The organism is Mitsuaria sp. WAJ17 (genome assembly GCF_014174515.1).
Classification (GTDB): domain Bacteria; phylum Pseudomonadota; class Gammaproteobacteria; order Burkholderiales; family Burkholderiaceae_C; genus Roseateles_B.
Genome location: NZ_JACJUG010000033.1, coordinates 1 through 44038, shown reverse-complemented (window position 1 = coordinate 44038; position 44038 = coordinate 1). Strand labels below are relative to the sequence as shown.

The following is a 44038-nucleotide window of genomic DNA, read 5'->3' as shown; positions in this document are numbered from 1 at the left end:
CCGAAACCGTGGACCACGACGAGACGATCACGGTGCACAACGACCGCAAGGAGCGGGTGGACCACAACGAGACGATCAGCATCGGGGACAACCGCACCGAGGACGTGGGGCAGAACGAGACCATCACCATCGGGCAGAACCAGACGGTGAGCATTGGGTCGAATCGGAGCGTGACGATCGGCGGGGCCAAGACCGAAACCATCGCGCTCGCCAAGGCCGAGACCATCGGTCTGGCCAAGGCTCTGAGCATCGGCCTGGCCTACCAGACCACCGTCGGCGCAGCCATGAACACGACCGTGGCGCTGAACCAGAGCGCCCAGATCGGCATGAGCAAGAGCACGACGGTGGGCAAGACCTACACCATCGAGGCCGGAGACGAGCTCAGCATCACGGTGGGCAAGGCGAGCCTGACGATGAAGTCGGATGGGACGATCACGATCAATGGCCATACCTTCAGCGTGGGGACGACGGACGCCCAGAGCTTCAATGCCGATGGCGAGATCACCGTCAAGGGCAAGAAGATCCTGGAGAACTGAGGTGAAGTCGTCCATACAACGTCAGGCTCAGGGCCCAGAGGTGGTGCAGGACGGGCCGTCCCACCTGGATGCCGTCGTCCAGAGTACCGTGCCGGGCATGGGCCAGATCGTGCTTGGCACCCTGTGTTTGCGCGGCAGTGAGCTGGCGCTCAGCACACCGGCCCTGGGCGACCTTACGCTGGGCGGTAGCCTCGTTCCCCTGGGCGCCGAGCACGTGGGCCGCCAGGTGGCCATGAGCCTGATGTCGGCCCACTCTGCCCTGGTGCTGGGGCTGGTCTGGGATCAATCCCCGGCGCCTGCTCAGGTGCAGGACCTGCGCGTGGACGGCGAGCACCATGTGATCGAGGCCCAGGAAAGCATCGAGCTGCGCTGCGGAGAGGCCGCCATCCTGCTGCTGGCCGACGGGCGCATCCAGCTGCGAGGGACCTACATCACCAGCCACGCCACGGCCACCCAGCGCATCGTGGGTGGCTCGGTGCATGTGAACTGAGTCGGCGAAGCGGTATGCAGATTCATGTGGGAAGCAAACATCTGGTTGCGGATGTAGCTGTGGCACTGGACGTTTCAGGCCGTGAGCATCTCGTTGTGGTTGCCAAAGGCAGCTGGAAAATTCCCAAGCCGGGCCAGCGTGCACGGCCGCTTGCTCCCGAGCCTTTGTCAGTTTCAGATGAGTTCTATGGCGAGCCGGGTTCCAGCGCCTTGCGCTACCCCAGCGACTTTGCTCGCTTCAAGCCACGCTGCGATGTCTTGTTTGATGCTTGCGCGCATTCGCCCTCCGGGCAGCCAGTCAAGGAGATGTTTGCCAGCTGGCAAGTTGGCTCCTTGAAGAAGTCCTTGCGTGCTCATGGGCCGCGGCATTGGTTCAGGACCCTTGGGGTCAATTCACTGAGCCCCAGCCAATCTGCCGTTAGCGTGCCCTTGCACTTCGGGTATGCGTTCGGAGGTTCGGTGCCGCTCAGCAAGGGTGCAGCAGGAACAGGTGATGCCGACGTCTATTCCCCGAACCCTGTCGGTCGCGGCTTTGCTGGCAAGCGCACTGCCGATCAGATTGACACCATGCCTGCCGCCCAGTTAGAGGCCGTTGACGAGCGACTGAAGTCGCCGTACGACAAGCTGAGTCCCCAGGCCTTCTCGGCCGTTCCAAGCAACTTTCCGAGCCGCCTTCGGTTTGCTGGAACCTATGACGAGGCGTGGGCGCATGATGTTGCTCCGTTTCTGCCGGACGACTTCAGCGATGAGTTCAACCAATGCGCACCTTCCGACCAGCAGATGCCGTATCCGAAGGGCGGGGAGCAGGTCATCCTGGAGGGCATGCTCAGGGGTGTTCCCAGGCTCTGCTTCCAGTTGCCTGACTTGGCGCCTTTGGAGGTCCGGATCCTGCGCACGGATTACAGCGTGGAGGTCGTGCCCGCGCCTGCAGACACTTTGTTCTTTGAATTGGAGAAGGACAGATTCAGCGCTGTCTGGCGCGCCCATGCGCCTTTGCGCCGCCGTATCCAGGAAATCGACACAGTTACGGTTGGCAAGGTTGACAGTGCCTGGTGGGATGCCCGGCGGCTGGGGCATGAGCAGGAGGGGGGGTGTGCCGGATGCGGCGACATGCCGCCCGAGGCGTTGCTGTCTCGGGAGATTTCGGAATGATCGTCCAGAAGCTGAATGCGTGGTGGCGCCGCTTGCCAAGCGAGGATGCCGCCCAGCGCGGTGCTGCGCAACGCGCACCGCTCTACATCAGGAGCGCGGGCCTCTGTTGCCCTGTTGGCTACGAGTTGGCGGCGGCACATGCTTGCATTGCTGCAGGGATGGATCACTTCCAGCACAGCCACTTTAAGACCCACACCGGGGAGCGGGTCTTGGTGGCAGCGATGCCTGAGCGTCGACTGTGGGGCGCCTCAAGGCTGGCCATCTGGCTGACGAAGGCCATGGAGGATTGCTTGAAGGGCAGGCCGGGACTGGATCCGAGCCGTGTTGCCCTGGTCTGGCTGGCGCCAGACCGGCCGGAGTATCCGCTCGAAGGCAATCAGTGGGATGCGACGTTCACCAGGGCCGTGGAGGCCTTGAACCTATCCTTTCACCCCGAATCAGGCGTACTGCCTCTCGGGCGTGCAGGTCTGTCTGATGCACTCGCGCAAGCACAACGGCTGTTGCAGACCCCTGAAGTCGATGCTGTCTTGCTGGCAGGGGTCGATAGCCTGATCGATGCCGCCACCATCAGCCGGCTGATGGGTGAGGAGCGCTTGCTGGTGCAGCAGAACTCTGACGGTTTCATTCCAGGCGAGGCTGCGGCGACCGTGCTGTTGCAGCAGGAAAGACCTGACCCTGCTGAGTCCGCCGTCTGCATCCTGGGACATGCCTCTTCGCAGGAGGAGGGCCGTGTGGATGGCAGTACGCCCAGCCGCGCGCAAGGTCTCACCCGAGCTTTGAGAGCCGCGTTGGCCGAGGCGGAATTGGACTACCGCGACCTGGACTTCCGCTGCAGTGACCAGAACGGCGAGGCCTTCTACTCACGAGAGGCTGCCAACGCCATGTCGCGCATCGCACCCTCTGGTGGCGACGCACTGGCCCTGCTGACCCTGTGCGACAGCCTGGGCGAGGTCGGTGCCGCCTTGGGGCCTGCGATGCTCGCCTATCTGTCGAGGAGCATGCTGCACCCGCTGTCGCCAGGGGCCTGCGGAGTTCTTCATCTTGCATCTGACGACGGGCGGCGTGCTGCCGTGGTTGTCGCCACCGTATAAGCGAGTCAGCAATGGAAACACATGTGTATGCCAACGGGAACGAGGTGTGCTCCAAGGCGGCGGATGGCGTCTCCCGGTGCGCCTTTCCTGATCCCTGCTGGAGTCCGCCGCCGCCAAGTGCCGGTCCGCAGTTGATCCCTTATCCCAACACAGCGCTGGCGTCCCAACTGCAGGAGGGAAGCTCCACGGTGTTCATCTGCGGAACACCGTTGGCGCTAAAGAACGTCAGCTTTCTCGCCAACAGTACGGGCAATGAACCCGCCACTATGGCCTTTGCCAAGGGGCGGCAGACAGGCGTCATCAAGGGCAAGGCCTACTTCACGGAGTGGTCTGGCAACGTCAAGGTGGAAGGGCTGAATGTTTGTCGGCACACCGACCCCATGACGCACAACCATCGGTGATCCTGCCATGGCAAGAGCAGCAAATGTGAAGCCCCGCAAGCGTGTGGGTGACAAGGGGGCGGGCGGTAAGCCACGCAAGGGAGCCCCGTCGGTTGGAAATACGGCGACGTTTCCCTATCTCGATTCCAAAGCCGTCAAGAAGTACTGCGGCAAGGAGAAGGAGCGCATCGAAGAGGCCTGCAAACCGGAGGATGACAATGCCAAAGCCCAGCGCCATGCCAAGCGCTCGGGCCCCTTGAGCAAGCTGAAGCTGCCCAAGCATACGGGTACTGGCAGCGGGGGCACCGCTTGGCTGGGCGACCATTGCGACTTCCTGATGTTCAAGCCGGGAAGTGCTGACGATCTCTTCAAGGAGATGAGCGAGTTGCCGGCCAAGGCAGCCGAGCAACTGGGCATGAAGGCGCTGGAGGCCGTGGAGCAGAAGGCCATTGATGCGCTGGAACGGGCCGTCAAGAAAAAGCTGGCAAAGATGGCGCTCAAGCAGGGCTTCATCCGGGTGGCTTCATTCCTGGGCGGACCGGTCGTCGGGATCGCTGTGAACGTGGCGATGACGGCGGATGCAGCCCGCGACCTGGCGAATGCCATCCACGAGTTTCCCGAGCTCAAGAAGGAGATCGAGAACGCTCGCCGAGCCATCGATACGGCGACTCAGAAGGTCAAGGAAATGGAGTCGCTGCTGGATCGCTACAAGGATCCGAAGACCGGCGCACTCAAGCGTGACGAGCTGGTGTCGGATGCGATGGAAGGCGCCGCTCGCACCAATGACTGCGTTACTGCGCGACGCTGCCAGTTGGTGCCCTATAACCAGACGGGCAGTGCCGAGGCATTGAAAGGCAAGGGCTGCTGTCCGGGGCAGACAGGTCACCATTTGCTGCCGGAGGCGATGTTCGACCATTGCAAGAACTACAACGGTTCGCAGCATGCCAATGCGCCTACGATGTGCGTGGAAGGGGCGACCAACAGCTTGGGGTCACATGGAAAGGCGCATAAGTCCTTACTCAATGTGCTTCATGACAAGCACAGGACAGTGCCGTTCGGGGGAGCGATGACGAAGGCTGACGCCATCGATGCAGGGGCGGAGTCTGTGCGGAAGACTTTCCCAGAATCCAGGTGCAGCGAGGCTTGCCTAAAGGCCCAGCTGAAGGATTTTTACGGCAAACTGAATTGCAGGCCCAAGAAAGAGTCGGGTATTGCAAAAAACCCAGTTAATACTGAAGGGGCTAGCTTGTGAGTGCTATTTACAAATTTGAAGAGTCATATTTCAAGCGTGCCTTCGACAATCGCTGGGTGTTTGATTGTGTGGTGCTGGATCGATACTCTGTTGGTTTCGTTTTGTTTGACAGGGTTGGGGAGGATAATGGGAATCGGGCTTTGTGCTTGGTAAATTTTGGTCCTGGCGCCAGCTTGGTGGGAAAGAAATACACGGGATTCCTTTTTCCGATGTTGGGGGCTGCTCCGAATTTGGGGAAAACCGCGGTGATGCTGGGTCGCGTCGATGGCGTTGCGGTGCTCGGCGATGCCGGTGATGGGATGCGTGCAGATATTCCGAATTCTGATGATGGCCCTCTTTCTACGGGCCCTAAGAGCCTTGGTACTATTGACGGGCGGCTATACGCTTGTGGGGCATGGCGGCACGTTTGCTACCTGGATGATGATCAGAAGTGGGTTTCCATTCGGGCTAATTTGACAGATCCTCCCGCGCAACGGGTGACGGATTATGGATTTGACGCAATCGCCGGCTTCCATGCCAACGATATCTACGCTGTAGGCGGTGAAGGCGATGTCTGGCGGTATGACGGCCAGCTATGGCGTCAATGTGCCGTTCCCACCAATATGTTGATGGAATCGGTGTGCTGTGCCGGCGATGGCAATGTCTATGTGGGCCTGCAATCCGGCGGTTTGATGAGGGGCCGCGAGGACAGCTGGGAGGTCATTCACGAAGACCGCATGAGCGTGCCCTTCAAGGACATTGTCTGGTACCAGGATCGGCTGTGGTGCACTTCCGAATACGGGCTGTGGACCTTGGATGCCAAGGGCCGGCTGGTGGATGCCGATGTGCTGCCCGAAGTCCGCGCCTGCGCCGGAAATCTGTCGGCGGCTGATGGCGTGATGCTGCTGGGTGGCCTCGGCGGCGCGGCAATCCTCGATGGCAAGGCCTGGCATCGGCTGTTTTGATACGCCGGGAATCTGCGAATAGCCCAAAAACAGGCAATGGATAACGAACTTCTTGAAAAGGCTTTCCGCATTCACCAGCGGCTGTGCAATCTTCCAAAGGATGAATCGGTCAAGGGGATGTACGGAAAGTCACCGCAAGGCAATTCAAATGCAACTGGCAATGCGTCCGACTTTGTAGTTGCTGAAGACACGTCCCGCTACGATGGCGTTGGATTTCAATTTGATAGAGGTGGCAGTCCCCGTCTTGTGCATCTTGGCGATCTGGTGGTTCACGGGGACCTTACCGGGAAGTGGCTTGCAAAAGTCGCTCGTGGTTTGGGCTGCAAGAAGCCGGTGCATGACCTGATCGTTGTCGGTAACTTGAAGGTCCTCGGGGATCTGTTTGACGATGTCGGGCTGGGGCTTTCGGTGTCGGGTGATGTGGCTTGCAACTTTCTGGATTCAGGGCGTGGTCACAAGGAAGTGCTTGGAAACTTGACGTCCATATTCGGCATCCTTGGTCGGGGGAACGATGGCGTACTCAAGGTTGGAGGCGTTGTTGATGCCCCGTATATTGTTGTCGATGATCAACAGATGCCCCGCACCGCTCAGTGTGAATATATCTACATTGAAGGTGCCGAAGGTTTCGATGCGGAGTCCGTCGGAATTGGGCACTGCACCGGTGCAAAGCATGGATGGGGATGGCACTACTACGAAGATCCGGAGAGTTACCTGAAGCCTGAGGTCTTGTCAGAAGACGACGGCTTTGATCCGTACGGCTTCTTCGATCTGGTGAAGTCCGGCCTGAATCCTTTTCTGTCGCCCAGCCCATGAGCGCCATGCCGCTCTCGACGTCGGTGATCGGCGCACTGGTCCAGCGCCACCTCCAGGACGCCGCCTTCTACTGGCAGCAACTCGACACCGCACCCCAAGAACCCGGCCTACGCGCCGAGCGCCTCCAGCATTTCGCAAGGCTCCTGGCCGCGCACCTGGAGGGGCTGACGGTGGCCGGCAGCGCCGCCTGGCCCGAAGCCCTGGCGGCCCTGCAGCGCTGGCGCAAGCCGGGCGAGGCTTTTGCGGCCAGCCATGTCGCACTGAATCTCGCTGACGCTGAAGCTCAGGCCGCGCTGCTGGTGCAGGTGGCTCGCTACCCAGATCTGCTGCTGCGTGGCCTGATCGGCGGCCTGATGGCGGCGGCGCCAGGCCCGGTGCAGCGCTTCAACGAGGCGGCGTGGGTCCTGATTGGCAGCGACGCCAAACCCGATCAGGTGCAACTGGTGGCCGCCTTGCGATCCTGCGCGCTGCGCGGCACCGAGGTTCCCCCAACAGTCATGGCGGCCGTCCTGACTCACACGACCCCTGCCGTGCGAGCGGCCGCGTGCCGGGCCAGCAAGGGCGCGGCCTCACTGCTGCCCCTGTTGCAGGACGGCGAGCTGTGCGTGCGTGCCGAGGCCGCCATCGCGCTGGGCACGCAGTCCACGGCCGCTGCCGACGTGCTCCTGCTGGCCGTGCTCGCGCAGGCGCAGGTCTGCCAGCAGGCCACCGGCTGGACGCGCACGCAAGCCCAGCGCCGCCTGGCTCGCTGGCTGCGCCATCTGGCCTGGCTGATGAACCCCACGGAGCAGCCTCACGAGGTGGCGTCCCTGCTGGGGCAGCTGCCCTTGCGCGAGGCCCTTCGCTTCACGCTCTTCCTGGGTGATCCGGCTCACCTGGGCTTCGTGCTGAAGGCGCTGGATGACGAGGAACAAGCCCGCTGGGCAGGCTTCGTCTGGCAGAGCCTCACCGGGGTGGACCTGATCGAGCAAGGCCTCACATCGCCCGAGCCACCCGTCGACCTGGACGCCGGGCTGACGCGAGCAAGGCAGGACGGTGACCAGGGACTGCCCCTGCCCGATGCCCAGGCCGTGCGAGCCCACCCCGTGAACGCCACGCTGGCGCTGCGGGCCGGGCATCGTGTTCTGCATGGGCAAGACCTGACCCCTGCCCGCCTGGCGACGCTGTTGCGCATCGAGTCCAACCAGCCGCAGCTGCTGCGCGCCGTGGCGGCGCAGGCCTGGAATGCCCTGGTTCGCCAGTCGCAGTCGCCGGAGACCGCCCTTCGCATCCAGTTGCGAGCCGGTGCCATCGCCTTGCTGGCCCAGGACCAAGCGCTCGCCAACCGCTCATGACCATGCAAACCCAAGCCCTCGATCCCTGGAACGACGCCCAGGCCCTGGCCACTCGCCTGGCCCGGCCGCAAGCCGAGCTGCTGGTGGCCCTTGGCGCCGAGTCCTGGTGCCAGAAGTGCGCAGCCCTGCGCCCCGCCTTTGAGGCGCTGTACGCGCATCAGTCCGATGCTGACCTGAGCTGGCTCTGGCTCGACCTCGAAGACCACGCCGAGTTCCTGGGCGACTTCGTCCCCGAAGACCTGCCCTTGCTGCTGCGCTGGCGGCAGGGGCGGCTGCAGCAGGTGGCGGTGCTGGAGGCCATCGACCCGGCGCCTGCGCCCGGCGCCGTGCCGGAGCGGCTGAGGGCGTTGCCCGTCAGCGCGGAACTGCCGGATCTGTGGGCGGCGTTCAGTGAGAGGAACTGGGCGGCTTGAGGACTGCGGAGCTCACGCGGATGAACACTCATGCAGGCAGATCGGCGCGCCGCATGAGGTGACGGGGCATGCCTTGATGGACGCCCAGGAGGACGCCCTGGGCATGAAGAACACACCGAGTCGAACGACCACGCTGGGTGAGCTCGAAGACGCGGTGCCGCAGCGCCTTGACGGACCGAGCCGGCATCCAGGCTTGCACAGGGGTGAAAGCAAGACCTGGCCCCGGCCGCGGCGCCTTTCGCTCAGGCGTCGTCGGGGCCTCGCCGCTGCTCCTGTGCCGGCCAAAGGCCATGCGGCCTCACCCGCATCGTGCCGACCATCGTCAGCGCGATCAACAATGGCCGGAGCACGCCGGCATCCAGGCGGCCGTCGCTCCAGGTCTGCAGCGGGCCGGCGATGTAGCGCAGGGCCTCGGGCAGGCCGGCCAGGATGAGGGCGCCCAGCAGCACGCCCGGCAGGTGGCCCATGCCGCCGAACACGACCATCGCGACGATGAGGATGGATTCCTGCAGGGTGAAGGACTCCGGCGAGATGAAGCCCTGGAAGGAGGAGAACAGGGCGCCGGCCACGCCGCCGAAGCCCGCGCCCACCGCGAAGGCCAGCAGCTTGAGCTGGCTCGTGGGCAGGCCCATGGCCTCGGCCGCGACCTCGTCCTCGCGGATGGCCATCCAGGCGCGGCCGATGCGCGAGCGCTGCAGCCGGTGGCAGGCCAACAGGGTGGCCAGGGTCAGGGCCAGGAAGAGGTAGGCGTGCTGGGTCACGGGGGCGATCTCGTGGCCGCCCAGCTGGAGCGGCTGGCTGAGATCCAGGCCGAAGACACGCAGGGAACCGACCGGCCCGATGCCGCGCGCGCCATTGGTGATATTGACGGGGTCGGCTCCCAGGTTGTTGATCAGCAGGCGGAGCACTTCGCCAAAGCCCAGGGTCACGACGGCCAGGTAATCACCGCGCAGCCGCAGCGTGGGCGCGCCCAGCAGCAAGCCCAGCAAGGCCGCCACGACGCCGGCCAGGGGCACCGTCAGCCACCAGGCGGTGGCAAAGCCCTCGCCGGACAGGGCGGCCGCCCAGGCGAAATGCTCGCTCAGCTGGGCCGAATTCAGCAGCGCGCACAGGTAGGCGCCCATCGCATAGAAGGCCACATAGCCCAGGTCCAGCAGCCCGGCATAGCCCACCACCACATTCATGCCAAGCGCCAGCATCACGTAGAGGAGGCAGAGGTCCAGGCTGCGCACCCAGTGGCTGCCCGCCGCCTGCAGGCATAGGGGCAGGGTCAGCAGCAGGGCGGCGAGGCCCAGCAGTCGAGCCGGCGAGCGAAGCGCCTGCATTCAGGGCACCGCCCGGAGTCGTCGCATGCGGCCGGCAAGACCTGACCCCTGCCGGGCGGCCAAGGGGCTGTCAGCGGCTCTGGGGCTAAGGCAGGGGAGGGTAGTCATGGCGGGCCTCGTCGGGGCATGGAACGCGCCGTGAAGGGTAGACTTGCGCGCCATCGGCATCAACGCATTGGCGCTCCGTTCCACGCGGAACAAAACGCTGCAGTCCGGCGCCCGGCGCGGGTGCTGCAATCGCGCGGAGCAATCGAAGCAAGGTCGGGGGTGCGATGGACAAGCTGAGTGGCCTGCTGGCCTTTGTGCGGGCGGCCGAGCGCGGCAGCTTCGTGGCCGCGGGGCGGGAGCTGGCGGTGTCGGCTTCGGCGGTGGGCAAGGCCGTGGCCAAGCTCGAGGAGGAACTGGGCGTGCGCCTGATGCATCGCAGCACCCGCAGCGTGCAGCTGACCGAGGAAGGCCGGCAGTTCCACGAGCGCTGCCGGCGCATCCTCGAGGACCTGGACGACGCCCGCGCCCAGCTCAGCCAGACGGTGGCGAGCCCGCGCGGTCGGCTGCGGGTCAGTGCGCCCATCGTGGGCCATCACCTCCTGATGCCCTTGCTGCCCGGTTTTCTCTCCGCCTATCCCGAGGTGGAGCTGGACCTGGTCTTCACCGACCGGACGGTGGACCTGATCGAGGAATCCGTTGATGTGGTGATCCGCAGCGGAGAGCTGCCGGACTCACGCCTTGTGTCCCGGCCCCTGAGTGCCTTTCGGCTGCTGCTGTGCGCCTCGCCCGCCTACCTGGCTGACCGCCCGGCGCCAAAGACGGTGGCGGAGCTGCAGGCGCATGTGGCGGTGCGCTTCAGACACCCCAACACGGGCAAGTTGCTGGACTGGCCGTTGCCGCCCGGCAGCCAGGACATGAACGCCCGGCTGAGGACCGTCCTGGCCTGCAACAACATCGAGGCGCTGAAGAGCGCCGCCCTGCGGGGGGCGGGCATCGCGTGCATGCCGGATTTTCTCGTCCGCGATGAGCTGGCGGATGGGCGCCTGCAGGAGGTGCTGGCGGGGCAGGTGTGCATGTCCGGCCGCTTCAATGCGCTCTGGGCGACCAGCCGCCAGCTTTCTCCCAAGGTCCGGGCCTTTGTGGACTGGCTGGCTGGCGCCCTGTGAGGGGCCGCCGCGCCAGCCTCAGTTGGGCAGGGACACCCGGTACACCTGGCCCTGGTAGCTCAGCAGCGCGGCGCCGGTGCTGAAGGTGACGGACCCGGCGGCCGCCCCCATGATCAGCGTCTTGGTGCCGGTGGAAGCCTTCCACGCATAGGTGGCATCGCCTTCCGAGAAGATGACATGGCCCTGGCCCGTCCAGAACTGGCTCCAAAGGGTCGATGGCGCGCTCACATTCGCGGCTGGGCCCGCTTGGCGCAGGTTCAGGGCCTTGTACGAGCGGCTGGACGCATCCAACTGCTCACGCCAGACCAGCAAGTCCTGGTCGAGCTGCAGGGCGCTGGCCTTGTCGCTGAGCGTGCGGATCTCCAGCGTGCTGAGCCGGACGCACTTGAGCGCGCCCTGGCTGGTTGCCGGCGTACCGCGGGCAATCCAGCAGATGTCGTCATTGCCGGAGGCCGAGGCCCATTGGGCAGCCGGGCCCAGGTCAAGGCCGCCCGGGCTCTGCAGCGAGTCGTCGGCCAGCTTCCATTGGTAGAGCCTGGCCTTGCCTTGCTCATCCTCGAGGAGGGCCCAGACCTCGTCGCTGGCGGGCAGGCGCCGGATCGCGACCGTGCCAAAGGCGCGCGTCAGACCGGCGGGCAGGGCCTTTTGGCGCAGCTGTGATGTGTCCAGGCGGTAGCTCAGCAGGGCCTGATTCGGGTACTCCGAGGTCCAGGCCACCAGGTTGCCGGACACCTGGAGGCCACTGTCGGTCACGCGGTCGGTGAGTTGCACGCCGCGACCGCTCGCCCGGCTCAGGTTGCTGCGCACGCCCTGGCCAGACCAGTCGAGGATGCAGTTGTCGGCGACAAGCTGGCAGCCTGCCGTGCCGTTCGTTTCGCCCAGCACGTGACCCGGCGTGGACTTGAGCGTCATGACGCTGACACCGCCGGAGCCCGGGAGGTCCGTGGCAGCCAGGGTGCTCAGGTTCACCCGACGCACGGTGCCGCCTGCACTGGTGAGCTCGGGGTCCGTGTACCAGAAATAGCTGGCATCGGCGGCCAGCAGGGTGGCCGACGGCCTGGGCAGGCTGGTCAGCGGTGGCAGCGCCAGGCGGGCCTCTTGGACGACGACGATGTCCCGGGTCAGGTAGGTCCTGCCGTCCAGCGCGTCCCGGGCGGAGACCGTCAGCGTATAGCGCCCGGCAGGCAGGCCGGCCACCGAGATCGGGGTGGAGAAGGTCTCGCCCACGCCGGCCTGGGTGTAGACCACCTGGTCGCCCAGCTTCACTTCGACCTTGACCTCGCTGTGGGCCTGCTCGCGCTTCCCGTTGAGCGTGAAGCTGTCGAAGACAAAGGCACCGGCCGCAGGCGCGGTGAGGGTGACCAGCGGATTCACCTGCGCGACGACCTGCACCGTACGGCTGGCGCCGGACTTGTCCCGCGCGTGGAGGTCCAGGGTGACCATGCCGCTGCCGGTCTGGTCGGCACTCACAGGAAAGAGATAGCTGGTGTAAGGGCCCGGGCACACCGTGCTTTCACCGCAGGCGTTCGGCGCGGTCAGCTCGCTCAGGACCTTGCCCTGGTAGGACAGCGTCAACCTGTCTACGCCGTAGACCGACTGCGCCTCCACCAGGATGGTGGTGCTCCCGTGATACCACACATAAGGCCGGCTCAGCTTGATGCTGGGGGTCTTGACCTGGACCTGGCGCTCCACCTGCGCACTGATGCCGTTGCCGTAATCCAGGCGGGCCTGGATCAGGTGAGGCCCGTCCGTCTGGTAGCTGGCGTCCCAGGTGACAAGTCCGGCGTCATCCTGCTTGCCTTGGCCGAGCTGATTGCTGTCGACGTACCAGGTCACCTTGTTGAAGTTCACCTTGCGGCTCAGGCGCAGTTGCACCGGGCCGCCCAGCGGCTCGGGCTGGTCCAGGGTGATGCCGAGGGCCGGGGCGCTCTGCACGTCCAGGGGCCTGGTCAGGCGGGACTCACCGCCCTTGCCGTCACTCACCCGCATGACCACGCTGTAGCGGCCAGCTGTGTCCGGGATCAGGTAGCTCAGGCCGGGGGCGCTCGTGCCCAGTTGCACCGTGCTGCCCGCCGGGCGTTCCGTGACCGACCATTCGAAGCTCAGCGGATCGTTGTCAGCGTCGGTGCTGCTCCGGCCGTCCAGGACGACGGGGTCTCCGGTGTACACGGTCGGGGCCACGTCGGCCATGCGTGCCACCGGCGCCGCATTGGCGGGCGCGGGGCTGCCACCACCGCCGCCGCAGGCTGCCAGCAGCATCGACAGGGCCAGCAGCAGGGGCGGGCCGCCCAGCATCTTGAGTTTTCTTGACATCGTTGTTGAATCTCCCTTGAGTTCGCAGAATTCCTGTGCCTCTGAGCCTGGGCGGGCTGCATGCTAGGCCCCAGGAACACTGGACGGCAATCCCCCTCTGGCGAGGGGCGATCACCGCACGTGCATGGCGCGGCACCCGCCCCTCGCCCGCCATCGCGGGCCGCGGCGACGAGTGCGCCCTCCGCGCCGAGTGCGGCCCCTGCGGCTCGGATGGTGCTTGGGTCACCCGAGCCGCCTGGAAATGAAAGCCTTGATGACGAGATGTGACCAGACGTCACAAGCGCGGCGGCGTCAGCCCTCGGGTCACTATGATGCCGGCCACCGAAAGACTCGATGATCCGGGGAGGCGCCGTGTCGGAGCCGGGGCATCGGCTACACCCTCCCTCTGCCTCGCCTCCGGGCCCTTGCGACGGCGGCGACCCATTCCAGGCCGCACGCCATGATTCCAGACACGATCCCGGGCCCTTCACCGGACCTGTCGTTGCTCGCCTTCCTCGGTCGCCTTGCTCGCCCCGCCCTCGGCCAGCCGCAGCGCCTGGACCACCGCCCGAGCCGCCTGCCACGCCGCCCCCCTGCCGTTCATGCCCGCCAGCATGGGTTCCCGGGCATGGCAGGGTACAGGGTGCCGCTGACGACAGGCGCTGGCACACAGACGGCCCGACGCGCCCGCCCTGATTGAATCCGGCTCCACTTCCGCTGAAGCACTTCCTTGTTCACGTTGATTTCCATGAAGACCACGACCGTCACCCTTGGCCTTGCCCTGCTCCTGAGTCACGCCATGATCGGCAGCGCCCAGGCCCAGAAGCTGCCGCCCGCCCTGGCCCGGCTGCAGCAGCAGGTCGGCCCGCTGGACTACGCCCGTGACGTCCAACCCCTGCTGGCCGCTCTCAACGGGCGCGAGAGTGAGCAGCAGCAATGGGCGGCGTTGAAGCTGCTGAGCAGCCTGCTGGACCGCGACGCGCGCCAGCCCGTGGAGATCACCACGCCCCTGCGCCCGGCGCTGGCCGCGCAGCTCCTCGCCTTTGCGCGCCAGGAGCGTTTCAGCGCAATGAAGCGCGATGACGCCCTGATGCTGCTGCGCGAGATCCAGGCCGATGCCGCCTCGCTGGCCGAAGGCATCCAGTTGGCCGAGGCAGAGTCCGCCAAGGGGCGTCCGCATTTCGGCAACACCGCGCGCCTGCTGCGCCTGCACCAGGAGCGCATGGGCGCCGCTGGAGCGGGTCGAGCGGTCGATAGGGCTGAGCCTGCCCCGGCCGCCACGACCAGTGCCGCGGCGCCAGCGCCCCGGGACTTCCACAGCCAGATGGTGGCCGCGCAGCAGGCCATGTCGGCCCAGGACTATCCACGGGTGATGCAGCTGGTGCAGGGGCTCGAAGCCGACCTCAAGCGTCGCGACCCGGGCTTCGCCGAGAAGGAGGAATGGGCCTGGGTGCTGGACTTCAAACGCTTCACCCTCTACGAGACCGGCCGCATTCCCGAGGCCCTGGCGAGTTGCCGCCTGGCGGTGCAGAAGCTCATCGGTTCCGCGGACTGGGCCTATCTGGAGAGCTACAACATCGTGCGTTCCACGCGCCGGGCCTGCCATAACATGCTGGCGCACGAGGGCATGGAGAAGGCCCGCTCGCTGGCCGAGCTGCAGGAGGCCATCGAGCACATCGACGCCGTCTTCGACATCGGCTCGCCCATCGAGGACGAGGGCGTGCACGACGCCTTCTTCGAGACACGGCTGCGGGTCTATCTCAAGGCTGCGGCCTGGGACCCAAAGGGCTACCGCGAGCCCCTGCTCCAGGCCCTGAGCGAGGCGCAGCGTCGCGAGGTGGCGCTGCCCGAGGACTGGCCCGAGCTGGACACCCTGCGCCGCTCGGCCGACTATCAGCGCTACCGCAAGGCCCATGCGGCGGCGCAGGACTGAACTGCCGCCTCAGGCGTTCCCCATTCTTCAAGAAACCCGATACCGCCCATGAAGCACCACCGCCTCCACCTCCTCTCCTGGTTGGCCGCCCTGGCCCTGCCCACCCATGCCGCCTTTGCCGCCCCGCAAGGGGACTGCGCGCTGCTGGCCCGCGACGAGGTCCGCGCCCAGCTGGGCGGCGCCTACACCTTGCTGAGCCACGATCCCGCTGGCATGTGCAGCTGGAGCAGCGGCGCCATGGGCACCTTGATGCTCAACCTCATCCGCCGGCCTGTGGCCCAGGAGGCCTCGCAGGTCTTCGATGCCCACCTGGCCGCGGGCCGCGACACCGGGCAGCAGCCCATGGACGCACCGGGGCTGGGGCAGCGGGCCGGCTTCCTCGTGTCTGCGCCTGACGCCCCCATGCAGAGCCTGAGCCTGATCATCCAGGACCAGACGGACACCCTGACGCTGATGCTCTATGGCGCCAGCGCCAGCTCGGAGGACACCCGCCAGGCCCTGGCCACGCTGGGGCGCCAGGCCCTGGCGCGCCGGGCGCGGGCGGACCAGAGCTTCGGCCGCTGCGAGTGGTTCACGCCGGCCCAGGCCGAATCCCTGCTCGGCGCCAGGCCTCAGATCCACCGCATGGGAGCCCTGCACTGCTCGGCCAGCGTCGGCAGCAGCTCGGCCGCCCTGGTGGCCATGAGCAGCCCGGGGGCCTCTCTCGAGGTGCTGAAGAACATGAAGGCGGGCACCGCAGACTCCTGCCAGCAGGTGGACCTGCCCGAGCTGGGCGAAGGCGCCTTTGCTCAGCACCATTGCGCAGCGCCAGGCAATCTGGCCCTGAGCGTGTACCTGCTGGTGGGCAAGCGGCAGGTCAACTGGGTGCTGAATCCCGGCACGCGGCCCGCCGGCGCCGAGGAGCTCAAGGCCCTGCTGCCGGTGATCCAGGCCTCACGCCCGCACGCAGAGAGCCTGAATCCCTGAGCCGCATGGCGTAGAGTGGCGGCCTCACTGCCGCCTTGCCATGAAGATCCTCTCGCTCAACACCGGTCGCGTTCAAGCCCTGCTCATCGAGGGCCAGTCCCATGCCAGCGGCATCCGCAAGGCGCCCCGCGAGGGCCGGGTGGCAGTGGCGCCCCTGGGCCTGGAGGGCGACGAACAGGCCGAACTCAGCGTGCACGGTGGCCTGAGCAAGGCGGTCTATGCCTACCCGCAGGAGCATTACGCCTTCTGGCAGACGGTGCGGGGCCAGGCCCAGGTCGCCCGCTGGAACGAAAGCCTGGCGCCGGGCGCGCTGGGCGAGAACCTCACGCTGCAGGGCCTGCTGGAGAAGGACGTCTGGGTGGGCGACGTGCTGCGCTTCGCCGACTGTGAGCTGGCCGTCAGCGAGCCGCGCCAGCCTTGCTTCAAGTTCAACGCCGTGATGGGCTTCAATCAGGCCGCCAAGCTGATGAGTCAGAGCGGCTGGTGCGGCTTCTACCTGGCCGTGCTCAGGCCCGGCAGTCTGCAGGCTGGGGAGGCCTTCGAGCTGGTGCCGGGCCCGCGCGAGGTCAACATCGCCGAGTTGTTCCGGGCCAAGATGCGGCGCGGCTGAGACCGCCGCGCCGCTGCCCGCCGTCAGGCCAGGGCCGGATAGTCCGTGTAGCCCTGCGCGCCGCCGCCATACAGCGTGGCGCGGTCCACCTTGGCCAGTTCGGCATTGAGGCGCAGGCGCCGCACCAGGTCTGGGTTGCTGATGAAGTCCCGGCCGAAGGCGACGAGGTCCGCCTGCCCCTCGGCGACGGCCGTCATTGCCATCTCGCGGCTGTAGCCGTTGTTGACCATCCAGGCTCCCTTGAAGCGCTGGTGCAGGGCGGCGAAGTCGAAGGGGGCGATGTCCCGGGCGCCGCCCGTCATGCCCTCGATCACATGCAGGAAGGCCAGGTTCAGGGGCGCAAGTTGCTCGATCGCGTGGTTGAAGAGGGCCTGGGCCTGGCTGTCCTGGCCGGCGTCGTTGACCGGCGTGACGGGGCTCAGGCGCAGGCCGGTGCGGCCGGCGCCGATGGCCTGGCTCACGGCCGTCATGACCTCGACCAGGAAGCGCGTGCGGTTCTCGATGGAGCCACCGTAGGCATCCGTCCGGTCGTTGATGCTGTCGCGCAGGAACTGGTCGATCAGATAGCCGTTGGCGCCGTGCACCTCCACGGCGTCGAAGCCGGCCTCCATGGCGCAGCGGGCCGCATGGGCGAACTGAGCCACCACGCCGGGGATCTCCTCGGTGCGTAGCGCACGGGCCGGGGTCACGGGTTCCAGGCCGCGGGCGGTGAAGGTCTTGGCCTGAATGGGCCGCGCCGTGGAGGACACCGGTTCGCCGCCGCCCGGCTGGAAGTCCGCGTGCGAGATCCGACCCACATGCCACAGCTGCACGGCGATCTTGCCGCCCTCGGCGTGCACGGCGTCGGTGACCTTCTTCCAGGCCTGGACCTGCTCGGGGCTGTGGATGCCCGGGGTGTCCAGGTAGCCCTGGCCCTCGGGGCTGACCTGCGCGCCCTCGGTGATGATGAGGCCGGCACTGGCGCGCTGGCGGTAGTACTCGATGGCCAGCGGGCCGGGCTTCAGGCCCACGGAGCGGCTGCGCGTGAGCGGGGCCATGACGATGCGGTTGGCGAGTTCGAGATCGCCGACGCGAAGGGGATCGAAGAGATTGGGCATTGGACTTTTGGCGCGGCATGCGGCCGCAAGGAGGAGGAACGTGCCGCAAGCGTAGCCAAAGTGACGGCAGGCCGCCTGCCACGCCGGCGACAGCGCCCGCGGCGCTCCGGGCTTGGGCTGGCGCGCTGCAGCGCCGCCGCCGCTGTGCTAGGGCCCGCTCCAGATGCGTGAACAGGTCCTAGGTGTCGCGGCGGCCCCTTGCTACAGTGCGCACATGCTCGCCTACCGACACGCTTTCCATGCCGGCAACCACGCCGACGTTCTCAAACACCTGGTGCTGGCCCGCGTCCTGCGCTACCTGGGCGAAAAGGACAAGCCCTACACCCTGGTCGATACCCATGCCGGCGCCGGCGGCTATTCCGTCGAGGGGCGCTACGCCCAGAAGAATGCCGAGTACGGCAGCGGCATCGCCCGCCTCTGGGACCGCAAGGACCTGCCCGAGCCCCTGGCGGCCTACGTCAAGCTGGTCAAGGACTTCAACCCGGACGGGCAACTGCGCCAGTACCCCGGCTCGCCGGCTGTCGCCAACCTGCTGATGCGGGAGAGCGATCGCCTGCGCGTCTACGAGCTGCACCCCACCGACCACCGCATTCTGGCCAGCTACCTCGAGACGCGGCCCAACACCCAGGTGGCCGACACGGACGGCTTCGCCTCGCTCAAGGGCGAGCTGCCGCCGCCGTCGCGCCGCGGCGCGGTGCTGATGGACCCGCCCTACGAAATCAAGACCGACTACGGCAAGGTGCTGACCGCCCTGCGCGAGGGCCTGCAACGCTTTGCCGACGGCGTCTACATGATCTGGTACCCGCAGCTGCAGACCCTGGAGTCGGCCCAGCTGGCCACGCGCCTCAAGGCCGCGGCCGATGCCGCCGCCAAGAAGGGCTGGCTGCATGTGCGCCTGACCGTCGCCCAGCCCGACGAACGTGGTTTCGGCATGCTGGGCAGCGGCATGTTTGTGGCCAACCCGCCCTTCACCCTGCATGACGAGCTGCAGGAGTGCCTGCCCTATCTCGTCGAGCACCTGGGCCAGTACGACGGCGCGAACTTCGTGCTGGAGCAGCGGGCCAGCTGAGGTCCTGCCGATGGGCTGCTCCGGCGGTCCGCCAAGAATGCAAAAGGGGGCCGAGGCCCCCTTTGCTGTCGGTGCGCTGTTGGTGCGGCGGGATCAGCGGATGCCCTGCTCGCAATTCATCGGCAGCTTCTTCGGCTGGACCTCGCCCTGGATCTCGCAGACCCACAGCAGGCTGCCGTCCTTCTGCACCTCGGGCAGCAGGTTCAGCGTGGATTTGCCCAGGGCGATGGACAGGGTCATGTTCTCACTGTTGAGGCTCAGCCGCGCGCCGGAGGGCAGGGTGCTGCTGATGCCGACCTCCTCGAGCGTGTCGGGCACCGTCTCCTGCGCCTGATAGAAGGCGGACAGCGCCTGGCGGGCCGGCGCGCTGTCCGTCAGCGCTGTGGCGGCCTTAGCCACGAGCTGGTACTCCTGGTACTTGGGCAGCGCGATGGCCGCCAGCACGCCGATGATGTAGACCATCATCAGCAGGCCGAAGCCGGCACCCAGGCGGCCGGCATAAGGCACGAAGACGGCCAGCAGATAGGCCAGCGGGTTGCGGGATGGCACCTTGGTGTCCGGCAGTACGCGGGCAACGCGCTTGGTGTGCCAGGGGTAGGCCGCGCAGAGCTCGTGGAAGGACATCCAGAAGCCGTGGGTCTCGCGCAGCTGGCGGAGGTAGCTCGGCAGGTCCAGGTCGCGCCAGCGCTGCGAGCCGGCGGCCAGCGCGGCCAGGGCCCGGGCCGCGCCCTCGGGGGCGTTGCAGCAGGCGGCACCGTGGCGGTCGCAGGTGTACTCGCGGGCCCGCGAATAGGCCGCGCCCAGCAGGGGCAGCCAGAGCACCGGCCAGCGCAAGACCTGACCCTGCAAGTGCTTCATGCGCAGATGGCCCAGCTCATGGCCCAGGTAGAAGCGCACGCCGTCCTCGTGCTGAGCCATAGCCTCCAGCGTGCCGCTCAGCAGCACCACGTACTGGGTGCCCAGGAATCGCGTGGCAAAGGCGTTGAGCATGCCGTCGCCGTTGAGCACATAGGCGCGCGGGAGCTGGGCGATGTCCAGGCGGCGGCAGCAGTCCTCGAATTGTTCCCAGAGGTCGGGGAACTGGTTGGCCGTCAGCTCGACGCCGTTGCCCTTGATGTAGGAGATCAGCGCCGACTGCGCAAAGACATAGACCAGGAAGGCCAGCAGCAGGCCGATCAGGGCGGTGCCGTAGGTGCCGGCGATGAGCGCCAGCCAGACAAGGACCCCCAGCACGAGGGTGATGAGACCCAGGATGCGTTCCTTGGGGTAGACGAGTTCTTTCATGGGACTTCCGTTGGTGCCGGGCTCCGCAAGGAAGCGTGGCGTTGATGCAGGGCGGCCGTCTCGGCGCCCGGGCCGCGATTGTGCCCAGGCGCCACGCTGCGGCCGTCCCTCCGATGGGGGGAATCGCCGGATTTCAGCAGCGCCAGACGGGCGATACGCAAAGCCGCAGGCCGGCGGCCCAAGCCCGGTCCTGCTAGGCTGCGCCTCTTCCGTATCCGATCTTGCGAGGCGCATCTTGAGCAGCAATGGCAGCCTTCCCCTGCGGCACTTCCTGCTGGCCCTGGCCGTGGTGGCCATCTGGGGCAGCAATTTCGTGGTGATTCGGCTGGGGCTCAATGCTTTTCCGCCGCTCCTCTTCGCCACGCTGCGCTTTTCGCTGGCGGTGATCCCGGCCATCTTCTTCCTGCCGCGGCCCGAGGTGCCCTGGCGCAATCTGGCGGCCTACGGGGCCCTGGTGGGCGTGGGGCAGTTCGGCCTGCTCTACCTGGCCATGGGCTCGCAGATCTCGCCGGGCCTGGCCTCCCTGGTGATCCAGACCCAGGTCTTCTTCACCCTGCTGCTGGCCATGCGCATCACCCACGAGCCGGTGCGGGGCTTCCAGTGGCTGGCCCTGGGCCTGGCGGCCTGCGGTTTGGCCGTCATCGCCAGCCACACCGACAGCAGCACCACCGTGCTGGGCCTGGGCATGATCCTGCTGGCGGCCTTCAGCTGGGCCAGTGGCAATGTCGTCGGCAAGAAGGCCGGGCGCGTGAACATGCTGGCCTATGTGGTCTGGAGCAGCGTGTTCGCGGCGCCGCCCCTGCTGCTGATGTCCCTGGTCTTCGAGGGCCCGGCCCGCATCGGCGAAGGGCTCAGCCACGCCGGCTGGGGCGCCTGGGGGGCGGTGGCCTGGCAGGCCTTCGCCAACACCCTCTTCGGCTACGGTGTGTGGAGCTGGCTGCTGTCGCGCCATGCGGCCTCGCAGATCGTGCCCATGGCCCTGCTGGTGCCGGTCTTCGGCATGAGTACGGCCGCCTGGTACTTGGATGAGCCCCTGCCGGCGTGGAAGCTCATGGCGGCGGCCCTGGTGCTCAGCGGCCTGGCCCTCAACCTGCTGTGGCCCCTGCGGCCCTGGGCGAAGGCGGGAAACGAGCTGGCAACCAAGGGCTGATCTACCTCCCCGTGCCGACGCTGCGGCGTATGCTCCACAGCCATGGAAGTCTCCCGTCGTGCGCTGCTGAGCCTGTTCGCCCCTCTGACTCTGACCCTGCCCGTCCGGGCGGCCGAGCCCCGTGTCAATCTGTGGGTAGAGTTGCGCTGGGTGGACAGCCGCGTGAGCCAGGCGGCCATCGCCGGCGTGCGTGACGGCGCGGTAGTGGTGGGCACGGGCGGCTCGGTCTCACCCCGCGGCGCCATCGTGCTCAGCACTGAGCAACAGTCCGCCCAGGGGCAGCTGCTGCAGCGCCTGACGGTGCTCAATGGCTTCCGGGCCTCGGTGCAGCTGGGGGAGCTCACGCCCCTGCAGTGGCTGGACATGAGTGTGCCGGTGGCCCTGGGCTCGACGGCCCAAGGGCCTTCGCGGGAGGCGGGCCGCGCCCAGTTGCGCCAGGGCTATGTCGAGCAGGTGCGCGGCTTCAGCCTGGAGCCGCACTGGCCCGGCGGGCGGGAAGCCGTGCGGGTGACGCTGCGTGCGCAAGACCTGACCCCCAGCGAGGCCGGCGCCAGCCAGCCCCCTGTGCGCACCGAGCTGGAGTCCACGGCCCTGGTCCCCCTGGACGAGTGGGTGCCCGTGGCCCGCAGCGGCGGCCAGCTGCGGCGCAGCGAGCGCGGCACCTATAGCACCCGCGATGCCGAGTCCGTCAGCAGCCGCGAGCTGCAGGTCCGCATCCAGGTAGCGCCCTGAGTCCCGGGGCGTTTGTTTCGGTTAATTGGTATTTAAGTGGCATCTGATTTGCGCTAGGCTGCGAGCTCTTGCGTGAAAGGATCGCCATGCTCAAGTCCCTTCGGCCCCGCCGCCTGTGCCGCAGCCTGTGCCTGCTGCTGGTGGCGGGCCTTGTCGCCTCCGCCTGGGCCGATCCGCAGCCGGCACCGCCGCCGCCCGAGGGCCTGTTCAAGCCCGGTGCCCTGGACTTCGAGCCCACCAGCGGCAAGGTGCTGGGCCTCTATGTGGCCAACTGGGAGCCGCCCAGCCGCGTGGCGGCCCTGCCCGCGGGCAGCCTGACGCATGTGCTCTATGCCTTCCTGCGCGCCTGCGGTCCCGGGCAGCTGCCCAAGGACGCCCCCAAGTGCGAGGGGCGACCCGACCATGCCCTGGGCTGGGGGGCCGTCGATGCCCGCTTCGACGCTGCATTCGCCACCCTGAAGGCGCGCGCCCCGCAGGTGAAGGTGCTGGCCTCCGTGGGCGGCTGGGGCGGCTCCGACCCCTTCTTCCATTTCGCCAACGAGGCGCCGCGCCGCGCCGTCTTCGTGGCCTCGGCCCTGCAGTTCCTGCGCGAGCACCCGGCCTTTGACGGGATCGACATCGACTGGGAGCACCCCGGCGGCAATGGCAGCGCCAACGGCGTCGCCCTGGGCAGCCCGGCGGACGGCCAGGGCTTTGCCGACCTCATGCAGGCGCTGCGCGCCGGCCTGGACCGCCTGACGGCCGAGACCGGCCGGCTCTATCAGCTGACCGTGGCCGTCAACCCCATCCAGCAGATCACCCGGCGCATCGACTACCGCCGCGCGGCGCCGTCCCTGGACCTGGTCTTCATGATGAGCTACGACTACCACGGTGGCTGGTCCGAGCGCCTGGGGCATCACAGCGCGCTGCGCGGCTCGGCGCCGGATTCGGACGACAGCCTGACGCAGTCCGTGCAGAACCTTGTCGAGGCGGGCGTGCCCCGGACCAAGCTGGTCGCCGGCGTGGCCATGTACGGGCGCGGCTTCAGCGGCGTTCGCGAGCCGCGGCACGGGGCCGGCAAGACGGGCGCCTTCCCGGGGGGGGACGGTTCCATGGGATGGGCCGCGCTTGCCGGGCGTTATTTTGATGTACAGGGTCGGCCCCGGCATGGCTACCAGGTGCTGTTCGATCCCCTCACCCAGGCTTATGCCCTCTACCAGCCGCGCCTGCAGCTGTGGATGGGCTATGACGATCCGCGCGCCGTGCTGGCCAAAGGGCAGTTCGTGCGCGAGCAGGGCCTGGCGGGACTCTTCGCCTGGGAGTGGAGCCAGGACAACGGCGCCCTGCTCAATGCCATGAATAGGGGCCTGGGGCATCCGGTGCTGCCCTGAGCCAGGTCAAGGCGCGGGCGTCCGGCCGTCAGGAAGATGGGGTGCGAACCCGCACGGAGTCCTCCCCATGACACGCATCCTGATCCTGCAAGGTCATCCTGATGCCGATGCACCGCACCTCTGCCATGCGCTGGCCGAGTCCTACGCAGCGGGGGCCCGCCTGGACTTCCCCCTGCTGTGTTCCCAGCAGGATTGGGAGCACGGCGAGCTGCCAGCGGGGCTGCGCCAGGCGCAGGAGGACATCGCCTGGGCCCAGCACCTGCTGATCGTCTTCCCCCTATGGCTGGGCGAGATGCCGGCGCTGCTGAAGGGCTTCCTGGAGCAGGTGGCGCGGCCCGGCTTCGCCTTCAAGGCCGAGGGTGGCAACCCCTTCGGCCGCAAGGGCCTGCAGGGCCGCTCGGCCCGCGTGCTGGTCACCATGGGCATGCCGGCCCTGGTCTACCGCTACTACTTCCGGGCCCACAGCCTCAAGTCCCTGGAGCGCAACATCCTGGGCTTCGTGGGCATCGCGCCCATCCACGAGACGCTGGTCGGCCTGGTGGGCCAGATGAAGGCCGGGCAGGTGCAGGCCCTGCAGGAGAAGCTGCGCCGGCTGGGGCTACGTGCGGCCTGAGCCGATTCACTGCCACCAGCGCAGCCAGCGGCTGCGCAGGGCCTGGCGCCAGTTGACGCGCGTGAAGAGCCACACCCCCAGCAGCAGCAGGCATTGGCTGACGACGAAGTAGATCCCCCCGGCCAGGCCGCTGAGCTGCAGTTCCAGCTGGCGTCCTGCATAGGCGCCGCCGATCACGGCGACCGTGTAGCTGATGAATCGCCCCACGAAGAAGGGCCAGGCCAGCAGGCGCAGCGGCGCTCGCGCCAGGCCGTAGGCCAGGAAGAGCACATTGGAGGGCAGGGGGCTGATGGCGAAGGCCAGGAACGCCAGGGTGCTGGCGCGTTCATGGCCCTTGATGGCATCGGCCACCTCGTGCATGTTGGCGCGCATGGCGGGGCGCATCCAGCGGCTGGCGCTGATGCGCTGGGCGGAGCGGGCCAGCATCAGCCGTCCACAGGTGGCCGCGACGGCCGCCACGCCCGCAATGGCCAGCGGCGCGGTGCCGGGCTGCTGCAGGGCGTAGAAAGCCAGCAGCATCCAGGTCGGCGGGGCGAAGGCCGGCATGGCATTGAGCACGAAGACGCCGCCTGCCAGCAGCAGCAGGCTGAACTCAGGCATGGGCGGCTCCCTGCAGGCCTGCCGCGGTGGGCGCCAGCAGCTCGACCAGGCGCTGGCCGGCGCGGCCCAGGGGGCGGTCCAGGCGCTGCACCAGCCAGGGGGTGAAGCGGTAACGCGAGCCGCCCTCGTAGGCCAGCTCCTGCAGCGCGCCGCTGGCCAGGGGCTCGTCCGCCAGGTAGCGCGGAATCCAGCCGAAGCCCATGCCCATCAGCAGGGCCTGGCGCTTGGCCATGAAGCCGGAAAGATAGAAGACACGCTCACCGCCGAACATGTGCCGATCATCGCCGCGTTCGCTGCTGTCCTGGACACTGAGCTCCACATGGGACTGCAGCTCGGCCAGTGTGGCCGGCCGCCCCAGCTTGGCCAGGGCGTGCTCCGGCGCGACGCACAGCACGCATTCCACCTCCGGCAAGGCCAGTGCCCTGCACTGGGCGTTGGGCTCGTACTCCTTCACCAGCATCAGGTCGGCGTGGTCCTTGTCGAAGCGGTACTGCACGCCGTGCAGAAACTCGATCTTGAGCTGGATGCGCGTGGGAATGCCCTCGAGGGCCAGTTGCTTGAGGGCCCGCAGGGTGTCCGCCTGCGGCAGGATGCCATCGACCACCACCAGCAACCTCGGCTCCCAGCCCGTGGCCAGCTGCTGGGCCAGGGCCTCCACTTGGTGTGCATGCTGCAGCAGGCGCCGGCCCTCATTGAGCACGGCCTCGCCCTGGGGGGTCAGGCGCACGCGGTAGCCGCTGCGGTCCAGCAGAGGCAGGCGCAACTGCTCCTCCAGCTTCTTGACCTGGTAGCTCACCGCCGAGGTGACCTTGTGCAGGTGGTCGGCGGCCTGCGCATAGCTGCCGGTGCGGACCACGGCATCCAGGGCGGCGAGGGCGTCCAGGTCCAGCTTCATGATCTATTTTCTTGAATGAGTTCCGCAAAGAAATTCGCTTTCTTCGAATTTGAGCCCCTAGAAGAATCAGGGTCAATCCACCCTTGCGCCTATTCGACGAAATCAGGAGACCCCATGAGCCAGATCAATCCCTGCGGCCTTCGCGGCATCGAGTTCACCGAGTTCTGCGGCCCGGATCTGCAGCACCTGGAGTCCCTGTTCTGGGCCTTCGGCTTTTCCAAGCTGCGCCGCCATGCGTCCAAGGACATTGCCTACTTCCGCCAGAACGACATCCACTTCCTGCTCAACGGCGAGCGCGAGGGCCATTCGGCCCAGTTCGCCCGTCGCCACGGCCCGGCCATCAGCGCCATGGGCTGGCGGGTGGACGACGCCCAGGCCGCCCTGCAAGCGGCGGTGACGCGCGGCGCGGTGGAGGTGCCGGCCGCGATGAAGGACCACCCCTATCCGGCCGTGTGGGGCATTGGCGAGAGCGTGATCTATTTCATCGACGCATCCGCCTGGGGCACGTCTGCGCTGTCCCTCTACGAGCGCGATTTCGTGGCCCTGGAGCAGCCGCTGGTCCAAGCTGACAAGGGCTTCCTGGTGGTGGACCACCTGACCAACAACGTGCCCCCCGGCGAGCAGGACAAGTGGGCGGACTTCTACCGCGACATCTTCGGCTTCACCCAGGTCCGCTACTTCGACATCCAGGGCGTCAAGACCGGCTTGACCAGCTTCGCGCTGCGCTCGCCGGATGGCTCCTTCTGCATCCCCATCAACCAGCCCAAGGATGACAAGGATCAGATCGCCGAGTACCTGCGCGAATACAAGGGCCCCGGCGTGCAGCACCTGGCCTTCCTGACCCGCGACATCCTGGCCTCCCTGGACGCGCTGAAGGGCAGCCCCATCGAGACCCTGGAGATCGATGCGGACTACTACCGCGAGGTCTTTGCGCGCGTGCCCGGCGTGCGCGAGGACCATGCCCGGTTGGAGCAGCACCAGGTGCTGATCGATGGCGACGAGCAGGGCTATCTGCTGCAGATTTTCACCAAGAACATCATCGGCCCCATCTTCATCGAGATCATCCAGCGTGCGAACAATCTGGGCTTCGGCGAAGGCAACTTCGGGGCCCTGTTCCGTTCGCTGGAGAAGGACCAGGAGCGTCGCGGCCTGATCTGAGCTTCGCACAAAGGCGCCTGCGGCGCCCATCGTTCGCGGCAAGGCGCCCGGCGACGCCAAGGTGTCAGCGTGCGCGACGGCGGGCGGCGCTAGCCTTGGCGCCAGTCGGAGCCCTGTCCATGAAGAAGACCAGGCCGAGATCCGCCCGCTGTTGTGCATGACCCTCGAGGACGAGGATCTCGAGATCCTGGAATGCGCGGACGCTGCCACCGGTGAGATCCTGGCCCGCGAAGGCCGGCTGGATGCCGGCGTGCTGGACGTCATGATGCCCGGTCTCTTGGACGGCCTGGAGTTGTGCCGTCGGCTGAAGGCGGATCCGGTGCTGTCCGGCATCAAGGTGCTGATGGTCAGCGCGCGCGGGCATCGCAATGATGTGCTGATCGGCCGCCAGGCCGGTGCGGACGAGTACCTGATCAAGCCCTTCAGCCCCGCCCGCCTGGCCGAGCAGCTGCACCGCTGGTTCGACGAGCCGCCACCGCTGCAGCCCGACATCGCCGTCTGAGTCCCGCCGGCCGGCCCGCAGGGTCAGGCCTCGGGCAAATACCGAGCGCCTCATTCGTGACATATGTCGCGCCCCGGGGCCATCTGGTGCCGGGATCAAGTCCGCGTCAGGATTAACCCCTTGGTCAGCCTCTGCGAGCTTTGCGACGCTTCGCCCCGTCTCATTCCAGCCACCCCGCTTGAAAGGTGCGTGATGCGCAAGCAGTTGTTGCTCATTGAGTCCCGGACAGATATTCGCAGCTTCCTGCGAGCCCGCCTCGAAGCCGAGGATGTTGACATCCTGGAATGCGCCGACGCCGCCACCGGCGAGATCCTGGCGCGCAGCTGCCGCCCGGACGCCGTGGTGCTGGACCGTTTCATGCCCGGCCCCATCGACGGCATGGAGCTGTGCCGCCGCATCAAGGCCGACCCCAGCCTCTGGCGCACGCGCATCCTGATGCTGGGCGCTGACCAGTTCGAGGACATCGTCATCGACCTGGCCGAAGGTGCTGATGAGTACCTGCCCCAGTCTTGCGCGCCGGAGCATGTCCAGCAGCAGCTCTCGGCCTGGCTGGAAGACGTGCCCGAGACCATTCTCGATATCTCGCTGTAACTGCGGCGCCCTATCATGGGCCGCATGAAGCTGGCCCTGATCGCCCACGATGGCAGGAAAAAGGAGATGGTGGCCCTGGCCGGGGAGTTCCTCGGCCTGCTGGGCCGCTGTACGCTGATGGCCACTGGCACCACGGGCGGCCGGCTGCAGGGCGAATGCGGCCTGCAGGTCGAGTGTCTGCTCTCGGGCCCGCTGGGCGGTGACCTGCAGATCGGCGCGCGGCTGGCCGTGGGCGAGGTGGATGCCGTGGTCTTCCTGCGCGACCCCATGACCCCGCAGCCACACGAGCCGGACATCAACGCGCTGGTCCGCGCCTGCGATGTGCACGACGTGCCCTGTGCCACCAATGTGGCCAGCGCCCGGCTGATGCTGCAGGCGCTGCAGGACCGACTGGGGCCGCGCTAGCCTCGCTCAGCCCAGCGTCCGCTTCAGGAACGCGACGCTGCGTTCCCAGGCCAGCGTGGCGGCGGCGGCATCGAACACCTCCGGGCGTGCCTCGTTGAAGAAGGCGTGGTCCGCCTCGTAGTGAAAACACTCGGGCTGCTGGCCGGCGGTCCGCATGGCCTGCTCCAGCTGTGCCGCTGCCGCGGGCGTGCACCAGTCGTCCCGCGTGGCGAAGTGGCCCTGGAAGGGCTTGCGGATGCGGGCCGGGTCGGCAAAGCCGGCGGGCGGAATGCCGTAGAAGCACACGGCCGCGTCGAGCTCGGGCACGTGCACCGCGGCCGCGACGGTCAGCGCGCCGCCCATGCAGAAGCCCAGGGCGCCCACCTTGCGTCCCGCCGCAGCCAGGTGCTGGACCGCGCCGCGCAAGTCCTGGTGGGTGGCATCAGGGAAGTCCAGTCCGTTCATCAGGTGGCTGGCTTTGTCCGCACTGCTGGCCAGGCGGCCGCGGTAGAGGTCTGGCGCGAGGGTCTCGAAGCCGGCAGCCGCGAAGCGGTCGGCCACCGCGCGGATATGGTCGTTGAGCCCCCACCATTCCTGGATCAGCACAAGCCCCGGTGCCCCCGGTGCGGCAGGGGCGAGGTAGGCGGCGCTGTGCTGGCCGTCGGGGCGCTTGAATTCGATCATCTGTCCCATGGGGTCTCCTGCGGGGCCGCGGTGGCGGCTGGCTCGCTATCATCGCACCGGCCCGCCCATGTCGCGGGGCCGCCAGGGCCGGGCATTGCACCCGCCCGTCGTCGGGACCGCCTCGCCCTTGAGCGAGGCGAGCGTGGCCTCGCGGGGTGCGGGGCGGCCGTGGAGGACATGCATGAGTTTGCATGAGCAGCTGTATCGTTGGACGGCCGAGCAGGGCCTGGACGAGGCCCGCGCGCGGCGCCTGTGGACCCTCAGCGGTCTGGGCCAGGCTCCGATCGACGTGCTGGGGCGCCTGCGCCTGGGCGCGGCCGCGCTGGCCGCCGGCCTGCTGGGCCTGGGCACGATGATGTGGGTGGCCGCGAACTGGGGCGAGCTGCCGCGCAGCACCCGCTTCCTGCTGTTGCAAGGCCTGCTGGCCGCCTCCCTGCTGGGGGCCTGGACACAGCCCGTGTGGCGCGGTGCTGCCGGCCTGCTGGCCCTGCTGAGCCTGGGCGGCCTGCTGGCCCTCTTCGGCCAGACCTATCCCACGGGGGCCGATGCCTGGCAGCTCTTCGCCCTGTGGGCCGCGCTGGCCCTGCCCCTGTGCTGGGGGGCGCGCAGCGAGCTGGTCTGGACGCCCTGGGTGATGGTGGTGGTCACCGGCATCAGCCTGTGGACCCACACGCACGCTGGCTTCCAGTGGCAGGCCTCGACGGCCACGCTGGGGGTGCATGCCTGCGGCTTCCTGGCCTTCGCGTTGCTGTGCGCGGGCATGGCCCTCAAGCCGCCCACGCCCGGCGTGCAGCCCTGGGCCTGGCGGGCGGCGGTGCTGCTGGGTGTGGTCGCGCTGTCGGCCACGGCGCTGGGCAGCCTGTTCGCGAGTCATGTGCAGCCACAGTATCCGCTGGGCCTGCTGGTGCTGGCCGGCGGCCTGGTGGCGGCCTGGCGCTGGCGTGAGGTTTATGCCCTCAGCGCGCTGGCCCTGGCCCTGGACACCCTGCTGCTGAGCGGCCTGGGCCGGCTGATGCTCAAGGGACAGCACGGCGAGCCCCTCGGCGCCATGCTGCTGCTGGGCCTGGTCGCCGCGGGCCTGCTGACGGCCAGCGTGCAGCTGATCCTGCGGCGCGTGCGAGCGCAGGGCGGGACTGAGGAGGTCGCCGTATGAGCACGCCCTCCCAGCCTGACTGGATGCTGCAGGCACAGCAGCAGGGTCTGCTGCCGCCCGGTGCCGGCCTGCCCAAGACAGACAGGCCCTGGCCGGTGAAGCTGCTGACGGCCCTGGGCGCCTGGCTGGCCGTCATCCCCTTCCTGATCTTCCTGGCCCTGCTGCTGGGCCGGGCCTGGGAGCATGGCCCCACAGCCTACGTGACCGGCCTGGTGCTGCTGGCCGCCAGCGTGGGCCTTTTGCGCGCCGGCAGCGCAGGTCGCTTCCTGGAGCAACTGGCCCTGCCCCTGCTGATGCTGGGCCTGGGCAGCCTGGGCTATGCGCTGGGCCGCGACCTGCCCCATCGCGCGGCGCCGGCCCTGGGCCTGCTCATCTGTGCGGGCCTGGTGCTGGCCCTGCCGCGGCACTGGCTGCGCCTCATCCTGGGCATGGCGGGCGCCTGGCTCTGCATGGCGCTGGTGCAGGGGCCGCACTGGGTCGCGAGCGACCTCGCGCCGCTGTGGTGGTCGGTCTATCTCAGCCTGGGACTGTGGGGCCTCGCCCAGGCCTGGCTTCATGCACAGGGGCTGCGCGCCTCGGGCGCTGCCTCGGCGGCCTTGGCAGAGCCCGTGATCCAGGGCTGGGGCCTGGGCCTGCTGCCGGTCCTGGTTTGGCTGTCCGGCCCCACGTTCCTGATGGGTGGGGCACTGGGGTCAGGTCTTGCCCGGGAGCTGCATGCGGTCTTCGGCGCGCATCTGTGGGCCTCGGGGCGGATGGGGCCGGCCACGCTGTCGGTGCTGGCCGCCGTGCTGGGTCTGCTGGCCCTGCCGCGCGCCTGGCCGGCCCTGCGCCAACTGCGTCTGCTTTTGCCCGGCCTGCTGCTGGCCGCCCTGGCCTTCGTACTGCCGGCGCTGGGTGCCTGCCTGCTGATTCTCAGCCTGGCCCTGGTTCGCGGTCGGCGCGTGCTGGCCCTCAGTGCGGCCGGCGTGGCCCTGTGGGTGCTGGGCAGCTTCTACTACCGGCTGGATGTGCCGTTGGCCGACAAGGCCCTGATCCTCGCGGCCTCGGGCGCCGCGCTGGGCGCCTGGCTGTGGCTGACGACCGGGCGCCGCCCGAGACCGGCCGGCTTCGAGATGCCGAGCGGTGCGGCTCGCTGGACCATTCCCTTGTGCGGCCTGCTGAGCCTGGGCCTGGTCAACGCCCTGGTCTGGCAGAAGGAGCAGCTCATCGCACAGGGGCGGCCGGTCTTCGTGAAGCTGGCTCCCGTGGACCCCCGGTCGCTGATCCAGGGTGACTACATGCGCCTCAACTTTGCCCTGCCGACCCTGCCTCCCGTGGCCGAGCTCGCCGGCCCCTGGCGTGCGCGGCCCCGCCTGGAGGCTCAGCTGGACGCTCGCGGCGTGCTGACCGAGGTGCGCCTGCTGGCGCCGCAGGAAGCGCCGGCGGCCGGCAGCCAGCTGTTGGCCCTGAGCCCGGTCAACGGCCAGTGGACCCTGGTCAGCGATGCCTGGTACTTCCAGGAAGGCCAGGAGCCGTTGTTCCGGGCCGCAGCCTATGGTGAGTTCCGCGTGCTGCCCGATGGTCGCGCCCTCCTCGTGGGCCTGGCCGACAGGAACCTGCGCCGGCTGCCCTGAGGAGCAGCTGTCAGCACTCCTCGGGCTCGCCGCCGTCCAGCATCAGGTCGATCAGCTGGTGCAGGAAGTCCAGGGCCTCCTCGGCCGTGGCGAAGTAGTACTCGCCGCCGAGGTCCGCCGCGTCACCATCGGGGCCGATGTGGGCCAGGCCCCAGCCTTCGGCGCCGCCCCCGATGGCCAGCACCGCGAAGCTGCCGGGCGGCAGGTCGCGGGCGCTGCCGCTGGTGATGCGGATGTCCTTGCCGCGGTAGGTCTGGAAGCGTTTGAGGGGCTGGTACATGCCTGCGATTGTCGGCGCTGCGCGGCGCTTCGGCCGCAGCCTATAGTCGCGGCATCTTCAATTCGGGAGCCCTGGCCATGAAAGCCATCTGGAACGGCGTGATCCTCGCCGAGAGCAACGACACCGTGCTGGTGGACGGCAACCACTACTTCCCCGAGGCCTCGCTGAACAAGACGTACACCAGCTTCAGCAACCACCGCAGCAGCAGCGAGAAGGGCCAGGCTCAATACCTGAGCCTGCTGGTCAACGGCGAGTTCAATCCGGACGCCGTGTGGTTCTACGCCGAGCCCACCGAGGCCTTTGCCGCCATCAAGGGCCGCGTGGCCTTCTGGAAGGGCGTGCAGATCACGGACTGAGCCCGTGCGCGCCGCCGCGGCTCAGTGGCGCTGCCGCCATTGCTCCAGCCAGGCCGTCAGGTCGTCGAAGGGCATGGGCCGGCTGATGCCATAGCCCTGGCCGCAGTGGCAGCCCAAGTCCAGCAGGCGCTGCCAGCAGTCCGTCGTCTCCACGCCCTCGGCCACCAGGCCGATGTCAAGGGAGCGGCAGAACACCACCAGGCTGGTAACCAGGGACAGGTCGAACTGGCTCTGGCCCAGCGTGATGATGTAGGACTTGTCGATCTTGATCTCCTTGACGGCGAATTCGCGCAGATAGCCGAAGGAGGTGAAGCCGGCGCCGAAGTCGTCGATGGACAGCTCGATGCCCTCCGCCGCCAGCGCATCGATCACCCGGCGCGCCTGCACCGGGTTGGCGATCAGCGCGGTCTCGGTGAGCTCCAGCGTCAGCTGCTGGGGCTTCACGGTGTACTCCCTCAGTACGGCCAGAAGCTGATCGACGAAGTCCGGGTACTCCAGGATGCGCGCCGAGATGTTGATCGCCACATGCGCCTCCTCAGGGCGGGCAGGCAGCCGGTGCAGTTGGCCCAGCACGCGGTTGAAGGTCTCCAGGGTGAAGCGCGGCAGCAGAGGGGAAGGTTCGACGGCCGCGATGAACACGTCCGGCGGCACATTGCCGAACTTGCGGTGCTGCCAGCGCGCCAGCACCTCGAAGCCGAGGATGCGCCCATCGCGCAGGTCGATCTTGGGCTGCCAGTGCCAGTCCAGCTCGCCACGGTCCAGGGCCAGCTCCAGGTCGCCCAGCAGCATCAGGCGATCGGTGAAGTTGCTGCTCTTGGGCTCCAGGTCGTCGTAGATGACGGCCTTCTCGACGCCCTTCTTGGCGCGGTACATGGCGTTGTCAGCGCGGCTCAGCAGGGTGTTGGGATCCTGGCCGTGCTGCGGGCACAGGGCGATGCCCGCCGAGGCGCCGACGCGAAGCACGTCCGGCCCTAGCACAAAGGGCTGTTCCAGCAGCTTCACCACCTTCTGCGCCATGGCCTGGGCCACTTCCAGCGAATGCACGCCGTGCAGGATCATGGCGAATTCATCGCCGCCCAGGCGCGCGACGGTGTCGGCCTCGCGCACGCTGTCCGCCAGGCGGCGCGAGACCTCCACCAGCAGCCGGTCCCCGACGACATGGCCGCGCATGTCGTTGACCTCCTTGAATCGGTCCAGGTCGAGCATCAACACCGCGAAGGGATCGACCTTGCGCCGGTGGATCATGCAGAACTGCTCCAGGCGGTCGAAGAACACATGGCGGTTGGGCAGGTCGGTCAGCGCGTCGTGCAGGCTCTTGTGCAGCAGGTCCTGCTCGGCCTGGCGCAGCCGCGCCTGCACCTGGATCCACTTGAGGCCCTCGTCGATCGCGCTGCTGACCTTGTCGGTGGAGAGGTCCACCTTTGAGAGGTACTCGCGGATGCCCAGCTTGATGGCGTCCGCCGCGGTCTTTTCGCTTCCGCCGCCCGTGACCGCCACGACCACGCAGTCGGCGCCCACGCTTTCCCAGATGTCGGGCAGCAGATCGCGGCCGTCGCCGTCGTCCAGCTTGAAGTCCAGGAAGATGAAGGAGAAGCGCACCTTGCGCTCGCGCAGCTCGGCCAGGGCGCCAGACTTGGACGAGGCTTCGGCAATGTGGATGGGCCTCTTGTAGCGCTTGAGCATGCGCGCCAGGCGTTCGCGGTCAACGTCGTCGTCATCGACCAGCAGGGCGTAGATCTCACCGCTCTCGGAACTGCTCAGCGCTTCCATGTGAGGCTCCGGGTCAGGGCAGGCAGACCGAGGCGGAGTACTTGTCGAGGAAGCTGGCCAGCAGCGCGAACTGCGGGCCCACGGCCGACTTCACCATGAAGCCGGCCACGTTCTCGTTGTAGGCGCGGGCGCGGTCGGCGTCTCGGGCCGATGTGGTCAGCACAAAGACCACGGTCCGCTTCAGTACCGGGTCCTTGCGCAAGACCTCCAGAAACTGGAAGCCGTCCATGCGCGGCATGTTCAAGTCCAGCAGCACGAGGAAGGGGCTGCTCAGGCGCCGCGTGGGATGCTGGTTGCGCAGGATCTCCAGGGCCACGAGGCCGTCCTCGGCGATGACGGTGTTGCAGTGGATGCTCAGCTTCTTGAAGCTGCGAAGCACGCCTTCGGTGGCCACGTCGTCGTCGTCCACGAGCAGCACACTGAAGGGGGCGATGGTCGGGAGTTGCTGAGTATTGTCGGCGTTAGTCATCGTCGACCTCCTTCATGACGATGCGGGGCCAATGGACACGGAAGCAGGCGCCGCCGAGCAGGCCCTGCCGGCTGGTGACAATGGTGCCGCCGTGGGCGTTGATCATGCGTCGCGTCACCGCCAGCCCGACGCCGTGCCCTGCCGTCGTGGTGTTGGCGCGATGGAAGAGCTTGAAGATCCGTTCATCGGCCCCGGGGGGGATGCCCTGGCCGTCGTCCTCGATGCTGAAGACGTTGAAGCGGCCCTCCTCTCGCATCTGGATGAGGATGCGGCCCTTCGTCCCGCCGTGGTGCTTGACGGCATTGCTCACGAGGTTGCGCAGGCTGAGGCTCAGCGGCACGCGCGGGGTCGTGAAGGGCTGCCCTTGGACGTCCACCTCCACGTGGAAGTCCGGCGGAATGTGCACCAGCGACAGGACTTCCTCGACCAGCAGCTTGGGATCCACCGCCTCGAACCGCTGGTCGCGCTGGCCGGCGCGTGCGTAGTCCAGCAGGTCGTCGATCATGCGTTCGGCCCGCTCGATGCGGGTGGTGGCGCGCTCGAAATTCTGCTGCACCGCGGGCGTCAGGGCCGACTCGGGCAGGTCCTCGCGGATCCAGCTGAGCAGGTCGCCGATGCCGCGCAGGGGAGAGCGCAGGTCGTGCGAGGCCACGTAGGTGAACTCCTCCAGCTGGGCATTGGTCTGCTGCAGGGCCGCCTCGGCCTTCTTGCGCAGCGAGATGTCGCTGACCATGGCCAGGGCCTGGCGACCGTCGTGCATGTCCAGCATGGCCAGCGCGATCTCTACCGGGAACTCCTGCCCCGACTTGTGCAGGGCCGTGAGATCGCGGCCCGCGCCCATCCAGCGCTGCGTTGGCTGCCGGGCGTAGCCGTCGCGATGATGCACATGACCGGCCCGGTAGCGCTGCGGCAGCAGGACTTCCAGCGGCTGGCCCAGCAGGTCGCCGGCCGCATAGCCGAACTGCGCATCCAGCGCGGGATTGCTGAGCTTGATGCGACCCTGCTCATCGACGATGAGCAGGCCCTGCGGCATGGCCGCGAAGACCTGCTCGAACTGGCGCTGCATCTGGCGCCGCAGTGAGAGATCGGAGATGTAGGCCGCTGCGCAGAGCTGACCATCCAGCTGCATGGGCGCCAGCGCGATTTCCACCGGCACGGCGTGACCCTCGCGGTGCTGCGCGAACAGCTCGCGCCCGGCGCCCATGCGGCGCTGGCGCGGGTCGGCGAAGAACTCGGCCATCCAGCCGTCGTGATGTGACCGTGCGGCCTCCGGCAGCAGCTGCTCCAGGGGCTGGCCGATCAGTGAGACGGGCTCGTAGCCCAGCATCCGTGCCAGCGTGACATTGGTGTAGAGGATGAGGGCGGGGGGGGCGGCTCACCACCAGCACACCCACTGGCGCATGCTCAAGGACGGCACGCAACTCCCCGACGGACGGTGACAAACTCTGCTCAACGACCATGACCAACGCTCCCTGGAAGCGGGTTGCATGGACCCGCGTTCGTTTCAGGACCTTAGCCGCATTCCCGTGGGCGCACAAGCCTGAGTGTCCTGCCAGGGGCGTCGAAAGCCCCCATGGACAGGGCGGTCTGGGTGGTGCTACCTGGGCGGGTAAGCGTCCATCAAGGGGGCGATGGGGGATCGCTCACTACGGGACGGTCCCCATTTGCGGCTGAAGCACGCCCGTTCATCGGCGCAGCGGGGCCTGCTGGCTCAGCTGCGTGGCCAAAGCACCCACATCTTCAAGGGCTGCTTCATGCGCCCGGCCTGGGCCTCCGCCTCGGCGCCCCAGCCCCAGAAGAAGTCGGCGCGCACGGCGCCGACGATGGCGCTGCCGGTGTCCTGCGCCACGACCAGGCGGCGCAAGGGGGTGCTGCTGAGGGGCTCGGTGGCCTCCAGCCACACGGGCGTTCCATAGGGGATGCTGGCCTTATCGACCGCAATGGAGCGGCCCGGCGTCAGGGGCACGCCCTGCGCGCCCTTGGGACCCAGTTCGGGATCAGGCAATGCTTCCTCGCGGAAGAACACATAGCGCGGGTTGGCCCATAGCAACTCGGTCATGCGCGCCGGATTGCGTCGCGCCCAATCGCGGATCTGCGGCCAGGACGCCTCGCCGGGGCGCAGCTCGCCCTTGTCGATGAGGTAGCGGCCGATGGACTGGTAGGGCTGGTCGTTGTGACCCGCAAAGGCCAGCCGCAGCAGGCGGGTCTGTCCATCGGGCTCGCGCATCTGCACCCGGCCTGATCCCTGGATGTGCAGCACCAGGGCCTCCAGCGCGTCGTCCACATAGGCCAGCTCCAGCGGCCTGAGGCGCGCCTTCACCTCTGCATCGCCCTCGATCTGGGCGCGCGTGTAGAAGGGCTTGCGCTGGGCGAGGTCCGGCGGCACGCCGTGCAGGGGGATGCGGAAGGCGCCCTGCGGCTTGCGGGCCGCCTGCAGCAGGGGCTCGAAATAGCCGGTCACCAGGCCTTCGGTCTGTCCCTCCAGGCTCTCGACCCGCCAGGGCTGCAGGTGCTCGCGGAACCAGGCGCGCATCTCGATCTCGTCATGCGGGTTCGCGGCCAGCGCCTGGGCGCAGGCCTGGGCCCAGCCCGGCGCCGGCTTGCTACAGGAGCGAAGCATCGCGGGCCACGCGGCCAGGGTGCTGTCCTCGCTCCAGCCAGGCAGCTCGGTCCAGTTGGCCTGCACCCAGCGCGAACGCTCGCGCTGCATCACTGGGGCGCTGCCCTGGGGTGTCTCGACCGCTGGGATGCTCCGCGGGACGGTGACGGGCGCCGTCGGGGGCAGCTGCGTGCTGCTGCACGCGGTCAGCAGACCTAGAATCGCCGCGCCCAGCCAGCCTCGCCGGCCCCGGACTGGGGCGGTGGTGCAAGGGTGGGCCTGGAAGGAAGAGAAAGCGAACAACATGGGCGTGATTGTGCTGGAGGCCTTGGCGGCCCTGGGCCTGCTGATTTTCATCGTCTGGTGGACCATGTTCTCCGGCCGCAAGCGCGGCGAACGCGAGCTGCCGCCCGAGCAGGACGACAGCAGTCGCTGACGACAGCCTCGCCTGCGACCACCGTCCAATGTCGCAGGCGCAGATGCTCCCATCGGGGGCTGGCGAGGCCGGCCGCGAGCCGCTCCGTCATCGGCCGGCGGCGTCATCCGGGGGGAAGAGGAAGCTTCCGGGCGAACGGCGCAAGCGTCGCCAGATCGCGCGCCGCACGCGGGCCCGGTCCGCCAGCTGGATGCCGCGCGAGCGCAAGGCCACGCGGAAGGCGAGGGCGAAGCTCACCACCAAGTTCAGCACGCCGGTGCCCGCGATGCCCAGCACGCACAGCCAGAAGGGCGCGGTGAGTGCCACGCCCGGCCCCAGCGCGCCCACGGCCGCAGCCAACTGGCCCGTCGAGAGGGTCACGTGGCGCACCTCGATCGGCAGGCCGACGAACTGCAGCAGCGCCGGCACCAGACCCAGCATGAGGCCCAGGCTGATGTTGGCCGCCATGCCGGACACATTGGCCCGCCACCAGGCTGCCCAGGTCTGCGCCCGGCTGGATCCCAGGCGCGCCACGATGCGTGGGTTCCAGGCGATGGCGCTGTCCAGGCGATGGAAAACGAACCAGTTCTCCGCCCAGCCCGCGACCAGGCTGGAGATGAAGAGCAGCACGCCGGTGAAGGCCGCATAGAGCCAGGACGGCCCCAGCGCGGTGAGCGAATGCAGCGCGTAGTGCGCGTCCGTCTCGCCCACCAGGGGCTTGCCGGCCAGCAGCAGGGCCGCGCCCTGCACCAGCAGCACCAAGGGCGCCACGATGGCCAGGTTGCCCAGGATGCCGGCCACCTGCGAGCGCACCAGGTGCGCCACCTCATCGACGAAGCCGTCCAGGCCTTCGTCCGTGCCGATCTGGCTCAGCTTGTGAGCCATGGCCGGTGCCGTCATCGCCGGCTGCTTGGTGGCCACCGTCCAGTGCAGCAGATGGATGATCACAAAGCTCAGCGCATAGTTGGCGCCGGCCCAGAAGCCGGCCCAGAAGGCGCTGAGCCCCAGGGCCATCACCGCGAATTTCGCGAAGACGGTGCCGGCGATCACGGCGCCACCGCCGGCGGCGCGGCGCAGCATGTCGCGGTACTCCTTGCGGTCGCGGGTGATGTAGTGCTCGCCTGTCTCGGCGCTGCGCTCGGCCACCTTGCGGGCCAGCAGCGAGTAGTGGCGCGCGAAGAGTGTGCGCAGGCTGCGCCGCTCATGGGTCACGCGGATGAGGTCGGCGGTGAGCTGCAGCAGGCGCGGGGCTGGGTCTGGCGCGACCAGGCAGTCCATCAGGTCCTCGATGCGGCGCAGGCGCTCGGTGAGCTGCTCCACGTCGAAGATGATGTCCACCGAGACGCCGTAGGTTTCCAGGTGTTCGGGGACGGACCGCACCGCGCTGCGGCACTGGTCGAGCAGGGCGCGCAGGACCTGCAGCGCCTGGCGCAGGGCGGTTTCGTCCTGGCCGTCCAGGGCCTGGACGAACTGCTCGCTGGCGCGCGCCAGCTGCTCGAAGGGATGGCCCGCCAGCGTGTCCGCTCCCATGCGCAGGCGCAGAGGCCCGGACAGCCCGGCGGCGCGCACCGAGCTGACCAGCACTGTCAGCGCGTCCCGCATGGGCGCGCGCCAGCCCCCCTCGTCTTCCTGCGGGAATACCAGGGCCTGCAGGCGGGCCAGCAAGTCGCCGTCGATCTGGCGCAGCCAGGACTCGTCGGCGCTGTCCGGGAAGAGCTGCCCAAAGAGCTCCCCCAGCTCGGAGGTATCCACCGTGCCTGGCAGCAGGCGCTGGCGCAGGCGGTGGAAGACCTCGCCCCACAGGGCCATGCGCGGCGCGAAGCCGACGTCGGCAAAGAGGCCGATGGCATTGAGCTCGCTCCAGCAGCGGGCGATCACATCGCGCACCGCCGCCTGGTGCTCAGGGTGCCGCTCCAGCACATTGAGTAGGTGCTTCAGGCGCAGCAGGGGCAGGGGGGTGGCGTCGGCGGCGCGGGCGTCCTCCCGCGCGGTGGGCGCATGCCGCAGCCACTCCAGCAGGCGGGCCAGCCACAGATTGCGTGCCGGCAGCGAGGCGCGCGGATCGGCGGCATTGAGCAGGGCCGTGAGATCCCAGGCCGCGGCACTGCGCAAAAGGCGGCCTGCCATCAATGCAGTTGGCTGGCCTCGGCCAGTAGGAATTCAGGGATGTCGGCGTGGAAGACCTCGGCGTCCTCGCTGACGCAGAGGTAGCGGCCACGCATGGTGCCCTGGGGCGTGGCGATCTGCGCCCAGGAGCTGTAGCGGAAGCTCTCGCCCGGTTGCAGCAGCGGCTGGTGGCCCACGACGGCGAGGCCGCGCACGTCCTGCACGGCGCCCGCGGCGTCGGTGATGGTCCATTCCCGTGCGATCAGCTGGGCGGCGGTGTCACCGGCATTGGTGATGGTGATGGTGTAGCTGTAGGCATGCAGACCGCGATCGGGGTCGGTCTGCTCGTGCAGCGCGGCGACCTGCACCGTGCACTTGAATTCGAGATGGGCCATGCGATCCATTCTATGGACAGACGCCAAGACCCTGTCTGCAGTGCGATGTGCGTTTTTCGCACGGATGGGGCGGCCCGGTACATGGAGGCAGGGCCGCGCTTAAGCTCCGGCCCTTGCTTGACGCAGTGAAAGCACCGCCATGAACAAACGAATCCATGTGGCTGAGGACGGCCAGTCTCGCTGTGCCTGGTGTGAGGCTCCCGGCTTCGAGGCCTACCGTCACTACCATGACACAGAATGGGGATTCCCCGTCAGCGACGAGACGCGGCTGTTCGAGAAGCTGTGCCTCGAAGGCTTTCAGTCGGGACTCAGCTGGCGCACCATCCTGGCCAAGCGGGAGGCCTTCCGCGCGGGTTTCGCCGGGTTCGATCCCGCCAGGGTCGCGGCCTTCGATGAGTCCGACGTGCAGCGCCTGCTGGGCGACGCCGGCATCGTGCGCCATCGCGGCAAGATCGAGGCCGCCATCCACAACGCCCGCCTGGTGCCGGCCCTGCGTGAGGAGTTCGGCTCGCTGGCGGTCTTCTTCTGGGGTTTCGAGGAGACCGCCGCGCCCGAGGTGCCGGTGCGTGGCGAGTCCGAGACCTCGCGCCGCCTCTCCAAGACCCTGCGCGGCCGCGGCTTCAAGTTCGTCGGCCCCACCACTTGCTATGCCTTCATGCAAGCCATGGGCCTGATCAACGACCACGCCCCCGGCTGCGGCTGGCGCGCAAAGGCGGACGCGGCGCGGCAGGCTTTCACGCCGCCGCGTTGAGTGGGGCCTGCGCGGGTGGGGCGCTTTCGTAAAATCGCCGCTTCTTTCCCCCGGCCGCGCCAGGACCGGGGCCCGATTCCTTCCCGAGCACCGCCCGCCATGAGCCATCGCATCGCCCCCAGCATCCTCTCCGCCGACTTCGCCCGACTGGGCGAGGAGGTCCGCAATGTGCTGGCGGCCGGCGCCGACTGGATCCATTTCGACGTGATGGACAACCATTACGTGCCCAATCTGACCTTCGGTCCCATGGTCTGCGAGGCCCTGAAGAAGCACGCCGTCAAGCCCGATGGCACGCCCGCGCCCATCGATGTGCACCTGATGGTCCAGCCGGTGGACAGCCTGGCCCAGGCCTTTTGCAAAGCCGGCGCCGACCTGGTCAGCTTCCATCCCGAAGCCTCGGCCCACGTCGATCGCACCCTGCAGCTGATCAAGGGCGAGGGCAAGCAGGCCGGCCTGGTCTTCAATCCGGGCACGCCGCTGGATGTGCTGGAGTGGGTCATCGACAAGATCGACCTGGTCCTGATCATGAGCGTGAACCCCGGCTTCGGTGGCCAGAGCTTCATCCCCAGCGCGTTGAAGAAGCTGGAGAAGGCCCGCCGGATCATCGAGGCCAGCGGTCGCGACATCCGCCTGGAGATCGATGGCGGCGTCAAGGTCGATAACATCCGCCAGATTGCCGACGCCGGCGCCGACACCTTCGTCGCGGGCTCGGCCATCTTCGGCAAGCCCGACTACAAGGCCGTCATCGACGCCATGCGTGCGGAACTCGCGCGCTGAGGCGAGCGCCGGTCAGCCGGTTGCCGCCGTGGGGCGTTGAGGCACGATGAGCACCACCCCACGCCTCCTGCCCAACTTGCGACGCCTGGCCGCGCTGCTCGCGCTGCTGGGCGTTTTCCATGGCAGCGCCCAGGCCTTCCGCTGCAATACCTGGGTGATTGATCCGGGTCTGCGCAAGGCCGAGGTGCTGGGCAAGTGCGGCAACCCCTTCGCCCAGGACCAGCGCACCGAATACCGCGTCGTGCGCGCGCGCGAGACGGTCTGGAGCCGCCCCGTCAACGGCGGTCCGCCCGTGCAGACCGCTGTGGAGGTCGAACGCCAGGTGCCGGTGGTGATCGAGGAATGGGTCTACAACTTCGGCCCGCATCTGTTCATGCAGGCGCTGCGTTTCGAGAACGGGACGCTGGTCGAGGTGCGGGACCTGGGCTACGGCCACTGAATGCGGGCCTGGCGCCTGATGCCCAGCTGATGCCGGCGGCGCCGGCCGGCCTCGTTAGCATGGTCTGCGTTCTCCACGGGATGTCCTCCTGGCTTTCCCGTCCCTGCCGTGCGCCTGCTGACTTCTATACTCCCCGCCATGCCATGGGGCCGCAGGCCCCCATGCGAAGACCCATCGCCGCAAGACCTGACCCTCTCGGGGCGGATGCGCGGCGCCACCAGGTGCAGGGACATGACAGTCACGGGGACCGTTGCCGCCGCCAAGGACGGCAACGCGGTGCAGGCCAGGCCGCCTGCTGAACGCTTTGAGCTGGGGGAATGGCGGGTCGATCCTGCCGCCAACCGCCTGGTGCATGCCGCCGAGGGCGAGCAGTCCCTCGAGCCGCGCGCCATGGCCGTGCTGCTGGCCCTGTGCGAGGCTCCGGGCGAGGTGCTCAGCGCCGACGCCCTGCTGGTGCGCTGCTGGGGCGACGCCCTGGTCGAGGGCGGCCTGGGCGACAACCCCGTGCACAAGAGCATCAACCAGTTGCGCCGCGCCCTGGGCGACAGCGCCACCGCGCCCCGCTACATCGAGACCATACGCAAGCGCGGCTACCGCGTCATCGCGCCGGTGCGGGGCGGGCAGGGGCAGGCCCGCAGCGGCGCCTGGCAGGGGGGCTCCCCCTTTCGCGGCCTGCAGGCCTTCGATACCCGGCATGCCGAGGTCTTCTTCGGGCGCGAGCAGGCCACGCAGGAACTGCTGCGCAGCGTGACCTTGCAGATGGAGCGCCGGCACGGGCTGGTGCTGGTGCTGGGCCCCAGTGGCTCCGGCAAGACCTCGCTGGTCAGCGCCGGCCTGATCCCGGCCCTGTACCGCGAGCCCCTGGCCGGCCGCGGCTGCCTGCGCAGCCACTGCCAGCTGGACCTGGCCGACCTCTCCGGCGCCGTCCACGGTGAGGCGGCCCAGGAAGGGCGCACCCCCGTCTTTGCCCTGGCGCTGGCCGCCGCACTGCTGGACTGGGAGACGCCCGAGGGCGAGCCCCTGCTGGCCGGCTTCAATGCACATGACCTGGCACGCGCCTTGGGCGAGACGCCCGAGACCGTGCTGGCTGAGCTGCGCGCCGCCCTGCAGCGGTCTGCGGGCACCGGGCAGCCCTATGCGCTGCTCTTCATCGACCGTCTCGAGGCTCTGTTTCGCCCACCGCTGGGCGAGGAGGCGCAGCGCGAGCCCGCCTTGCGCCTGCTGCAGCAGCTGGCCGACAGCGGCAGCGTGCTGCTGGTCGCCGCCTGTCGCAACGATTACTACCCGCAGCTGGCCCAGCATCCGTGGCTGATGCGGGACAAGACCCAGGGCGGCCACCTGGACCTCGCGCCGCCCAGCCGCGCCGAGATCGCCCAGATGGTGCGACTGCCGGCCCGGGCCGCCGGCCTGAGCTTCGGCGTCGATCCAGCCACGCAGCAGCGCCTGGACGACCTGCTGTGCGACGCCGCCGCGGCCAGCCCCGACGCCCTGCCCCTGTTGCAGTACACCCTGGAGCAGCTCTACCAGCAGCGCAGCCCGCACGGCGAGCTCAGTTTCGCGGCTTACCAGGCCCTGGGCGGTGCCTCCGGGGGCATGGGTGGGCTGGAGGGCGTGATCGCCGAGCAGGCCGAGCAATTGATCCGTGGCCTGACGCCCGTGCAGCAGGCAGCGCTGCCGCATGTGCTGTCCCTGCTGGTGCTGGTGGGCGAGGACGAGTCCAGCCCCGTGGGTGGCCGCCGCGCCCTCTGGAGCGAGCTGCGCAGCGCCGCCGAGCGCGAGCTGGTGCGCGCGCTGGTGGATGCGCGCCTGCTGGTGAGCGAGCACAGTACCGAGTTCGCCCGCGAGGAGCCCTCCTTCCGCGTGGCCCACGAAGCCCTGCTGCGCCGCTGGCCCCGCGTGACCGACTGGATCGCCCAGCACCGCCAGGACCTGCAGACCCGCGCGCGGCTGCGCCAGCAGGTGCAGCGATGGGAGCAGGGCGGCCGGGCGGCCGAGTTTCTCTGGCCGCGCGGGCGGCAGTTGCAGGACGCCCTGGCCCTGCGTCGCCAGGGCCTGCTGGCGCTGGCCGATGGCGAGCAGCGTTTCCTCGACAGCTGCCAGCG

General features: G+C 68.2%; 45 protein-coding genes. 31 read left to right on the top strand and 14 right to left on the bottom strand.

The window, feature by feature from the left end; genetic code table 11:
• The 10 genes from H5407_RS20545 to H5407_RS20500 form a co-directional block, all read left to right on the top strand.
• A partial coding sequence (locus H5407_RS20545; protein WP_404935648.1) for a bacteriophage T4 gp5 trimerisation domain-containing protein occupies window positions 1-536 on the top strand: 536 nt, incomplete at its 5' end.
• A gap of 1 nt (window position 537) precedes the next feature.
• Window positions 538-1026 carry a hypothetical protein gene (locus H5407_RS20540; RefSeq protein ID WP_183106366.1) on the top strand — a complete coding sequence of 163 codons (489 nt, stop codon included), beginning with the start codon at window positions 538-540 and terminating at the stop codon, window positions 1024-1026.
• 14 nt (window positions 1027-1040) lie between these two features.
• Window positions 1041-2177 (top strand): DUF2169 domain-containing protein, encoded by a 1137-nt coding sequence (locus H5407_RS20535; RefSeq protein WP_183106365.1) that lies wholly within the window; start codon window positions 1041-1043, stop codon window positions 2175-2177.
• Window positions 2174-3268 (top strand): hypothetical protein, encoded by a 1095-nt coding sequence (locus H5407_RS20530; RefSeq protein ID WP_183106364.1) that lies wholly within the window; start codon window positions 2174-2176, stop codon window positions 3266-3268. The genes H5407_RS20535 and H5407_RS20530 overlap by 4 nt, the downstream gene beginning before the upstream one ends.
• 11 nt (window positions 3269-3279) lie before the next feature.
• The gene (locus H5407_RS20525) at window positions 3280-3669 is read left to right on the top strand and encodes a DUF4150 domain-containing protein (RefSeq protein ID WP_183106363.1); all 390 of its coding nucleotides are present in this window, start codon (window positions 3280-3282) and stop codon (window positions 3667-3669) included.
• 25 nt (window positions 3670-3694) lie between these two features.
• A complete protein-coding gene (locus tag H5407_RS24765; protein WP_183106362.1) occupies window positions 3695-4900 on the top strand; it encodes an HNH/endonuclease VII fold toxin-2 domain-containing protein in 1206 nt (401 codons plus the stop codon).
• Complete coding sequence (locus H5407_RS24470; RefSeq protein ID WP_183106361.1) at window positions 4897-5844, top strand: hypothetical protein; 948 nt, start codon at window positions 4897-4899, stop codon at window positions 5842-5844. Before H5407_RS24765 ends, H5407_RS24470 begins: the two co-directional genes overlap by 4 nt.
• A 36-nt stretch (window positions 5845-5880) precedes the next feature.
• Complete coding sequence (locus H5407_RS20510; protein WP_183106360.1) at window positions 5881-6657, top strand: hypothetical protein; 777 nt, start codon at window positions 5881-5883, stop codon at window positions 6655-6657.
• Window positions 6654-7991, top strand: a complete 1338-nt coding sequence (locus H5407_RS20505; protein WP_183106359.1) for a hypothetical protein — start codon at window positions 6654-6656, stop codon at window positions 7989-7991. The genes H5407_RS20510 and H5407_RS20505 overlap by 4 nt, the downstream gene beginning before the upstream one ends.
• Before the next feature lie 2 nt (window positions 7992-7993).
• Complete coding sequence (locus tag H5407_RS20500) at window positions 7994-8404, top strand: thioredoxin (RefSeq protein ID WP_183106358.1); 411 nt, start codon at window positions 7994-7996, stop codon at window positions 8402-8404.
• Between the two features lie 242 nt (window positions 8405-8646).
• On the opposite strand, the gene H5407_RS20495 is transcribed toward H5407_RS20500, so the two are convergent.
• A complete protein-coding gene (locus tag H5407_RS20495; protein WP_183106357.1) occupies window positions 8647-9729 on the bottom strand; it encodes a branched-chain amino acid ABC transporter permease in 1083 nt (360 codons plus the stop codon).
• A gap of 272 nt (window positions 9730-10001) precedes the next feature.
• Here H5407_RS20495 and H5407_RS20490 point away from each other — a divergent pair, with 272 nt between their 5' ends.
• A complete protein-coding gene (locus H5407_RS20490) occupies window positions 10002-10883 on the top strand; it encodes a LysR family transcriptional regulator (RefSeq protein ID WP_183106356.1) in 882 nt (293 codons plus the stop codon).
• Between the two features lie 18 nt (window positions 10884-10901).
• Here H5407_RS20490 and H5407_RS20485 read toward each other — a convergent pair whose 3' ends face one another.
• Window positions 10902-13196 (bottom strand): Ig-like domain-containing protein, encoded by a 2295-nt coding sequence (locus tag H5407_RS20485; protein WP_183106355.1) that lies wholly within the window; start codon window positions 13194-13196, stop codon window positions 10902-10904.
• A 727-nt stretch (window positions 13197-13923) separates the two neighbouring features.
• Between H5407_RS20485 and H5407_RS20480 the strand changes: the two genes are divergently transcribed.
• The 3 genes from H5407_RS20480 to H5407_RS20470 are packed head-to-tail and all read left to right on the top strand — an operon-like array spanning window position 13924 to window position 16684.
• Window positions 13924-15108 (top strand): hypothetical protein, encoded by a 1185-nt coding sequence (locus H5407_RS20480; RefSeq protein ID WP_183106354.1) that lies wholly within the window; start codon window positions 13924-13926, stop codon window positions 15106-15108.
• Between the two features lie 48 nt (window positions 15109-15156).
• The gene (locus H5407_RS20475) at window positions 15157-16074 is read left to right on the top strand and encodes a hypothetical protein (RefSeq protein ID WP_183106353.1); all 918 of its coding nucleotides are present in this window, start codon (window positions 15157-15159) and stop codon (window positions 16072-16074) included.
• 40 nt (window positions 16075-16114) lie between these two features.
• Complete coding sequence (locus H5407_RS20470; protein ID WP_183106352.1) at window positions 16115-16684, top strand: MOSC domain-containing protein; 570 nt, start codon at window positions 16115-16117, stop codon at window positions 16682-16684.
• A gap of 23 nt (window positions 16685-16707) precedes the next feature.
• Here the strand turns inward: H5407_RS20470 and H5407_RS20465 are convergent, their stop codons facing one another.
• Window positions 16708-17781 (bottom strand): alkene reductase, encoded by a 1074-nt coding sequence (locus tag H5407_RS20465; protein WP_183106351.1) that lies wholly within the window; start codon window positions 17779-17781, stop codon window positions 16708-16710.
• A gap of 214 nt (window positions 17782-17995) precedes the next feature.
• On the opposite strand from H5407_RS20465, the gene H5407_RS20460 reads away from it, so the two are divergent.
• A complete protein-coding gene (locus H5407_RS20460; RefSeq protein ID WP_183106350.1) occupies window positions 17996-18850 on the top strand; it encodes a 23S rRNA (adenine(2030)-N(6))-methyltransferase RlmJ in 855 nt (284 codons plus the stop codon).
• A gap of 93 nt (window positions 18851-18943) precedes the next feature.
• Here the strand turns inward: H5407_RS20460 and H5407_RS20455 are convergent, their stop codons facing one another.
• Entirely contained in the window at window positions 18944-20134 is a 1191-nt protein-coding gene (locus tag H5407_RS20455; protein WP_183106349.1) for a M48 family metalloprotease, read from the bottom strand.
• A gap of 235 nt (window positions 20135-20369) precedes the next feature.
• Here H5407_RS20455 and H5407_RS20450 point away from each other — a divergent pair, with 235 nt between their 5' ends.
• From H5407_RS20450 to H5407_RS20435, 4 genes are all read left to right on the top strand, one after another.
• Window positions 20370-21284: an EamA family transporter gene (locus H5407_RS20450; protein ID WP_255501358.1), complete on the top strand. Its 915-nt coding sequence runs from the start codon at window positions 20370-20372 to the stop codon at window positions 21282-21284.
• Between the two features lie 42 nt (window positions 21285-21326).
• Window positions 21327-22016 carry a hypothetical protein gene (locus H5407_RS20445; RefSeq protein ID WP_183106347.1) on the top strand — a complete coding sequence of 230 codons (690 nt, stop codon included), beginning with the start codon at window positions 21327-21329 and terminating at the stop codon, window positions 22014-22016.
• Window positions 22017-22102: 86 nt separating this feature from the next.
• On the top strand, window positions 22103-23386 hold the full coding sequence (locus H5407_RS20440) for a glycoside hydrolase family 18 protein (protein ID WP_183106346.1): 1284 nt from the start codon (window positions 22103-22105) through the stop codon (window positions 23384-23386).
• Between the two features lie 67 nt (window positions 23387-23453).
• Window positions 23454-23999 carry an NAD(P)H-dependent oxidoreductase gene (locus H5407_RS20435; RefSeq protein WP_183106345.1) on the top strand — a complete coding sequence of 182 codons (546 nt, stop codon included), beginning with the start codon at window positions 23454-23456 and terminating at the stop codon, window positions 23997-23999.
• Window positions 24000-24005: 6 nt separating this feature from the next.
• On the opposite strand, the gene H5407_RS20430 is transcribed toward H5407_RS20435, so the two are convergent.
• Both H5407_RS20430 and H5407_RS20425 read right to left on the bottom strand, forming a co-directional pair.
• Window positions 24006-24599 carry a hypothetical protein gene (locus H5407_RS20430; RefSeq protein WP_183106344.1) on the bottom strand — a complete coding sequence of 198 codons (594 nt, stop codon included), beginning with the start codon at window positions 24597-24599 and terminating at the stop codon, window positions 24006-24008.
• Entirely contained in the window at window positions 24592-25494 is a 903-nt protein-coding gene (locus tag H5407_RS20425) for a LysR family transcriptional regulator (RefSeq protein WP_183106343.1), read from the bottom strand. The genes H5407_RS20430 and H5407_RS20425 overlap by 8 nt, the downstream gene beginning before the upstream one ends.
• Window positions 25495-25608: 114 nt before the next feature.
• On the opposite strand from H5407_RS20425, the gene hppD reads away from it, so the two are divergent.
• From hppD to H5407_RS20405, 4 genes are all read left to right on the top strand, one after another.
• Window positions 25609-26652: a 4-hydroxyphenylpyruvate dioxygenase gene (hppD, locus tag H5407_RS20420; protein ID WP_183106342.1), complete on the top strand. Its 1044-nt coding sequence runs from the start codon at window positions 25609-25611 to the stop codon at window positions 26650-26652.
• A gap of 61 nt (window positions 26653-26713) precedes the next feature.
• On the top strand, window positions 26714-27154 hold the full coding sequence (locus tag H5407_RS20415) for a response regulator (protein ID WP_310737677.1): 441 nt from the start codon (window positions 26714-26716) through the stop codon (window positions 27152-27154).
• 192 nt (window positions 27155-27346) lie between these two features.
• Window positions 27347-27745, top strand: coding sequence for a response regulator transcription factor (locus tag H5407_RS20410; RefSeq protein ID WP_183106340.1), 399 nt, complete (start codon window positions 27347-27349; stop codon window positions 27743-27745).
• Between the two features lie 24 nt (window positions 27746-27769).
• The gene (locus tag H5407_RS20405; RefSeq protein ID WP_255501357.1) at window positions 27770-28150 is read left to right on the top strand and encodes a methylglyoxal synthase; all 381 of its coding nucleotides are present in this window, start codon (window positions 27770-27772) and stop codon (window positions 28148-28150) included.
• Between the two features lie 6 nt (window positions 28151-28156).
• Here the strand turns inward: H5407_RS20405 and H5407_RS20400 are convergent, their stop codons facing one another.
• Window positions 28157-28822: a dienelactone hydrolase family protein gene (locus H5407_RS20400; protein WP_183106338.1), complete on the bottom strand. Its 666-nt coding sequence runs from the start codon at window positions 28820-28822 to the stop codon at window positions 28157-28159.
• A 172-nt stretch (window positions 28823-28994) separates the two neighbouring features.
• Between H5407_RS20400 and H5407_RS20395 the strand changes: the two genes are divergently transcribed.
• Window positions 28995-29966 (top strand): DUF2157 domain-containing protein, encoded by a 972-nt coding sequence (locus H5407_RS20395; RefSeq protein WP_183106337.1) that lies wholly within the window; start codon window positions 28995-28997, stop codon window positions 29964-29966.
• Window positions 29963-31579, top strand: a complete 1617-nt coding sequence (locus H5407_RS20390; protein ID WP_183106336.1) for a GDYXXLXY domain-containing protein — start codon at window positions 29963-29965, stop codon at window positions 31577-31579. Before H5407_RS20395 ends, H5407_RS20390 begins: the two co-directional genes overlap by 4 nt.
• Window positions 31580-31589: 10 nt before the next feature.
• On the opposite strand, the gene H5407_RS20385 is transcribed toward H5407_RS20390, so the two are convergent.
• On the bottom strand, window positions 31590-31859 hold the full coding sequence (locus tag H5407_RS20385; protein WP_183106335.1) for a hypothetical protein: 270 nt from the start codon (window positions 31857-31859) through the stop codon (window positions 31590-31592).
• A gap of 77 nt (window positions 31860-31936) precedes the next feature.
• Here H5407_RS20385 and H5407_RS20380 point away from each other — a divergent pair, with 77 nt between their 5' ends.
• Entirely contained in the window at window positions 31937-32215 is a 279-nt protein-coding gene (locus H5407_RS20380; protein ID WP_183106334.1) for a DUF427 domain-containing protein, read from the top strand.
• Between the two features lie 21 nt (window positions 32216-32236).
• Here the strand turns inward: H5407_RS20380 and H5407_RS20375 are convergent, their stop codons facing one another.
• From H5407_RS20375 to H5407_RS20360, 4 genes are all read right to left on the bottom strand, one after another.
• Window positions 32237-33985, bottom strand: a complete 1749-nt coding sequence (locus tag H5407_RS20375) for an EAL domain-containing protein (RefSeq protein ID WP_183106333.1) — start codon at window positions 33983-33985, stop codon at window positions 32237-32239.
• Between the two features lie 13 nt (window positions 33986-33998).
• Window positions 33999-34454: a response regulator gene (locus H5407_RS20370; RefSeq protein WP_183106332.1), complete on the bottom strand. Its 456-nt coding sequence runs from the start codon at window positions 34452-34454 to the stop codon at window positions 33999-34001.
• Window positions 34447-35811 carry a PAS domain S-box protein gene (locus H5407_RS24760; RefSeq protein WP_310737678.1) on the bottom strand — a complete coding sequence of 455 codons (1365 nt, stop codon included), beginning with the start codon at window positions 35809-35811 and terminating at the stop codon, window positions 34447-34449. The genes H5407_RS20370 and H5407_RS24760 overlap by 8 nt, the downstream gene beginning before the upstream one ends.
• Before the next feature lie 354 nt (window positions 35812-36165).
• Complete coding sequence (locus tag H5407_RS20360) at window positions 36166-37164, bottom strand: MltA domain-containing protein (RefSeq protein ID WP_310737676.1); 999 nt, start codon at window positions 37162-37164, stop codon at window positions 36166-36168.
• Between the two features lie 193 nt (window positions 37165-37357).
• Here H5407_RS20360 and H5407_RS24455 point away from each other — a divergent pair, with 193 nt between their 5' ends.
• Window positions 37358-37489 carry a hypothetical protein gene (locus tag H5407_RS24455; protein WP_255501355.1) on the top strand — a complete coding sequence of 44 codons (132 nt, stop codon included), beginning with the start codon at window positions 37358-37360 and terminating at the stop codon, window positions 37487-37489.
• Window positions 37490-37576: 87 nt separating this feature from the next.
• Here the strand turns inward: H5407_RS24455 and H5407_RS20355 are convergent, their stop codons facing one another.
• The gene (locus tag H5407_RS20355; RefSeq protein WP_183106330.1) at window positions 37577-39595 is read right to left on the bottom strand and encodes a site-specific recombinase; all 2019 of its coding nucleotides are present in this window, start codon (window positions 39593-39595) and stop codon (window positions 37577-37579) included.
• Entirely contained in the window at window positions 39595-39969 is a 375-nt protein-coding gene (apaG, locus tag H5407_RS20350; protein ID WP_183106329.1) for a Co2+/Mg2+ efflux protein ApaG, read from the bottom strand. The genes H5407_RS20355 and apaG overlap by 1 nt, the downstream gene beginning before the upstream one ends.
• Before the next feature lie 139 nt (window positions 39970-40108).
• Here apaG and H5407_RS20345 point away from each other — a divergent pair, with 139 nt between their 5' ends.
• The 4 genes from H5407_RS20345 to H5407_RS20330 form a co-directional block, all read left to right on the top strand.
• A complete protein-coding gene (locus H5407_RS20345) occupies window positions 40109-40720 on the top strand; it encodes a DNA-3-methyladenine glycosylase I (RefSeq protein ID WP_183106328.1) in 612 nt (203 codons plus the stop codon).
• 99 nt (window positions 40721-40819) lie between these two features.
• On the top strand, window positions 40820-41497 hold the full coding sequence (gene rpe / locus H5407_RS20340) for a ribulose-phosphate 3-epimerase (protein WP_183106327.1): 678 nt from the start codon (window positions 40820-40822) through the stop codon (window positions 41495-41497).
• A gap of 46 nt (window positions 41498-41543) precedes the next feature.
• On the top strand, window positions 41544-41936 hold the full coding sequence (locus H5407_RS20335) for a DUF2845 domain-containing protein (protein WP_183106326.1): 393 nt from the start codon (window positions 41544-41546) through the stop codon (window positions 41934-41936).
• Between the two features lie 231 nt (window positions 41937-42167).
• Window positions 42168-44038, top strand: a 1871-nt coding sequence (locus H5407_RS20330) for a winged helix-turn-helix domain-containing protein (RefSeq protein WP_183106325.1), incomplete at its 3' end; no start/stop codon positions are given.

What these genes read in the sequence shown, in the direction of transcription:
- H5407_RS20480 (WP_183106354.1), top strand. Translation starts at nt 13,924, where the DNA reads ATGAAGACCACGACCGTCACCCTTGGCCTTGCCCTGCTCCTGAGTCAC.
- H5407_RS20455 (WP_183106349.1), bottom strand. Translation starts at nt 20,134, where the DNA reads ATGAAAGAACTCGTCTACCCCAAGGAACGCATCCTGGGTCTCATCACC.
- H5407_RS20395 (WP_183106337.1), top strand. Translation starts at nt 28,995, where the DNA reads ATGAGTTTGCATGAGCAGCTGTATCGTTGGACGGCCGAGCAGGGCCTG.
- H5407_RS20475 (WP_183106353.1), top strand. Translation starts at nt 15,157, where the DNA reads ATGAAGCACCACCGCCTCCACCTCCTCTCCTGGTTGGCCGCCCTGGCC.
- H5407_RS20530 (WP_183106364.1), top strand. Translation starts at nt 2,174, where the DNA reads ATGATCGTCCAGAAGCTGAATGCGTGGTGGCGCCGCTTGCCAAGCGAG.
- H5407_RS20485 (WP_183106355.1), bottom strand. Translation starts at nt 13,196, where the DNA reads ATGTCAAGAAAACTCAAGATGCTGGGCGGCCCGCCCCTGCTGCTGGCC.
- H5407_RS20465 (WP_183106351.1), bottom strand. Translation starts at nt 17,781, where the DNA reads ATGCCCAATCTCTTCGATCCCCTTCGCGTCGGCGATCTCGAACTCGCC.
- H5407_RS20400 (WP_183106338.1), bottom strand. Translation starts at nt 28,822, where the DNA reads ATGGGACAGATGATCGAATTCAAGCGCCCCGACGGCCAGCACAGCGCC.
- H5407_RS20355 (WP_183106330.1), bottom strand. Translation starts at nt 39,595, where the DNA reads ATGGCAGGCCGCCTTTTGCGCAGTGCCGCGGCCTGGGATCTCACGGCC.
- H5407_RS20470 (WP_183106352.1), top strand. Translation starts at nt 16,115, where the DNA reads ATGAAGATCCTCTCGCTCAACACCGGTCGCGTTCAAGCCCTGCTCATC.
- H5407_RS20445 (WP_183106347.1), top strand. Translation starts at nt 21,327, where the DNA reads ATGGAAGTCTCCCGTCGTGCGCTGCTGAGCCTGTTCGCCCCTCTGACT.
- H5407_RS20385 (WP_183106335.1), bottom strand. Translation starts at nt 31,859, where the DNA reads ATGTACCAGCCCCTCAAACGCTTCCAGACCTACCGCGGCAAGGACATC.
- H5407_RS20380 (WP_183106334.1), top strand. Translation starts at nt 31,937, where the DNA reads ATGAAAGCCATCTGGAACGGCGTGATCCTCGCCGAGAGCAACGACACC.
- hppD (WP_183106342.1), top strand. Translation starts at nt 25,609, where the DNA reads ATGAGCCAGATCAATCCCTGCGGCCTTCGCGGCATCGAGTTCACCGAG.
- H5407_RS20430 (WP_183106344.1), bottom strand. Translation starts at nt 24,599, where the DNA reads ATGCCTGAGTTCAGCCTGCTGCTGCTGGCAGGCGGCGTCTTCGTGCTC.
- H5407_RS20460 (WP_183106350.1), top strand. Translation starts at nt 17,996, where the DNA reads ATGCTCGCCTACCGACACGCTTTCCATGCCGGCAACCACGCCGACGTT.
- H5407_RS20495 (WP_183106357.1), bottom strand. Translation starts at nt 9,729, where the DNA reads ATGCAGGCGCTTCGCTCGCCGGCTCGACTGCTGGGCCTCGCCGCCCTG.
- H5407_RS20505 (WP_183106359.1), top strand. Translation starts at nt 6,654, where the DNA reads ATGAGCGCCATGCCGCTCTCGACGTCGGTGATCGGCGCACTGGTCCAG.
- apaG (WP_183106329.1), bottom strand. Translation starts at nt 39,969, where the DNA reads ATGGCCCATCTCGAATTCAAGTGCACGGTGCAGGTCGCCGCGCTGCAC.
- H5407_RS20410 (WP_183106340.1), top strand. Translation starts at nt 27,347, where the DNA reads ATGCGCAAGCAGTTGTTGCTCATTGAGTCCCGGACAGATATTCGCAGC.
- rpe (WP_183106327.1), top strand. Translation starts at nt 40,820, where the DNA reads ATGAGCCATCGCATCGCCCCCAGCATCCTCTCCGCCGACTTCGCCCGA.
- H5407_RS20500 (WP_183106358.1), top strand. Translation starts at nt 7,994, where the DNA reads ATGCAAACCCAAGCCCTCGATCCCTGGAACGACGCCCAGGCCCTGGCC.
- H5407_RS20360 (WP_310737676.1), bottom strand. Translation starts at nt 37,164, where the DNA reads ATGCAGCGCGAGCGTTCGCGCTGGGTGCAGGCCAACTGGACCGAGCTG.
- H5407_RS20335 (WP_183106326.1), top strand. Translation starts at nt 41,544, where the DNA reads ATGAGCACCACCCCACGCCTCCTGCCCAACTTGCGACGCCTGGCCGCG.
- H5407_RS20405 (WP_255501357.1), top strand. Translation starts at nt 27,770, where the DNA reads ATGAAGCTGGCCCTGATCGCCCACGATGGCAGGAAAAAGGAGATGGTG.
- H5407_RS20440 (WP_183106346.1), top strand. Translation starts at nt 22,103, where the DNA reads ATGCTCAAGTCCCTTCGGCCCCGCCGCCTGTGCCGCAGCCTGTGCCTG.
- H5407_RS20370 (WP_183106332.1), bottom strand. Translation starts at nt 34,454, where the DNA reads ATGACTAACGCCGACAATACTCAGCAACTCCCGACCATCGCCCCCTTC.
- H5407_RS20345 (WP_183106328.1), top strand. Translation starts at nt 40,109, where the DNA reads ATGAACAAACGAATCCATGTGGCTGAGGACGGCCAGTCTCGCTGTGCC.
- H5407_RS24455 (WP_255501355.1), top strand. Translation starts at nt 37,358, where the DNA reads ATGGGCGTGATTGTGCTGGAGGCCTTGGCGGCCCTGGGCCTGCTGATT.
- H5407_RS20490 (WP_183106356.1), top strand. Translation starts at nt 10,002, where the DNA reads ATGGACAAGCTGAGTGGCCTGCTGGCCTTTGTGCGGGCGGCCGAGCGC.
- H5407_RS20435 (WP_183106345.1), top strand. Translation starts at nt 23,454, where the DNA reads ATGACACGCATCCTGATCCTGCAAGGTCATCCTGATGCCGATGCACCG.
- H5407_RS20425 (WP_183106343.1), bottom strand. Translation starts at nt 25,494, where the DNA reads ATGAAGCTGGACCTGGACGCCCTCGCCGCCCTGGATGCCGTGGTCCGC.
- H5407_RS20535 (WP_183106365.1), top strand. Translation starts at nt 1,041, where the DNA reads ATGCAGATTCATGTGGGAAGCAAACATCTGGTTGCGGATGTAGCTGTG.
- H5407_RS20525 (WP_183106363.1), top strand. Translation starts at nt 3,280, where the DNA reads ATGGAAACACATGTGTATGCCAACGGGAACGAGGTGTGCTCCAAGGCG.
- H5407_RS20510 (WP_183106360.1), top strand. Translation starts at nt 5,881, where the DNA reads ATGGATAACGAACTTCTTGAAAAGGCTTTCCGCATTCACCAGCGGCTG.
- H5407_RS20390 (WP_183106336.1), top strand. Translation starts at nt 29,963, where the DNA reads ATGAGCACGCCCTCCCAGCCTGACTGGATGCTGCAGGCACAGCAGCAG.
- H5407_RS20375 (WP_183106333.1), bottom strand. Translation starts at nt 33,985, where the DNA reads ATGGAAGCGCTGAGCAGTTCCGAGAGCGGTGAGATCTACGCCCTGCTG.